The sequence below is a fragment of the Streptomyces sp. NPDC051217 genome, from assembly GCF_044455465.1.
In the GTDB taxonomy this organism is placed as follows: domain Bacteria; phylum Actinomycetota; class Actinomycetes; order Streptomycetales; family Streptomycetaceae; genus Streptomyces.
Window position 1 is genome coordinate 1 of sequence record NZ_JBITEV010000019.1, and the last position, 57,199, is coordinate 57,199.

Sequence of the window (57,199 nt, forward strand, 5' to 3'; positions counted from 1 at the left end):
GGGGGACCCTGTGGGAGAGTAGGACGCCGCCGAACAATTTTTGTGGGAGTGCCCCGCACCGTTTATGGTGCGGGGCATTTCCGCGTTCAAGACCCCATGGCGTCCGCCGGCCATCCGTCCGGGTAGGGTCAGGGGGCATCATCGGTACATCCCCGCACAGGAGGCCCCCGGGTGGAGGTTCAGGAGACCCGCGTCCAGACGGACCGGGTGTTCACCATCCCCAACATCCTGAGCATGGCTCGCCTCCTAGGCGTGCCGCTCTTCCTGTGGCTCATCCTCCGTCCGGAGTTCGGCGGACCGAACAGCGATGGCTGGGCATTGCTCGTCCTGGCGCTCAGCGGCGTGACCGACTATCTCGACGGCATGCTCGCCCGCCGGTGGAACCAGATCAGCAACCTGGGGCGGCTTCTGGACCCCGCGGCTGACCGTCTGTACATCCTTTCCACTCTTGTCGGCCTGACCTGGCGCGAGATCCTGCCCCTCTGGCTCACCGTGGCGCTGCTGGCCCGCGAACTGATGCTGCTGGTGATGGTGGGAATCCTCCGCAGGCACGGCTATCCGCCTCCCCAGGTGAACTTCTTGGGAAAGGCAGCTACCTTCAACTTGATGTATGCCTTCCCGTTGCTTCTACTCAGCGACGGGAGCGGATGGCTCGCATCACTTGCCGAAGTTTTCGGATGGGCGTTCGCTGGATGGGGTACAACTCTCTACTGGTGGGCAGGGATCCTCTACGTGGTCCAGGTCCGCCGACTCGTCAGAGCGGACAGAGTGGCCGATTGAGCTCGTCGATGTGGCGCCGTGCAGTGTCGCCGGCCCGCACCTGATGCCTTACGGCCTGTCCAGATGGGTGACGTCGGCGAGACCGTCTCTTCAAGGAGGACGCTTCCGACATGAAGGCCGTCGTGATGGCTGGCGGCGAAGGCACTCGCCTTCGTCCCATGACCTCGAGCATGCCCAAGCCGTTGTTGCCGGTGGTAAATCGGCCAATCATGGAGCATGTGCTGCGATTGCTCAAGCGGCACGGACTCAATGAAACCGTTGTCACCGTCCAGTTCCTCGCCTCTCTCGTGAAGAACTATTTCGGCGACGGCGAAGAGCTTGGAATGGAGCTCACCTATGCCAATGAGGAGAAGCCGCTCGGCACTGCGGGGAGTGTGAAGAACGCCGAAGAGGCGCTCAAGGACGATGCTTTTCTCGTCATCTCCGGTGACGCTCTCACCGACTTCGACCTGACGGACCTCATCGCCTTCCACAAGGAGAAGGGCGCGCTGGTCACGGTGTGCCTGACTCGGGTGCCGAACCCGCTGGAGTTCGGTATCACGATCGTGGACGAAGAGGGAAAGGTGGAGCGCTTCCTGGAGAAGCCCACCTGGGGTCAGGTGTTCTCGGACACGGTCAACACGGGCATCTATGTGATGGAGCCCGAAGTGTTCGACTACGTCGAGGCCGACACCTCGGTCGACTGGTCGGGCGATGTCTTCCCTCAGCTCATGAAGGAGGGCAAGCCCATCTACGGCTATATCGCCGAGGGTTACTGGGAGGACGTCGGGACGCACGAGAGTTACGTGAAAGCCCAGGCGGATGTTCTGGAGGGGAAGGTCGACGTCGATCTCGACGGCTTCGAGATCTCCCCCGGAGTGTGGGTCGCCGAAGGCGCCGAGGTTCATCCCGACGCTGTTCTCCGCGGTCCGCTCTACATCGGTGACTACGCCAAGGTCGAAGCCGACGCCGAGATCCGCGAACACACCGTCATCGGGTCCAATGTCGTCGTCAAGACCGGGGCCTTTCTCCATCGGGCCGTCGTGCACGACAACGTGTACATCGGGCAGCACAGCAATCTGCGTGGCTGCGTGATCGGCAAGAACACCGACATCATGCGCGCCTCCCGGATCGAGGACGGCGCGGTCATCGGTGACGAGTGCCTGGTCGGTGAAGAATCGATCATCCAGGGCAATGTCCGGGTGTATCCGTTCAAGACCATCGAGGCCGGCGCGTTCGTCAACACCTCGGTGATCTGGGAGTCCAGAGGACAGGCGCATCTCTTCGGAGCGCGTGGGGTCTCCGGGATTCTCAACGTCGAGATCACGCCCGAGCTGGCCGTGCGGCTGGCGGGGGCGTACGCCACGACGCTCAAGAAAGGCTCCACGGTCACCACGGCGCGTGACCACTCGCGTGGTGCGCGCGCGCTCAAGCGGGCGGTGATCTCCGCGCTGCAGGCCAGCGCCATCGACGTACGGGACCTGGAGAACGTCCCACTGCCTGTCGCCCGGCAGCAGACGGGACGCGGCAGTGCCGGCGGCATCATGATCCGTACGACGCCGGGTGTGCCCGACTCCGTCGACATCATGTTCTTCGACGAACGGGGCGCGGACCTCTCGCAGGCCGGGCAGCGCAAGCTGGACCGCGTCTACGCGAGGCAGGAGTACCGCAGGGCCTTCCCGGGCGAGATCGGGGACCTGCACTTCCCTGCGAGCGTCTTCGACTCGTACACAGGCTCACTGCTCCGGAATGTCGACACGTCGGGGATCGCGGAGGCCGAGCTCAAGGTCGTCGTCGACGCGTCCAACGGTAGTGCGGGGCTCGTTCTGCCCAGTCTTCTCGGGCGGCTCGGGGTCGACGCGCTGACCATCAATCCGGGCCTCGACGAGGCACGGCCGACCGAGACCGTCGAGTCGCGCAGGTCGGGCCTGGTCAGGCTGGGCGAGATCGTGGCGTCGGCGCGGGCGTCGTTCGGGGTGCGGTTCGACCCCGTGGGTGAGCGGCTGTCGCTCGTCGACGAGCGCGGCCGGATCATCGAGGACGACCGTGCCCTGCTGGTGCTGCTGGACCTGGTGGCCGCGGAGCGGCGCAGCGGGCGGGTGGCGCTGCCCGTCACGACCACGCGGATCGCCGAGCAGGTCGCCGCGTACCACGGGACCCAGGTGGAGTGGACGACCACGTCTCCCGACGACCTCACCAGGGTAGGCCGGGAGGATTCCACGATCTTCGGTGGCGACGGGCGCGGTGCGTTCATCGTTCCGGAGTTCAGCAGTCTCCTGGACGGCACGGCGGCCTTCGTACGGCTGCTGGGCCTGGTCGCCCGTACGCAACTCACGCTCAGCCAGATCGACGCCCGTATTCCGCGCGCTCACGTGCTGCGCAGGGATCTGGCGACCCCGTGGGCCGTCAAGGGTCTGGTCATGCGGCGGGTGGTGGAGGCGGCCGGCGAGCGGGACGTCGACACGACCGACGGCATCCGGGTCGTGGAGGCCGACGGGCGGTGGGTGATGGTGCTGCCGGCGCCCGCCGAGGCGGTCACCCATCTGTGGGCCGAGGGACCGGACGACGCCTCCGCCCAGGCGCTGCTCGACGAGTGGTCGGCGGTCGTGGACAGCGCAGGTCAGTGACCTGATCGTGGGGTGCCGGAGGCGGCGGGCCGCCGTCCTCCGGCACACCGGTGGGGCCATTCGGCGGTAGCGACCGCGCCGTGCGACGATGTGCGGCATGCCGCAGCACCCCCCCGTTCGGAGCACACCCTCGCCACCCCCGCGCCCTGACGCGTCCATGTCGCTGCTGAACAATGTGATGGACCACAGCCTGGACGACGGTTACGCCGAGGCGGCGGCTCGCAGGGACGCCGAGGACGGGGGAATGCCTCGTACGCTCCGGGCGAAGCTCGGTCTGGCGGCGGGGCTCGTACTGGCCGCGCTGGTCGTCACCGTGGGCGCGGCCGAGGCGCGGATCGACGCGCCGGTCGTCGCCAAGGAACGCGAGGAGCTCATCGAGCGGATCGACGCCGAGACGTCCTCCGCGGACACCCTCGAACGCACGGTGGACAAGCTCCGTGACGAGGTGGGTGTCCAGCAGCGCGAGGCGCTGCGTGACCACGGCGGCGAACAGGGCGAACTCGTGGCCCTGTTGTCGGGCTCCACCGAGGTCGAGGGACCGGGCGTGAAGCTCGTCGTCGACGACGCCAAGTCCGCGGGCGAGACCGCCGACGGGCCCCGGGAGAGCAGCAACTTCTCGGACACGGGGCGGGTCAGGGACCGGGACATGCAGCAGATCGTCAACGGCCTCTGGGAGTCCGGGGCCGAGGCGGTGTCCATCAACGGCCAGCGTCTGACGGCCCTTTCGGCGATCAGGGCCGCCGGTGAGGCCATACTGGTCGACAACAAGCCGCTGGTGCCCCCGTACACGGTGCTGGCCGTGGGGGACGGGAAGAACCTCAGCACAGCGTTCCAGGACAGTGCCGACGGCCAGTACCTGCACTCGTTGCAGGAGAACTTCGGTGTCCGCACCAGCATTTCCGCTCAGGAGACGGTACGTCTTCCTGCCGCGCCGAGCCTGATCGTACGTACAGCAGAGCCGAAGGCCGCCGACCCGGGGAAGGGCGACGGAGGGGCCACGGCAGAAACAGGGAAGGGCACATCGTGATCGCGGTACTTGGCCTCGTCGTGGGAGTCGTGGTCGGACTGTTGGTTCGACCCGAAGTGCCGGCGGTGGTCGAGCCCTATCTGCCGATCGCCGTCGTCGCCGCTCTCGACGCCGTCTTCGGGGGGCTCCGGGCCATGCTCGACGGGATCTTCGTCGACAAGGTGTTCGTGGTGTCGTTCCTGTCGAACGTGGTGGTGGCCGCGCTCATCGTCTTCCTCGGCGACAAGCTCGGTGTGGGCGCGCAGTTGTCCACCGGTGTGGTCGTCGTGTTCGGTATCCGGATCTTCTCCAACGCTGCCGCGATCCGCCGGCACGTGTTCCGGGCGTGAGGCCGATGAACAGCGAAGAGCCTCCGCGGAACCCAGGGCCCTCGCAGACTCCGCCGGGCTCGCAGACATCGCAGTCACCCGAGCCGCGGCAGCAGGTTACGGGCCGTCAGCGGCTGGCCGCCGGCCTCTGGCCGCCGCGCGTCACCCGGGCCCAACTCATCGTCGCCCTACTGCTGTTCGTGCTGGGGCTGGGGCTGGCCATTCAGGTCCGGTCGACCAACGACGACAGTGCCCTGCGCGGTGCGCGCCAGGAAGACCTCGTACGGATCCTGGACGAGCTCGACGGCCGCACCGAGCGGCTGGAGGACGAGAAGCAGCGGCTGGACGACCAGCAGACGGAGCTGGAGACCAGCTCCGACCAGGCCGAGGAGGCCCGTAAGCAGACGCGGGAGAAGGAGCAGCAGCTCGGCATCCTGGCCGGTACGGTCGCCGCCCGGGGCCCCGGGATCACGCTGACCGTCCAGGACGCCGGCGGCACCGTCGACTCCGGCATGCTGCTCGACGCGATCCAGGAGCTGCGGGCGGCCGGCGCCGAGGCGATCCAGGTGAACGGGGTCCGGGTCGTCGCCGCGACATATTTCTCCGGTAGTGACGGTGACATCGAGGTGGACGGGAAGCAGATCAGTGCGCCGTACCGTTTCAAGGTGATCGGCAAACCGCAGGATCTGGAGCCCGCGCTCAACATCCCCGGAGGTGTGGTGCAGACATTGGAAAGAGAGCAGGCCACGGCCACAGTGGCGGCGTCGGAGGAGATCGTCGTGGACGCCTTGCGACCGGCGCAGCGGCCTGACTACGCTCGGTCGTCGTCGTAGTGGGGCGGGGGCGCATGCGGACACGGGGACCAGGGCAGAAGGTTCCGGGGGGTCGGCGCACATTCCGCATGGTGCGTGGTGGAAACTGTCTGATGGTTACGGACGTTGTGAAGATGTCCGAGTCGGCAGGTGTGTTCATTCAGGGTTCGTCCTGCCCCACGGGCGGGTCTGTTCAGGTCAAGGGGAATCGCCCGTGAAGTTGTTTGGGAAGTTGTTCGGCAGGAGTGCACGCGAGGACGGCGGTAACGCCCGCCATCGCGCACCGCGCCATGGCCAGGAAGAGGAGCGGGGCGGCGAGCGCCCGCTCTTCCGCGATGAGGTCGGCGGCCCCGGAGGGGACAATCCGGGCGGTCGCGGCGCGTCGTCTGTTGACCCCGCGAGTTCTGGCGGCATAGGTTTCGGTGGACCATCAACCTCAAGTACGGGTGGAGGGTTCCCCCCCGCTCAGGAGGGTCCGTCCATGTCGGCCTTGCCGGTTTGTACGAGGTGCGGGCACCGCAACACCCAGGACAGTCGGTTCTGCTCCAACTGTGGTGCGCCGTTGAGGGCGGGGGCTCCCGCGGAGCGCCCTTCGGAGACGACCTCCACCATCTCCATCTCGGGTCTTGAGGCGTACGAGGCGGAAGCGACCGGTCAGACGGCCGTCCCCTCGCTCTCGCCGGAGGCGCAGGCCGCGGTGGACGCGCTGCCCATCGGCTCCGCGCTTCTGGTCGTACGTCGCGGTCCGAATTCGGGCAGCCGGTTCCTGCTGGACGGCGATCTGACGACGGCCGGAAGGCACCCGCAGAGCGACATCTTCCTCGACGACGTCACCGTGTCCCGGCGGCACGTCGAGTTCCGCAGGAGCCCGGAAGGTCACTTCACGGTCTCAGACGTCGGCAGTCTCAACGGCACGTATGTCAACCGGGAGCGCATCGACTCCGTCGCGGTGTCGAACGGGGACGAGGTCCAGATCGGCAAGTACCGGCTGGTCTTCTACGCGAGCCAGCGGGGCGTGTGACCCCTCAGGGAAGGTCCATGCCGCGACCTCCGACGGGCGGTGCCGGCCACGGCACCGCCCCCACGGGTGAACCACTGGCCAGCATCGGCATGGTGCTGAACCAGCTCAGGGACGAGTTCCCCGAGGTCACCATCTCCAAGATCCGCTTCCTGGAGTCCGAAGGCCTCGTCGAGCCCCGGCGGACCCCCTCCGGGTACCGGAAGTTCAGCCCCGAGGACGTCGAGCGCCTCGCCCAGGTCCTGCGCATGCAGCGGGACCACTATCTGCCCCTCAAGGTCATCAGGGAGCATCTCGACGCCGTCGCGCGAGGTGAACGGCTCCCACTGCCCGCAGGTGCCTCCCAGGGGCCTCAGCGGGAGCTCCTCGGCTCCGCGTGGGACGTGGACCCCGCGCAGCCCACCGCCCCCAAGATCGGCCGTGCCGAGCTGCTGGCGGCCACCGAGGCGGCCGAGAGCGAGCTGGACGAGTGGGAGGCGTACGGCCTCGTCGCACCGATGGCGGACGGCGGGTACGACTCCGAAGCCGTTACCGTGGCGAAACTTGTCGCCGAACTCGGAAGATTCGGTCTGGAACCACGGCATCTTCGAGCCGTGAAAGCCGCCGCCGACCGTGAGGCCGGACTGGTCGAGCAGGTTGTCGCGCCCCTGCGCCGACACCGCAATCCGCAGACCAGGGCCCATGCCGAGGCCGCCACGAGAGAGCTGGCGGCGCTCTCCGTACGGCTGCACGCGGCACTGGTTCAGACGGCTCTCGGAGTCCGTCTTACCTGATCTTGGGGGAGTCCGACTACCCAAACCGACCGGGCACGTCCTAGGGTTGCAATGTGAACGAGCTCGACGTCGTGGGTGTCCGGGTGGAAATGCCCTCCAACCAACCGATCGTGCTCCTGCGTGAAGTGGGAGGCGACCGGTACCTTCCCATCTGGATCGGGCCTGGGGAAGCTACCGCTATTGCCTTCGCCCAACAGGGCATGGCACCGGCCCGACCACTGACTCATGACCTCTTCAAGGATGTCCTTGAGGCAGTGGGCCAAGAACTCACGCAGGTGCGCATCACCGACCTGCGCGAAGGAGTCTTCTACGCGGAGCTGGTCTTCGCGAGCGGTGTCGAGGTGAGTGCGAGGCCGTCCGACGCCATAGCTCTCGCTCTGCGCACCGGCACGCCCATCTACGGCAGTGACGGGGTGCTGGACGATGCGGGCATCGCGATCCCCGATGAGCAGGAGGACGAGGTGGAGAAGTTCCGTGAATTCCTCGACCAGATCTCTCCGGAGGATTTCGGGACCAACAGCCAGTGAGCGGTGAACGGTCGACGACCGTCATACCGGACTCCGTCCGCGCATTCGGCCAGCCGTTCCCGGTGACGGCCCATGGCAAACCACTCTCAGGGTGATTATCACTCGGCGTGCCCAGCGTGGCGATCGTTGACGCACCCGGGGGCACTGCCTACCGTCGACGGGGCAGGGTCAAGGACGGAGGTCGGTGTGAGCAGCAGCGGCGACGGTACGGCGAACGGCCCGTACCCGCTTCACGGCAGTACGTCCGACCCCACGACCGACACGGTCGGCTACCGGGGACCGACCGCGTGCGCGGCGGCGGGCATCACCTACCGCCAGTTGGACTACTGGGCGCGCACCGGGCTGGTCGAGCCGAGTGTGCGCCCCGCCAGGGGATCGGGCACTCAGCGGCTCTACAGCCTGCGCGACGTCGTCTTCCTGAAGATCGTCAAGCGCTTCCTGGACACGGGTGTCGCCCTCCAGAACATCCGGACGGCCGTCCAGCATCTACGCGGGCGGCAGGCGCGGGACCTGGAGCGCATGACGCTGATGAGCGACGGTGCGACGGTCTACGAGTGTGCGTCGCCGGACGAGGTCGTGGATCTCCTTCAAGGCGGTCAGGGCATCTTCGGGATCGCCGTCGGGGTGGTCTGGCGGGACGTCGAAGCGGCGCTGTCGCAGCTGCACGGCGAGCGCGTCGACACCGGCGAGACCCTGATCGGCCACAATCCCGCCGACGAACTCGCCCGACGGCGCCGCGACCGGGCCGTCTGAGGCAGGGGCTCCCCGGTCCCGGGCGATTGTCAGTGGCGTAGGGGAGCATCGGTCGGGTGAGACCCGCACCGACCATCCTGCATCTGGACATGGATGCCTTCTTCGCCGCGGCCGAGCAGGCCGCGAAGCCGAGCCTGCGCGGAAAGCCGGTGGTCGTCGGGGGTCTCGGTCCGCGCGGGGTCGTCTCCACGGCGTCGTACGAGGCGAGGCGGTTCGGGATCCACTCGGCCATGCCGATGGCCCAGGCGAGACGGCTCGCGCCGAACGCCGCGTATCTGGTGCCGCGCTTCGCCCTCTACCGCACGGTCAGCGAGCAGGTCATGGAGCTGCTCGGCCGACTGTCACCGCTGGTGGAGCCGCTGAGCCTGGACGAGGCGTTCGTCGACCTGGAGGCGGGTGGCTCGGCGTCCGACTCGGCGTCGGCGCGCGCGACGGGCGAGCGGCTGCGGCGGGACATCCGGGACGTGACCGGGCTGACGGGCTCGGTCGGGCTCGCCGGGTCCAAGATGCTGGCGAAGATCGCCTCCGAGCAGGCCAAGCCCGACGGTCTGGTGCTCATCGAGCCGGGCACGGAGCGTGAGCTGCTGGGGCCGATGACCGTACGGACGCTGCCCGGGGTCGGGCCGGCCACCGGTGAGCATCTGCGCCGGGCGGGGATGATGACCATCGCCGATCTGGCGGAGGCCGGGGAGGACGAGCTCGTACGGCTGGTGGGGAAGGCGCACGGCACGTCGCTGTACCGGATGGCGTCCGGGCACGACGACCGGCCGGTGGTGGCCGAGCGTGAGACCAAGTCCGTCTCCGTCGAGGACACCTTCGATGTCGATCTTCACGACCGGCTGCGGGTGAGGACCGAGGTGGACCGGCTGGCGGAGCGGTGTGTGCGGCGGCTGCGGGAGTCCCGGCACTCGGGCCGGACGATCGTCCTGAAGGTGCGGCGGTACGACTTCTCGACGCTCACCCGCTCCGAGACGCTCCGCGGGCCCACCGACGACCCTGTGGTGGTGCGTGAGGCCGCGGGGAGGCTGCTGGAGTCCCTGGACACCACCGGAGGGGTGCGGCTGCTGGGGGTCGGGGTGACGGGGCTGACCGACTACACGCAGGAGGACCTGTTCGCCCAGGCGGCGGCGGAGGCGGCGAGTGCCGCGGGTCCCGCGCACGAACCGGACGCCGCGGCGGCGGACGAGCCCGAGCCGCTGTCGCCGGCGCCCGGCGCGGACGCGGGCGCGGGCGCGTCCGCGGAGGCCGTCACCGAGCGGCACTGGCCGGCGGGGCACGACGTGCGCCATGCCGAGTTCGGCGCGGGGTGGGTGCAGGGAAGCGGGGTGGGGCGGGTCACCGTACGGTTCGAGGAGCCCACATCGGCGGTGCCGGGGCGGGTGCGCACGTTCCGTACGGACGATCCCGACCTGGAGCTCTCGGAGCCACTGCCCCTGGTCGCGGCACCACCGGACACGCCTTAGGGCGTGTCCCGGTCGCCGGGACGGGTGGTGTCGTCGCGGCCCGCCACGCGGCCGAAGTCGCGGTCGGCCGGGCGTTCCGGGGCCGCGGGCTCCGGCAGGGCCAGTTGGTAGTGGTGGTAGAGCTGGATCTCCTGGTCGGGGGAGAGATGGCGGCCGACCCCGAAGTCCGGGGCGTCCTTGATCAGGCCCCGCTCGTACGGGATGTGCAGGGACTCGTCGCGGTAGGTGCTGGGGGCCAGGGGCACGAACGCGTCCCGGCTGAACAGACCGGTCCGTACCGCCGCCCACTCCGGCACACCGGTCGCATCGTCCAGATACACCTCGTCGACGGTGCCGATCTTGTGCCCGTCGCGGTCGTACGCCTTGCGGCCGATCAGGCTGCGCGGATCGATGTCGGTCTGCACGGTCCCTCCAACTGGTCGCATATGCTCCCTCACTCTAAGAAAGGACACATTTGGGTTATCGGCCACTCGAAGACCCTGGCAGGAACTCGCTGGTAGGCTGGTCGGTGGCTGTGGACCCCATGCGGGAGAGCCGTCCGGTGAGACTGCCGGAGGCGCCGAAGGAGCAAATCCTCCCCGGAAACTCTCAGGCCCCCGTACCGCATGGACGAGGTCACTCTGGAAAGCAGAGCAGGTGTCGGACGGCATCCGCTCTCACCGACGGTGAAAGTCGGCCCGCTTCGCGGCGGACCGGTGAAACTCTCAGGTTGATGTGACAGAGGGGGAGGCCGTCCGGGCACCTGTGTATCGGTGCCCCTCGCAGGTCGCGCCAGACCAGGAGGCCTCCCGTATGACAGCCCATCGCACACCGCTCTCGCAGCTGGAGCGAGGAATCCCGTTCGAGCAGCGCCATGTCGGCCCCGACACCGCCGCGCAGGCGAAGATGCTCGCGCAGGTCGGCTACGGCTCGCTCGACGAACTGACCGCCGCCGCGGTGCCCGACGTGATCAAGAGCGCCGAGGCCCTGCGGCTGCCCGCCGCGCGGACCGAGGCCGAGGTGCTCGCCGAGCTGCGGTCCCTCGCGGAGCGCAACCAGGTCCTCGCGCCGATGATCGGCCTCGGCTACTACGGCACGTTCACACCGCCGGTGATCCTCCGCAACGTGATGGAGAATCCGGCCTGGTACACCGCGTACACGCCGTACCAGCCCGAGATCTCCCAGGGCCGTCTTGAGGCGCTGCTCAACTTCCAGACCGTGGTGGCCGATCTGACCGGCCTGCCGACGTCGGGTGCCTCCCTGCTGGACGAGGGCACGGCCGCCGCCGAGGCCATGGCGCTCGCCCGGCGTGTCGGCAAGGTGAAGGAAGGCGTCTTCCTGGTCGACGCCGACGCCCTGCCGCAGACCGTCGCGGTGATCCGCACCCGGGCCGAACCGGCCGGCGTCGACGTCCTCGTCGCCGACCTGGCCGACGGGATCCCCGCCGAGGCCGCCGAGCGCGGGGTCTTCGGTGTACTCGTGCAGTACCCGGGCGCGTCGGGAGCCGTACGGGACATCAAGCCCGTCATCGAGCGGGCGCACGAACTCGGCGCCGTCGTCACCGTCGCCGCCGACCTGCTGGCGCTCACACTGCTCACCTCACCCGGTGAGCTCGGCGCGGACATCGCCGTCGGCACCACCCAGCGGTTCGGCGTCCCCATGGGCTTCGGCGGACCGCACGCCGGATACATGGCCGTACGCGAGAAGTTCGCCCGCAACCTGCCCGGACGGCTCGTCGGGGTCTCCGTGGACGCCGACGGGAACAAGGCGTACCGGCTGGCGCTCCAGACCCGCGAGCAGCACATCCGGCGCGAGAAGGCCACCAGCAACATCTGCACCGCGCAGGTGCTGCTCGCCGTGATGGCCGGGATGTACGCGGTCTACCACGGCCCCGACGGGCTGCGCGCCATCGCCGAACGCACCCACCGCTACGCGACCGTCCTCGCCGAGGGCCTGCGCGCGGGCGGCGTCGAGATCGTGCACAAGGCGTACTTCGACACGCTGACCGTACGGGTGCCGGGCCGCGCCGCCGAGGTCGTGGCCGCCGCCCGCGAGGGCGGGGTCAACCTCCATCTCGTCGACGCCGACCATGTCTCGCTCGCCTGCGACGAGACGACCGGGCGCGCCCAACTCGCTTCCGTATGGACCGCCTTCGGCGTCACCGGCGACATCGAGGCTCTGGACGCCGCCTCCGGCGACGCGCTGCCGGAGACCCTGCTGCGTACGGACGACTACCTCACGCACCCGGTCTTCCACCAGTACCGCTCCGAGACCGCGATGCTGCGCTACCTGCGCAGGCTCGCAGACCGTGACTACGCGCTGGACCGCGGCATGATCCCCCTCGGCTCCTGCACCATGAAGCTCAACGCCACCACCGAGATGGAGCCGGTGACCTGGCCGGAGTTCGCCGCGCTGCACCCCTTCGCGCCGGCCGACCAGGCGCAGGGCTATCTCACGCTCATCCGTGAGCTGGAGGAGCGTCTGGCGGAGGTCACCGGCTACGACGCGGTGTCCCTCCAGCCCAACGCCGGTTCCCAGGGCGAACTCGCCGGGCTGCTGGCCGTACGGGCGTACCACCGCGCCAACGGCGACACCGGCCGCACCGTCTGCCTCATCCCGTCCTCCGCGCACGGCACGAACGCCGCGAGCGCGGTCATGGCCGGTATGAGGGTCGTCGTCGTGAAGACCCGCGAGGACGGTGACGTCGACGTCGACGACCTGCACGCCAAGATCGAGCGGCACGGCGACGAACTGGCCGTCCTGATGGTCACCTACCCGTCCACGCACGGTGTGTTCGAGGAGCACATCAGCGACATCTGCGCGGCCGTGCACGACGCGGGCGGTCAGGTGTACGTCGACGGCGCGAACCTCAACGCGCTGGTGGGGCTGGCGAAGCCGGGCCGGTTCGGCTCGGACGTGTCGCACCTGAACCTGCACAAGACCTTCTGCATCCCGCACGGCGGCGGCGGCCCCGGTGTCGGCCCGGTCGGCGTACGCGCCCACCTCGCCCCGTACCTGCCCAACCACCCGCTCCAGCCCGCCGCCGGCCCCGAGACGGGCGTCGGACCGATCTCGGCGGCCCCCTGGGGCTCCGCGGGGATACTCCCGATCTCCTGGGCCTACGTCCGGCTGATGGGTGGTGAGGGCCTCAAGCGCGCCACGCAGGTCGCCGTGCTGGCCGCGAACTACATCGCCAAGCGGCTTGAGCCGCACTTCCCGGTTCTGTACACGGGTCCGCACGGGCTGGTGGCACACGAGTGCATCGTGGATCTGCGTCCGCTGTCGAAGTCGACCGGCGTCAGCGTCGACGACATCGCCAAGCGGCTCATCGACTACGGGTTCCACGCGCCCACGATGTCGTTCCCGGTGGCCGGCACGCTGATGATCGAGCCCACCGAGAGCGAGGACCTCGCCGAACTCGACCGGTTCTGCGAGACGATGATCGCGATCCGCGCCGAGATCGAGAAGGTCGCGTCGGGGCACTGGCCGGCGGACGACAATCCGCTGCGCAACGCCCCGCACACGGCCGCCGCGCTGGGCGGGGAGTGGGAGCACGCGTACAGCCGTCAGGAGGCGGTCTTCCCGGCCGGGGTCTCGGCGGCCGACAAGTACTGGCCTCCGGTCCGCCGGATCGACGGTGCGTTCGGTGACCGCAATCTCGTGTGTTCGTGCCCGCCGCTGGACGAGTACGACAACTGACGGACGGCGCGCGGCCGTCGGGCGTGCGATGCGCGGACGGACGGCGTACGCGGCTCGCTCGGGGCAGCCGGGCGACGCACATGCGTCGGGGCCGGTTCGGAGTGAATTCTCCGGGCCGGCCCCCTTTTACGGACGGCTTCAGGCTGCCGTCATCACCTGCTCGCTCCCGGACGGCCGGTGCGGAGCGATGATCTGGCCGTCGGGCAGCAGCTCCCCGGTGTCCTCGAAGAGCAGGACGCCGTTGCACAGCAGGCTCCAGCCCTGTTCCGGGTGGTGGGCCGCGTGACGCGCGGCTTCCCGGTCGGCTGAGTCGGCTGTCGGACAGGCTGGCTGGTGCTGGCACATGGGTGGTTTCTTTCGCTGCGTCGTGGTGTGTGTCCTGCGGCTCGACGTGGTCATGGCCGCCCCCCGGTTTCTCTTGGTCCGTACCCCAGTGTTGCCCCACGGACGTCGATCCGCAGGGATTTCGCGGCAGCGCTTGTCTCTGCTTAAGGACGTGTCACCCGCCCGGACGGTTCAGCCCAACTCGGCTGTCCTTTCGGGTGGTTCGGGGTGACCCGTCCGGACTAGTCCGGACGGGCGCGGCACGGTGCCCCGTAATCAGCACAGAGCCCCGTGACCGTTGAGGGGTCACGGGGCAGTGTATGGCGCGTGGGGCGGTTGGGAGACGGTCGGGACGCAGGCCGTCCGAAGGCGGTCGGCCGGTGAGGCTCAGCCGGTGGTCAGCAGGGGCCCGGACGCGGCGGATGCCGTCGCCGCGGAGAGCTCCGAGGTCAGGCGCAGACCCATCATCGGAAGCAGGTCGGCGACGCGGTGGGGCCGGTGGGCCACGATGCCGGGTGGGGCGGGAGCGAGCGGGATCAGCAGGTCGGCCGGAGCGGGAGCGCCGACCGAGGCGTCGGCCTCGACGTCCTGGTGCAGCCAGAGGGTGAGCATGTACAGGCCCGGCACCGAGAGCAGCCGTGGCTGGTACGGCGCCTTCACCGTCTCGGCTTGCCGCAGGGCCCGTTCGGTGGCGGCGATGTAGGGGCCCTCGAAGAAGCGCGAGAACGCCCAGCCGTCCGGGGTGAGCATCGTGTCCGCGGCCGCGACGGCACGGTCGCCGCTGCGGATCAGGAAACGCCAGCCGGCCAGCCTGGTCTGCGGCGCGTCGCTGCTCGGGGTGATCTGTTCAAGTACGTGTACCGGAAGGGGCAGTTCGGGGCTCAGAGGTCCCTGGACGGACCGGAGAGCGGGTGTACGGGCCTCGCGCACGGCGGTGGGAGAACCGAGTGCCGCGAGGACGCTGCGCAGGGCGGGCGCTGGAGCCGGGGAGACATGCAGCGGCATAGTGGGTTGCCTCTCGCTCAGTAGGCACAGTGAAGCGTCGAAGGTACGGGGTGCGGACGTCGCTGTCGGCGCACGTGGTCAGAGGATGGCCCCAGGCCGTAGCCGGGCTTCAACTCTCTGCCTCGCTCGGGCAGAGTTTATACGATGCGTGTTCACAGAATGTTTCTTCCGTCTGTCGCCCTTATTGCGTCAAGGCGATATCCGGTCCTTCTGGTACGGAATCGCCTTCGACGAACCGTCAGATGGACGGTGAACACAGGCTCTTGGCCTGGGGTTATTCGGCCGGAGCGGTAGGCCGAAACTCGTCGGGCGTTTTCGTTGACCGGCCGGGGAGTGAATTTGCTCACTGCGCCATGCCGACGGAATGTGCCGCGAGGCAGTTCTGTCCACTCTACCCGGCGCTCCGCGGAAACGGGGCGTTATGGATCACTCAGTCTGGGCACTATCGATCGTGAAGCGATGCCCGGCGCCGCCGGGAAGCCGACGCGAAGGAGGGACCCTCCGATGGGGGAGAAGGTCGAATCGGACGGTACCGGCGTGTCCGATCGACAGGAATACCGCAGGAAGCTCCAGCAGTGCCTCGCGGTGCTGGGGCGGCTCCTGGGGGAGAGGCGGTTCGACCGGCCCAGGAATCTGATGGGTCTGGAGATCGAGCTGAATCTCGCCGGATCCGACGGGATGCCCCGGATGATGAATGCGGAAGTTCTTGAACGGATCGCGAGCCGTGATTTCCAGACCGAACTCGGAATGTTCAACCTGGAAGTGAATATCGCCCCGCACCGGCTTGGCGGACGCGTTCTCGACCAGCTCGCCGAAGAGCTGCGCACGGGTCTTGGATATGCCCATCGCAAAGCGAATGAGGTCGACGCCGGCATCGTGATGATCGGCATTCTGCCGACACTCTCCCTCGACGACGTCGTCTCCACGAACCTCTCGGACGCGGACCGCTACACACTTCTCAACGACCGGATGGTGGCGGCGCGGGGCGAGGATTTCGTGCTCGACATCGACGGGGTCGAACGTCTCACCTGCAGCTCACCCTCGATCGCGCCCGAAGCGGCCTGCACGTCGGTGCAGTTGCATCTCCAGGTCACGCCGGACCGCTTCGCGGACGTGTGGAACGCCGCGCAGTGCGTCGCCGCCGTACAGATCGCCATCGGTGCCAACGCGCCTTTCCTCTTCGGAAAGGAGCTGTGGCGCGAGTCCCGGCCGCCGCTCTTCCTTCAGGCGACCGACACCCGGCCCCCCGAGCTCCAGGCGCAGGGTGTACGGCCCCGGACCTGGTTCGGCGAGCGCTGGATCGACTCCGCGTACGACCTCTTCGAGGAGAATCTGCGCTATTTCCCGCCGCTACTGCAGATGAGTGACGACCAGGACCCGCACCAGGTCCTGGACGAGGGCGGTACGCCGCGCCTGGCGGAGCTGGTACTCCACAACGGCACCGTCTACCGCTGGAACAGGCCCGTGTACGACGTCGCCGACGGACAGCCCCATCTGCGGGTCGAGAACCGCGTGCTGCCCGCCGGGCCGACCGTCACCGACGTCGTCGCCAACGCCGCCTTCTACTACGGGCTCGTGCGCGCGCTCGCCGAGGACTCCCGACCCGTCTGGACCCGGCTGCCGTTCGCCACCGCCGCGCGGAACTTCGAGACCGCGTGCCGCGACGGCATCGAGGCGCGGCTCCGCTGGCCGCGCAACGGCCGGGCGAGCAGCGGCGTCACCGAGGTGTCGGCGGTCCGGCTCGTCCGCGACGAACTGCTGCCGCTCGCGGCCGCCGGGCTCGACGCGTGGAACGTGGAGCCGGCCGACCGCGACTTCTATCTCGGGGTGATCGAGGGACGCTGCGAGCGGCGTGTGAACGGGGCCTCGTGGCAGGTGGACACCTTCCACCGGGCGCGGGAGGCGGGGCTCCGCCGGGAGGCCGCGCTGGCCGCCACGACCCGGCGCTACGCCGAGCTGATGCACCAGGGGGAGCCGGTGCACACCTGGCCGGTGGGCTTCCCCGCTCCCTCGCGGATGCCGGACCTGTCCGTCTGACGTGGGGGCCGCGGACGCCGGAGTCCTCGCGAGGGCGGGCCAGGGCGTGTGGTGGAAGTAGCGTCGTCCGCCCGCGGGGCGGGGCTCACGCCCGCCGCGGAGCGGCTGACGACTCGTTGGCGCGCGCGATCGCGAGGCGGAGGGACGGCGCTACTTTGCGGACACGCCCTAGGCCCCCACCGACAGGATCGCCTCGGTCATGACCGACCGGATGTCGGCCGGGTCACTCACCTCGTAGCCCGCGCCGCCGGTGATCCGCGCGACCTCGTCCATCGCCTCGGGGTCCGCGTCCGGGCCCACCGCGATCGTGATCAGTGGGACCGGGCGCCTGGGGTCGGCGAGCTTCCTCAACTCGTCCATGAGGGCCGTGCGCGCCGCGCCGTCCGGGTCCGCTCCGCCGGTGAGGACGACGACCGCGTTGCACTTCCCGCTCACGTACGACGACTGCGCCTCTTTGAAGGCGGCCAGCGTCGTGTCGTACATCCCCCTCGCCCCCGTTCCCGTCCCCACCGGCGCCAGTGCCGTAACGGCGTCCGAGAGGCCGTCGCGGTGGGTGCCGCCGCCCTTGGCGCGCTCGCCGAGCGGCGCGGTCTCGGCCAGCTTGCGGAAGCCCTCGTCGCCGTCGAGTCCGGCGGCGAAGTCCCAGAGGCCGACCTCGTCGTCCGGCGTGAACCCGTCGAGTGTCTGGAGCACCGAGGCTTTCGTGACCTCCAGCCGGGACTCGCCGTCGCTCCCCGGTACGGGCTGCGCCATCGAGCCCGAGGTGTCGACGACGACGGTCAGCCGGGCGTGCTGGAGGATCACCGTCCACATGCCGAGCGTCTCCTCGACCATGTCGGGCGTCGGCGGCTGGGCCTTCGTCAGGGCGTACGGCTGGGGTGCGCGGCCGCCCGCGGCCCGGACCAGGTCCTCGCCCACGGTGGAGTGGGCCGTACGGAAGCCGTGCTCCGCCATGGTGCGCTGGGCCTCCTCCTCGTTGAGGAGGGACATGAACCGGGTCACGGCCCGGCTCTCGTCCGTGGTCAGCTCCGGCTCGTCGACGAGGTTCATGGGGTAGTCCAGCAGCGGGGCCGCGTCCGTCGGATAGAACAGCTGGAGATCGGTGGCGCCGCCGTCGGTGGAGTTGTGGGTGAACGCCGCCTGTTCGGTGAGGAAGACCGCCTCGTTGGCCTTGGCGTCCTCCTCGCTCCGCGCCAGGGACGGGATCACCTGGTCGTCGGCGTCCGACACGCGCGGGGCCAGCGCCTCGGCGGTCGCGGCGATCAGGGTGCCGCTGTCCGCTTCCGTCTTCCGCGCGGACGTGACGACGCTGCTGAACGCGAGCAGCCCGGTGGCGCTGCGCGCGGGGTCGGCCGCGCCGAGACGCACCGCGCCCTTGCCGGTGGTGGCCGCCGTCAACTCGGCCCAGGTGTACGTCTTCCGGGGCCAGCCGAGCCTCGTGCCGGCGGAAGGGACCACGGCCAGGGCCACCGGTGTGGTCGCCGCGTTGCCCGTGGGTGTCAGCGCGATGTCCGCGTCGGCGGTCAGCGCGCGCTCGACCCAGACGTCGGAGTCCGGCAGCCATGCCTCGTAGTCGTCCGCGGCCGTGCCGGTGGCGAGGTCGTCGGCGATCTCGTGGTTCTCACGGGCGTCGACCCGGACGTCGATGCAGCGGCCCTCGGAGGTGATGTCGTCGCGCCGGGCGCTGTCGGCGACGGCCGTCACGGCGGGGGCGATGTCCGGCGACGCCGCGAGATCGATCTGTACGGCGGAGCCCGCGCAGCCGTCGGCGAAGGACAGGATCCCGCTCGCCGCCGCGATGCCGGTCCCCGCGGCCAGACTCAGCAGGACCGCCGTGGCGACGAGGACATTCCGACGGCGTGGACGACGGCCCCTGGTGCTGTCCGTCGTTTCGTCGTCGGGCAAGCTGTGACGTTCCATGGCGGTGGTGCCCCTCCTTGACCTGAACAAGGAAAATGGGGGGCTCGGTCCGCTGAATGACGCCAGCCCCCCGGCCTGTCGCGCGCGATCTTCGTACCCGTATTCGAGACCCTAGCGGGACGGGAAGGGGGTTGAGGCACGATTGGTCAACTGGAGGCAACTGTGCAGACGGAGGCGGGCCGCGTGGCCGATTCCCTTCCCCAAGAAGGCCTGTCGCGCAGGATGCTGCGGTCCGAGGTACTGATCGTCCTGGCGCTCTCGCTGGGGGCGAGCGGAGTATCGGCGCTGATCAGCTTTGTCGGGTCGGTCACCAGGCCCGGTGGGCTCAGCGATCAGGCGGCCACGCTCAACGGTTCGCAGGCGCCCGGACGCCCCTGGCTGGATCTCGCCTGGCAATTGTTCGGTATCGCCAGCTCGCTGGTGCCTGTGGTACTGGTGGCGCACCTGTTGCTCCGAGAGGGCAGCGGACTGCGCGATCTGGGGTTCGACCGGCGCCGGCCGTGGCCCGATCTCGGTCGCGGCACGCTGATCGCCGCCGGCATCGGCAGCGCGGGCCTCGCCTTCTACATCGGCTCGCGCGCGGCCGGGTTCAACCTGACCGTCGTACCGGAATCGCTGCCCGACGTGTGGTGGAAGTTCCCGGTACTGATCCTGTCCGCGGTGCAGAACTCCGTACTCGAAGAGGTCATCGTCGTCGGGTATCTGCTGCGCAGACTCGGGCAGTTGGGGTGGACACCGATGGCCGCCCTGGTGGCCAGTTCGGTGCTGCGCGGGTCGTACCACCTGTACCAGGGCATCGGCGGCTTCATCGGGAACATGGTGATGGGCGTGGTGTTCGTCCTGGCCTACCGCCGCTGGGGGCGGGTCGGGCCGCTGGTGGTGGCACACGCGTTGCTCGACATCGTGGCGTTCGTCGGGTACGCGCTGCTCGCCGGGCATGTGAGCTGGCTGCCGACCCCGTGACGGATCGGTACGGGCGGCGGGGCGGTCAGGGGGATGCGAGGAGTTCGCCGTCGATGACGGTGACCGCGTGGCCGGTGAGCAGTGTCCGCTCGCCGCGCAGTGACGTGGAGACGAGGCCGGTACGGGCGGAGCCCTGGAGGCCGGTCAGTTCGGTGCGGCCGAGCCGCGCCGACCAGAACGGGGCGAGCGCCGTGTGCGCGCTGCCCGTGACCGGGTCCTCGTCGACGCCGACGCCCGGGAAGAAGCCGCGCGACACGAAGTCGTAGCCGCCGTCCGGGTCCTCGGCCGCCGCGGTGACGATGATGCCGCGCCGTGAGAGAGCGGCGAGCGACCCGATGTCCGGGGTCAGTTCCCGTACGGTCCGCTCGTCGGCCAGTTCCACCAGCAGATCCCCGATGTGCTCCGCGGTGTCGTGCACCGAGACCGGGGCTGCGCCCAGCGCCGCCTCGACGCCGTCCGGCAGCGTGAGCGGGGTCAGCGACGACGTCGGGAAGTCGAGCGTCAGGGCGCCGTCCCCGTGCGCCGTCGCGACGAGGATGCCGCAGCGCGCGGTGAAGCGGATCGGACCGGTCGCGAGGCCGTCGGTGCGCAGGACATGGGCGGTGGCGAGTGTGGCGTGCCCGCACATGTCGACCTCGGCCGCCGGGGTGAACCAGCGCAGCGCCCAGTCCGCCTCGCCGCCGGGCGGCAGGGGATGGGCGAAGGCCGTCTCCGAGAGGTTCACCTCCGTGGCGACCCGCTGGAGCCAGGTTTCGTCGGGGAACGGGCCGGACTCCAGGATCAGCACCCCCGCGGGATTGCCGGCGAAGGGGCGGTCGGTGAAGGCGTCGACGATTCGGATTCGCATGCCCTGACGGTAGGAGAGGGCTGGAGCCGGGGACCAAGGCCAATTCGTAGCGGCTGGCCCCGAAGGCCCCGGGGGCGCACTCGGAGGTTGTTGCCAAACGAACTATTCCGATATATCGTTGAGTCATCGCGATAGATTCGCGACTGATCATCGATGGAAGGAGCGTAGCGATGCGTTCACATGGAAACGAGCAGGAGCACGGACATGGGCAGTGCGGGCCCGGCCATCGAGGCCGGGGCGAGTCGGCGGGGCGGCGCGGGGCCTTCGGGCCGTTCGGGCCGAACTTCGGACCGCCGTTCGGCGGGCCCTTCGGAGGCGGCGGCCGAGGCCGCGGCGGAGGCAGGGGCAGGGCACGGCGCGGCGATGTACGTGCGTCGATCCTGGCGCTGCTGAAGGACCGGCCGATGCACGGCTACGAGATGATCCAGGAGATCGGCGAGCGCAGCGGAGGCGCCTGGCGCCCCAGCCCCGGTTCGGTCTACCCGACCCTCCAGCTTCTGGAGGACGAAGGTCTCATCGAAAGCCGGAGCGAGGGCGGCAAGAACCTCTTCACTCTGACCGAGACCGGTCGCGCCGAGGCCGAGTCCGGGCCCGAAGCGCCCTGGGAAGAGGCCGGGCGCGGTGTCGACTGGGAGACGATGAACGAGATCCGGCAGGCCGGCTTCGGTCTGATGGAGGCGTTCGGGCAGGTCTGGAAGACCGGCTCCGCCGACCAGCGGCAGAAGGCGCTCGCCGTCATCAACGACGCCCGCAAGAAGCTCTATCTGATCCTCGCCGACGAGGACTGAGAGACGAGGACCGGGTGACACCGCCCGGTAACGAATCCTGTCAACGGCCCGCGGGGCCTCGTGACGATCACCGAGATCGTCGCGCGGGCCCCGTTCTCATGTCCGGGCCGCCGGCAGCAGCCGCCAAAACTCCGCCGAGTCGAAACGGTCGCTCGCCCGGGGATGCGGGCCCTCGTCGTGGCAGTGGAACGCGGCCCAGAAGACATCACCGCGCAGGGCGTCGGCGGGCGCGTAGACGCGGTACACGTACTGCTGTCCGTCCGCGGCGAGCAGGGCGACCATCCAGCACATCGGATCAGCTCCCGGCGGTCGTCGCGACATCGTTGTACCAGAGGGACGATCGGTCCGGCATGACGGTTGCGTACGAGGTGTGAGGCAAGGGGGCGCGCGCCCCAGGGGCGTGTCGATGCCCGATCTCATTCGTAAGGAGGAGAGGTCGCACTCCCGTCCCCAACTTCGGTGGGATGCTCGAATGCTCCCCGCCGGGGATGTTTTCCCGACCGGTCGCCTGATGAGGTGGGAGAGTGCAGAGCCCTACCCCGTGGTTGCCCGAACAGTCCGATTCGACCGTTGTCTCCGCCGTATCGATCCGCGCGGACATCGACGCCGGACTCTCCGCCGAGCTCGCGGCCGTCGTGTCGGGAGCCCGCAGGAGGGCGCACCGCGACGGCGACCGGCACATCGACACCGCCCACCTCCTCCACTCGCTCCTGGAGTCGGACTCCGAGGTGCGCGCGGCGTTCGACGGCGGGCCGCAGGTCGCCCGCGTCCTCGGCTATCTCGTCCAGCGGAGCATCGGCTACGGGCTGCGCTGGCAGGGGACGGTGGAGGAGTCGGGCGCGGTCCCCGTCGTGTCGACTCCCGCGGTCCCCGGCTGGTCGCCGTCGGCCGTCATCACCATGGAGAGCGCCGTCGAACGCGCCCGACGGCGCGGCGAGCGGCGGGCGGGCGGTCTCGATCTGCTCACCGCGCTCGCGTCCGATCCTGCCTCTCGCGCGGTCGAGGTGCTGGAGCGGGCCGGAGTGGACGCGCGGGCACTCACCAGCCGTATCGCCGGCGCGTCCTACGGAGTGTGACCACCCTGTTGATGGAGAGTCATGGCCTGTCTCGACAGGCGTGAAAGCGCCGATGCTCCTGACGCCGACTGACATGATGTGTCCATGCACGCGTCTCAGGGGAGAAGCGTCGGCCTGGGACTCGCGCTCCTGTCGGCCTTCGCGTTCGGTGGATCAGGTGTCGCGGCCAAGCCGCTGATCGAGGCGGGGCTCGATCCGCTCCATGTGGTCTGGCTCCGGGTCGCCGGAGCCGCGCTCGTGATGCTGCCCCTCGCCTGGCGCCACCGTGATCTGGTCCGCCGCAGGCCCGCGTTGCTCGTGGGCTACGGGATGTTCGCCGTCGCGGGCGTGCAGGCCTTCTACTTCGCCTCGCTCTCCCGGATCCCCGTCGGCGTCGCGCTGCTGGTCGAGTATCTGGCACCGGCGCTGGTGCTGCTCTGGGTGCGCTTCGTCCGCCGTACCCCCGTGACCCGCGCCGCCGCTGTCGGCGTCGTCCTGGCCGTGGGGGGACTCGCCTGCGTCGTCGAGGTGTGGGCCGGGCTCTCCTTCGAAGTGGTCGGGCTGCTGCTCGCACTCGGCGCGGCCTGCTGCCAGGTCGGCTACTTCCTCCTCTCCGACCAGGGCGGCGACCCGGCGGCGGACCCGTCCGACGCCGTCGACCCCCTGGGCGTCATCGCCTACGGGCTCCTCATCGGCACGGTCGTCCTCACCGTGATCGCCCGGCCCTGGGGCATGGAGTGGTCGCTGCTGGCCGGCAGCGCCGACATGGACGGGACGCCGGTCGCCGCGCCGCTGCTGCTCGGGTGGATCGTGCTCGTGGCGACCGTGCTCGCCTACGGCACCGGCGTGATCAGCGTACGACGGCTGTCGCCGCAGGTGGCGGGTGTCGTCGCCTGTCTGGAGGCGGTCATCGCGACCGTGCTGGCGTGGGTCCTGCTGGGCGAGCACCTTTCGGCGCCGCAGATTCTGGGCGGTCTCGTCGTGCTCGTCGGTGCGTTCATCGCTCAGACATCGACGCCCACGGCGCGGGCCGGAGGAGGGGGCGAGGGGCCCATGGTGGTCGCCGAAGTGCCCGAAGTGGTCGGTGAGGGGGACGGGTTGTCCGCCGACCGGGCCGCGACGTAGGCTGCCGATCATGCCGCAGACCGTACTTCCGCCTCCCGCCGCCTGAGCGCGGGCGGCCATCCGTTGACGTAGACCGGGCTCGGGCAGTCCCCGAGCGGTTCGTCGCTGCCCGCGAGACGGAGTGAGCGACCACCAACCCGTTCCGCACACGGAGAAGTCACGTGTCGATTTCCGCATCGTCCGCTTCCGCAACTTCCGCTGCCACACCCTCCGCTGCCGCCGACCCGTCGGTCGGGCGCAGCCTGTTCTACCTCGTCGTCGCCGGGGTCGCCTGGGGGACCGCCGGCGCCGCCGCCTCGCTGGTCTACCGCATCAGCGACATCGGTCCGCTCTCCCTCTCCTTCTGGCGCTGCGTCGGCGGGCTCGTGCTGCTCCTCGGCGCTCTCGCCCTGCGCCGCAGGCGCCTGGTGACGGCTCTTCCGTCGGAGACCGCGACCGCGAAAGCGACCGAGCCTCGCCGCCGCCGGCTGATCCGGATCCTCGGTACGGGCATCGGCCTCGCGGTCTTCCAGAGCGCGTACTTCGCCGCGGTCGAGGAGACCGGGCTCGCCGTCGGCACCGTGGTCACCCTCGGCGCCGGACCTGTGCTCATCGCGCTCGGCGCGAAGCTGACCATGGGCGAACGGCTCGGCGGCAGCGGGCTGCTCGCCGTCGTCGGCGCCCTCGCCGGCCTCGCCGTCCTGGTGCTCGGCGGCGACGGGGCGACGGTACGTCCCGTGGGGATCGCGTACGCCGTGCTGGCCGCGGCCGGTTACGCCGCGATCACCCTGCTCACGCGCCGGCTCGGCCGCGACGGCGGCAGGGCCGACTCCCTCGCCACCACCGCCTGGGCCTTCGCCGTCGCGGCACTGTGCGTCCTGCCGGTCGCGGCGGGCGAAGGACTGCTGCCGCACACGACCGAACCGGCCCAGGTGCTCTGGCTGTTGCTGTACGTCGCCGCCGTACCGACCGCTCTCGCGTACGCCCTGTACTTCGCGGGCGCGGCGGTCGTACGCGCCGCCACCGTCTCCGTGATCATGCTGCTGGAGCCGGTGAGCGCGGCGGTCATCGCGGTCGGTCTGCTGGGGGAGCGGCTCACCGCGGCCACGGTGGTGGGGACGCTGCTGCTGCTCGCCGCCGTGGTGGGGCTCGCCGCCGCCGAGGCGCGGCTCGCGTCGGACCGGCGGAAGGCAGCCGTCCTCGCGTGACGCCGCGCGTGACCCCGGCGCTCGGTGGGGCGCCGGGGGGTTTCAGAGCACGGTGAGGTAGTCGGGCAGGCCGACGGCCGCGTCCAGGTCGTCGGCCGGGACTGGTGTGCCGTACCCGCGTACGACGGGCACCACACCGGTCCAGTGGGGGAGCGACAGGTCCTCGGGCTCGTCGTTCGGGCCGCCGGTGCGGACCTTGGCGGACACCTCGTCGAGATCGAGGCTCAGCACGGCGGTCGCCGCCAGCTCCTTCGCGTTGGCGGGCCGGGAGTCGTAGGAGCGGCCGGGCACCACGTGGTCGACCACGGCGTCGAGCGCGGCGCGCCGTTCGTCGTGGTCGACCACCTGGTACGCGGTGCCGTGCACCACGACGGAGCGGTAGTTGATCGAGTGGTGGAAGGCCGACCGCGCCAGCACCAGACCGTCGACATGGGTGACCGTGAGACAGACCGCGAGCCCCGGGTCCGCCGTGTCGCCCGCCATCCGCAGAGGCCGGGAGCCGGTCGACCCGTGGACATAGAGCCGCTCGCCGACCCTGGCGTAGAGGGTGGGGAGGACCACGGGCGCGCCGTCGCGGACGAATCCGAGATGGCACAGATAGGTCTCGTCGAGTATCCCGTGGACCAACTCGCGGTCGTACGAGGCGCGGTTGGCGGACCGGGTGGGGACCGTGCGGTCGGTGGGGCGGTAGCCGTCGGCGGGCGAGGAGGGGGGCGTGGGCATTGCGCTCTCCTATGTACTAGTGCATAGTCTTCTTTGTGCTAGGAGAGTATCGGATCGAAGGGCGGCGCGCCGCCGAGATTGCCGCGAGCGTGGAGCGGGGGATCGGCGCGGGAGACCTGGCGCCCGGCCAACTGCTGCCGCCTCTGCGGGAGTTGGCGCTGGAGCTGGGGGTCAACCCGAATACGGTGGCCGCCGCCTACCGCACGCTGCGCGACCGGGGTGTCATCGAGACGGCGGGCCGGAGGGGGAGCCGGGTGCGGGCGCGGCCGTCGAGCACGTCGCGCGGCTCGATCCGGGTCGACGTGCCCGCCGGCGTACGGGAGGTGTCGGACGGCAATCCGGACCCCGCCCTGCTGCCGCCGCTGCACGACGCGTTCGCGGCGGCGGCGCGGGAGCAGGCGGAGCGTCCGGGGCGGTACGGGGACGCCGCTGTCCTTCCCGAGTTCGCGCGGCTCGCCCGTGCCGGGCTGGACGAGGACGGCGTGCCCGCCGGGCCGGTCGCCGTCACCTCGGGCTCGCTGGACGCGATCGAGCGTGTGCTGGCCGCGCATCTGCGGCCGGGGGACGCCGTCGCCGTCGAGGACCCGGGGTGGGGCAGCCTGCTCGACCTGGTGCCCGCTCTGGGGCTGCGGCCCCTGCCGATGGCGCTGGACGACGACGGGCCGCTGCCGGGCGAGCTGGAACGGGCACTACGGGCCGGTGCGCGGGCGGTCGTCGTCACCGACCGGGCGCAGAATCCGACGGGGGCCGTGGTCGGCGAGGCCCGCGCGCGGGAGCTGCGTACGGTGCTGGCGGCCCATCCCCGCGTACTCCTCATCGAGGACGACCACGGGCACCGGATCGTCGATGTGCCGCTTCATCCGCTGGCCGGGGTCACGGACAGCTGGGCGCTCGTCCGGTCCACGGCGAAGGCGTACGGCCCCGATCTGCGGCTCGCCGTGCTGACCGGGGACGCTGTCACCGTCGACCGGGTGACGGGCCGTCAGCGGCTCGGGCCCGGCTGGGTGAGCAGGCTGCTGCAACGGGCGGTCGTGGAGCTGTGGACGACGGACGCGGTCGCCCCCCGTATGGTCGCGCGCGCGTACGGCGAGCGGCGTGACGCCCTGGTACGGGCACTCGCGGAGCGGGGGGTCGAGGCGCACGGGCGCAGCGGGATGAACGTGTGGGTGCCGGTGGCCGAGGAGACCGGCGCGGTGGCGCGGCTGCTGCACGCGGGCTGGGCGGTCGCGCCCGGGGCGCGTTTCCGGTTGGCCGCGGGGCCCGGCGTACGGCTGACGGTGTCGGGCCTGACGGGCGAGGACATCGAGGCGGTCGCGGACGCGGTGGCCGACGCGGCGGGGGCCGCGCCGGCGCGCAGTTACGGCTGATCGACGGGGATCGGGGCGCGGGCCGCGGGTGCGGGTGCGGGCGTCGGCATTGGCGTCGGCGTCGGCGTCGGCTCGGGCTTCGGGTGGGACTTTCGCGCGGTGCGCGAGCCGCCGCCCCTCTGCTGGGTCAGCGCCGCGCCGACGAGCACGATGACCGCGCCGACCGGGGTGTTCCAGTGCAGCGGCTCGTCGAGGACCGCCACACCGGCGGCGGTCGCGATGACGGGGACGAAGTACGTGACCATCTGACCGGTCGTCGGGCCGACTTCGGCGACCAGGCCGTACTGGATCAGCAGGGCCAGACCCGTTCCCAGACTGCCGAGCGCGACCACGGCGAGCAGTGGCACCACCGGGAAGGACGTCGGCAGATCGGTGAACAGCGGGGTGACAACGGCCAGTTGAAGGGTCGCCATGAACAACTGCGCGCCGGTGAGCGAGAGATGGGAGCTGCTGTTGCCCGCCAGGGTGCGGCGTACGTAGATCCAGCCGACGGCGTAGCTGAGCGAGGCCAGCAACGCCATGGCCGTACCGGTGAAGTCCAGCCCGGAGAAACCCTGCCAGGCGCCGAGCACGGTCAGTACGCCGATGAAGCCGAGGCCCAGGCCGCCGACCCGGCGCCGGGTGGGGCGGTCCTCGGAGAGCGCCACGAGCGACAGCAGCATGCCCCACAGCGGTGAGGTGGCGTTGCAGATGCCGGCCAGGGTCGACGGGATGGTCAGCTCGGCGTAGGAGAAGAGCGAGAAGGGCACGGCGTTGAGGATGAACGCGGCGACGGTGAGATGGCCCCACGTGCGCAGCCCCCGGGGCAGCCGCTCGCGCCGTACCGCGATCGCGACGGCCAGGACCGCCGTACCGAAGAACAGCCTGCCGAACGTCACCTGGAACGGCGCGTAGCCGTCGGTGCCCACCTTGATGAGCAGAAAGCTGAAGCCCCAGATCAGCGAGAGCACGCCGAACCGGACGCGCCAGTCGATCGCGTTGCGGCGGGGCGAGGTGGCCGAAGCGGTCGAGGTGGTCGAAGCGGATCCGGTGGGCCCGCCGCGGGGCGGGGTCGCTGTGCTCATACGGCAACGATGAGGGCCGCTACCTCTTAGAACAAGCGAGAATATCTCGACCCGTTTGCGTAGTATCGCTTACATGTTGAATCTGGAGAGGCTGCGGATCCTCGACGCGCTCGCCCGGCACGGCTCCGTGAGCGGCGCCGCCGACGGTCTCCATGTGACCACGTCGGCCGTCTCGCAGCAGATGGCCAAGCTGGAGCGGGAGGTCGGCCAGCAGTTGCTGACCAAGCACGGGCGCGGCGTACGGCTCACCGACGCGGGACGGCTGCTCGCCGACCACGCCGCGCGGATCATCTCCCAGGTGGAGCTCGCCCAGTCGGACATCGAGGCGCGGCGGGGTCAGGTGGTCGGCGAGGTACGGCTGTCGGCGTTCCCCACGGCGGCCCGCGGTCTGTTCCCCGTAGCGCTCGCCTCGCTGCGCAAGGCGCACCCCGATCTGCGGGTGCGCTCACTGGAGTTGGAGCCGGACGGCGCGATCCGCCAGGTCCTGCGGGGCGATCTCGATCTCGCCGTCGTACTGGACTGGAACAACAAGCGGCTGCCGGTGCCCGGCGGGCTGGCAACGGCCTCCCTGCTGGAGGACGCGGCCGATGTGGCCATGCCGGCCGATCATCCGCTGGCGGACCGGCGGGAGGTCGAACTGGAGGAGTTCGCCCACGACTCGTGGGTGTCCTGGCCGACGGGCGAGTTCTGCCACGAGTGGCTCGTGTTCACGCTGCGCTCGAAGGGGATCGAGCCGCGCATCGAGCACATGGCCGGTGAGCAGCACACCCAACTGGAGCTGGTCGGCGCGGGGTTGGGGGTCTGTGTCGCGCCGCGGATGGGGCGCGGGCGGCTGCCCGGCGGTGTGGTGGCCGTCCCCGTACGGCAGAAGATGTTCCGGCACGTGTACGCGGTGTGGCGCGCCGACGCCGACCGCCGCCCGTCGATCCGGGCGGCGGTCGAGGCGCTGGACGAAGCGGCGCGGGTGGTGAAGGCCGTGGAGACGGCAGATGCCAGGAATTGACCGTCCTGACCTTCCTTACCGCCTTGACCGTCCCTCAGGCGAGCGTGATCGAGTCCCCCTCGACGGTGATCGAGGCGGCGCCCAGCGGCTTGCTCGCGGGGCCCTTCTTCACGCTGCCGTCCGCCGCGTCGAACTGACTGCCGTGGCAGGGGCAGGTGATGGTGCCGTTGGAGATGTCGCCCACCGTGCACCCGGAGTGGGTGCACGCGGCGGAGAATGCCTTGAACTCACCGGCCGTCGGCTGGGTGACCACGACGCCCTTGTCCTCGAAGACCTTGCCGCCGCCCTCCGGGATGTCGGTGGTCTTGGCGAGCACCTCTCCCTTGCCCGCGGCCCCGCTGTCCCCGTTGGCGCCGTCGTCCGCCCCGCCGTCGCCCGCCGGCGTCTCCGCGGCGGCGTCCGACGAGTCGTCGTCCGAGCCGCAGGCGACGAGTGCCGCGCCGAGGCCGACGGCACCCGCCGCCGCCACGACCGTACGGCGCGCCACCGTCCGACCCGTGGCCGTCCGCGCGGTGCCCTGCGTTCCCGTCATGTCTGCTCCCTGTCCGTGCCCGGCTCCGGCGGCCGGTTCTCAAGGGGGTACGCACCAGCGCGGCGCGGTGTTCAACCCCCGGACGACTTTCTCAAAGTTTCAAGGACTCCCGTGGGAGATCCGAGCGGCGTCGCCCTCAAGAGCGACGTACCCACCGTGCGGGACGACCAGTTCCTCTACACACGGTCCAAGGTCCGCGACGCCGACGTGACCAGCGGCAGGGCGGTCGTCGGCCCGCTGTCGGACCGGGAGACGTGGACCGTGCAGGAGCAGGGGCCCCTGCGGAAACTCGGACTCCTCCGGGTCGACGGCGAAACCCTCCCGATCAACGCCGAGTTCGGTGACGAGGGCGGCACTCCGGCCGGGCTGAGCCGGCCCACGTACCGCTGGCTCGCAGCCCTTCCCACCGACCCCGACCGCCTGCTGAACCACCTCTACGCCCACACGCCGAAGGTCCCGGGCCAGGAACGCGCGCAGACCGTGTTCGACCAGATCGGCGCGCTCCTCGGCGGCGTGATGCCGCCGCGTACCGCGTCGGCCCTCTACCGGGCCGCGGCGAGGATGCCGGGAGTCACCGAGGCGCCGGAGGCCCACGACGCGATCGGCCGGCGGGGCGTCGGCATCGCCCGCGACGACACCGGGTTCGGCACCCGTACCGAATGGGTCTTCGACGCGAAGGACTTCACCTTCCTCGGCTCCCGCAGCTATCTGACCAGGGACACCTCGTACGGGAAGTCCGGCACCCTCCTCTCCAGCAGGGCCGAGATCGCGCGTGGCGTCGTCGACAAGGCGGGAGCCACGCCGGCCCGGGAGCCCGCGGAGAGCGTCCGCGAAAGCTAGGTCCTGTCCGGAGGCCCCAGGGCGTGTGGTGAGAGTCCCGTCCGGCTCACGGCGCCTGGCACGCACGCCCCAGGGTCGACGGAATCCGCGCCGAGCCCTGTGATCCCGGCGGCGACCGGCAAGTGGTCGCTGCCGGTCGCGGGCAGGGTACGGATATGGGCCACGGTCGCCGAGCGGGTCATGACCTGGTCGATCCGGGCCAGCGGGAAGGCGGTGGGGAAGCTGAGGGCGAAGCCCCGTTCGGCCACATTCATCCGTGAGGTCAGCGGGGTCAGCCCGCGGTCCTCCACCGTGCCGTTGAGGTCGCCCAGCAGGATCACCCGCTCCACCCTTTCGGCGGCGAGCGCCTTGCCCAGCAGGCCGGCGCTCTCGTCGCGCGAGGACGACGCGAGGCCGCTCGCCCCGAAGCGGACCGACGGCAGGTGGGCGACGTACGCCGCGATGTCGCCGTGCGGCGTGCCGACCACGGTCCGCAGCCCCCGATTCCACTCCTCCGGGATTCCCCGTGGCTTGATGTCCAGCAGCCGGGTGCCGGTCAGCGGATGCTTCGACCAGAGACCGACGGTGCCCCGGACCGCGTGGTACGGGTAGTCGGGGGCGAGTGTCCTCTCGTACGTCGTCAGTGCCGGGGGCACCAGCTCCTGGAGCGCGATGAGGTCGGGCCCGGCGTCCGCCAGGGCGCGGGCCGTGCCCGCCGGGTCGGTGTTCGTGTCGCTGACGTTGTGCTGCACCACGACCAGGTCGTACGTGTCGGCCTGCGCACCCGCGGGCAGGAGCAGCCCGCCGAAGAGATACATCCAGGCCGCCACCGGCAGCAGCAGGGCCACCAGCGCGATGACCGAACGGCGCAGCAACGCCAGGACGAGCACCACCACGATCACCAGGCCCAGCCACGGCAGGAACGCCTCCAGCGAACTGCCCAGGCGGCCCGGGGAGTTGGGCACGGCCCGGTGGAACGCCAGCAGCACGGCCGTCAGCGCCGCGAGCGCGGCGAGCACCCGCCCCCGGCTCCGGGCCGACCGGCCCGGGGTCCGGGCAGCCCGCTCCCGGATCCATGCCGACCGGCTCCGGACCCGGACCGACCGGCCCCCGGCCGACCGCCCCCGCGCCTCCGCCGACTCCGCGTCCTCCCGCACCTGCTCCACCATGGCTTCCCATCCCCTTGACCGTGCTCATCAAGACGAATGATCAGGTGGATCAGTTTCCTGGGAGCGGGCGGCGTCCGCCGGCTCCTCTCCCCGAGCGGAGAGGACAGGGGCCGGGGGAGTCCAGCGGCGGTTGCGCGGGACGTCGGAGGAGAGGCCGTACTCCTTCTTCAGCTGCTCGGGGATGGCGTAGTGCATGACGCGGCCACGCGTGAGGGAGGACAGTTCGAGCACGGTGGTGAGATGGCCGAGGCGGTCCAGGGCCCAGGCACCGAACGGTGAGTGGTCCTCAACGGTTTCCAGCACATTCAGCAGCACGGGCACCGCCTTGACGAGGGTGTCCCAGTGGGTGCGCGGCACCTCCAGCCAGTCGGCGCTCGTGTCACCGATCAGATGGCGGATGAGCGCGGACACGACGGGGTCGAGAAGGGTGCCCGGCACCACTTCCTCGTACAGGTCGATCAACTGCCTTGTGAGATCGGCGCCTTCAGGGCTCGGGCCCATATGGCGCGCCATGTACAGGTCTGAGAAGTGGCGCGCCTCGTCCAGATTCGCGGGTGCGTGCTCCTGGTCGATGCCGAGCATGGCGCCCACCACCCGCCAGGCGTAGAAGTACGACTCCGCCCCGGCCACGCTCATATGGATGCCGAGGCGGTGCAGGGCGTCCAGGACCTGGATCGAGAACATCATCTGCCCGCCGATCATGTCCTCCTGACAGATCGGCGTCCCCAGCCGCTCCACGTCCCAGCGCCCCTCGCGGGCGAGATGGCGGCGGATGGACGCGTGCAGGAGCCGGACCTTCTGGGCGGCGGGGATGAACCGGCTGCCCGCCTCGAACGCGTTCGGCTGCATGAGATAGACGGTGAACTGCCCGGTCTCGGCCATCCGTTTGGAGGGGTACTTGAGCGAGTGGGTCGCGAGAAGCAGCTTCGCGATGTGCGGGACGACGTAACAGGCGGGCATGGAGGCGAAGGACAGCGCGGTGGAGATGTGCACGTTGTTGTCGATGAAGAACATCCGCGCTTTCTCCATCTCGTCCCAGTCCACCCAGGCCGGCGGCCCGGAGGTCTGGTTCAGATACTCACGGGCCACCTCCGGCAGCCCGTCGGGAAGTTCCTGCCCAACGGTGGAGACGTACCGCATCAGGGAGTTGAACGTGCCCACCTCGCCGCGCTCGAAGAGCGTCGCGACGGTGGCGTCGGCCAGCTCGTCTCCCGACAGGCGCAGGGAGTCGAGGGAGTGTTCGGTGTAGGCCACGGACGAACCTTTCGAGAGGTGGGGGGCTCCAGAACCGGCGGCGGACGGTGGCCGACCGGCCTCACCCGGGCGGTCGTCCGGCGAGTTCGGTCAGTCCGGTCGGCTGGTGGCCGCCGTGGCCAGCTGGGTCAGGGACCGGTGGGCGATCCGCGGAAGCCCGGCGCCGCCCAGCGCGCCGACCGCGGCCCCGACCCTTTCGGTGATCATCTCCTCGACGCGCTCGCGCGCGCCGGTGCCCTCCACGATCGCGCGTACCCGCTCCAACTGATCGGCGCTGAGGGTACGGCGACCGAGGAGCTTCTCCAGCTCGCGCCGCTCGACGGGAGTGGCCGCCTGCTTGGTGAGGGCGATGAGGGCGGTGGGACGGGCGGCGGAGACATCGTCGGTGTTCGACTTGCCCGTGGTCGCGGGGTCGCCGAACAGGCCGATGAGATCGTCCCGCAGCTGGAACGCCTCACCCAGCGGGAGGCCGTAGTCGGTGAACACCTCCAGCAGGGCGGGATCGGCGCCGGCGACCGCGGCGCCGATGTGCAGGGGATGCTCGACGGTGTACTTGGCCGTCTTGTAACGGATCACCTTCAGCGACCGCCGTACGTCGGAGTCGCCCTCGGTGTGCAGCAGTTCCAGCGCCTCCCCGGCGATCAACTCGCGTGCCAGCACGGCCCACAGGCCACGGGCCTGGGCCAGATAGGCCGCGGGCAGCCCGCAGCCGGTGAACATCTGGCCGGCCCACGACATCAACAGGTCGCCCGCCAGTATCGCCATCGACCGGGCCCGCTCCTTGCGGCGCGGTCGTCCCGTGAACGCGTCGCGCAAAGCCACATGGGCGGTCGGCAGGCCGTGCCGCAGAGCGCTGTCGTCGATGATGTCGTCGTGGACCACGGCGGCGGCGTGGACGAGTTCCATGCTCGCGGCCGCTCGCACCATCGCGTCGCTGTCCGGCTGTCCCCCCGCGCGCCAGCCCCAGTAGCAGAAGGCCGATCGCAGCCGTTTGCCGCGGGCGGTCACCGACGTCAGGACGTCGACGAGGGGCGCGAGTTCGGCGTCCAGCGCGAGGAGAGCCTCGGCCTCCGTCGCCACGAACTCTTCGAGTTCCCGGTCGACGCGGGACTTGAGCGCCGTCTGTTCGGAGGGCTCAGACACCGGTGCCGCCGGCGGCGGCCGCCCGGAGCTGTGCGTGACGCGCGAGGACCTCCATGTGCGCCTCGCCCCCGGTGCCCAAGAGGCCGCCGCCCGACGGGCCGGTGCCCGTGCCCGGTCCGTTGGCGCCGAGGCGGTCGAGGGCCAGTCGGCCGCGTGCCTGGAGGTCCCGCCGGCCCTGCGCCGCGAGCGAGCCGACGTCCGAACGGCCGGCGAGACCGCGTACGGCCCTCAGCGCCGACCCGCACGTGCTCAGCGCCAGATCCGCCAGACCGGCCAGCAGGAGGACCGGACGGCCGCCGCTGTCACCGTCCTGATGGACATCTTTCGGTACGTGCACGGTCCCCACCCCTCTGCCCGAAGGCCGGTCACGTGTGTGCCCGCCCCTGACAGCAGAGTGCCTGGCAGCCGGCGCGGACATGCGCCGGATACCCCATCAAGTGATCAGTCGTTCAGGTGTACGGCAGGCCCGTGCCCAGCCCGTTTCCGCCGGTGTCAGCCCACGTACGGGTCGGGTACGTCTCCGGGCCGGGCGAGGAAGGCGAAGTCGCACCCCGTGTCGGCCTGGGTGATCTGGTCCTCGTAGAGGGCGCCGTAACCGCGCCGGTAACGGGCGGGCGGTGGAGTCCACTCGGCGCGGCGGAGCGCCAACTCCTCGTCTGTCACCTGGAGATGGAGGCTGCGCGCCTCGACGTCCAGGGTGATGAGGTCGCCGGTGCGGACGAGGGCGAGGGGCCCGCCGACGTACGACTCGGGCGCGATGTGCAGCACGCACGCGCCGTAACTCGTCCCGCTCATACGGGCGTCGGAGAGCCGGACCATGTCCCGTACGCCCTGCTTCAGCAGGTAGTCGGGGAGGGGGAGCATGCCGTACTCGGGCATGCCGGGGCCGCCCCTGGGACCGGCGTTGCGCAGGACCAGCACATGGTCCGCGGTGAGGGCGAGCGCCGGATCGTTGATGGTGCGCTGCAGCTCGCGGTAGTCGTCGAAGACGACGGCGGGCCCGGTGTGGCGCAGCAGCCGGGGTTCGGCGGCGATGTGCTTGATGACGGCGCCGTCCGGGCAGATGTTGCCGTGCAGCACGGCGACACCACCCTCGTCGGCGAGGGGGTTGTCGCGCTCGCGGATGACGTCGTTGTTGTGCACGAGGGCGCCTGCGAGCTGTTCGCGCAGCGTGGCGTGCGCGACGGTGGGGCGATCCAGATGCAGTACGTCGGCCAGCCGGGACAGGAAGCCGGGCAGTCCGCCGGCGAAGTGGAAGTCCTCCATCAAGTACCTGCCGCCGGGGCGGAGATTGGCGAGTACCGGCACGGTGCGGGCGACGCGGTCGAAGTCGTCGAGGGTGAGGGAGATGCCGGAGCGGCCGGCCATCGCGATCAGATGGATGACCGCGTTGGTGGAGCCGCCGAGCGCGAGGACGGTGGCGACGGCGTCCTCGTACGCGTCGGGTGTGAGGATCTTCGAGAGCCTCACGTTCCGTCGGACGAGGTCCACGACGCGCCGTCCGGACTCGGCCGCCATCCGTTCGTGTCCGGAGTCGACGGCCGGGATCGAGGAGGCTCCCGGAACGGTGACGCCCAGCGCCTCGGCGGCGGCCGTGAGGGTTGACGCCGTGCCCATGGTCATGCAGTGGCCGGGGGAGCGGGCGAGGCCGGTCTCCAGTTCGGCCAGCTCGTGGTCGCCGATGAGTCCCGCGCGTCTGTCGTCCCAGTACTTCCACATGTCGGTGCCGGATCCGAGGACTTCGTCGCGCCAGTGTCCGGGGAGCATCGGCCCGGCCGGTACGAAGAGGGCCGGCAGGTCCACGGACGCGGCGCCCATCAGCAGCGCCGGTGTCGTCTTGTCGCAGCCGCCCATCAGGACGGCGCCGTCGACGGGGTAGGAACGGAGGAGTTCCTCGGTCTCCATCGCCAGCATGTTGCGGTAGAGCATGGGGGTCGGCTTCTGGAACGTCTCGGAGAGCGTCGACACCGGGAATTCCAGCGGGAATCCGCCGGCCTGCCAGACGCCGCGCTTGACGGCCTGGGCGCGTTCGCGCAGATGGACATGGCAGGGGTTGATGTCGGACCAGGTGTTGAGGATCGCGATGACCGGCTTGCCGAGGTGTTCCTCGGGGAGGTAGCCGAGCTGGCGGGTGCGGGCGCGGTGGCTGAAGGAGCGCAGGCCCGAGGAGATGCCGCTGCCGTACCACTGGTGGCTGCGCAGGTCCTCGGGGGCGAGGAGTCCGTCGTTCTCGGGAGCCGTCATGCCGGCCAGCCGGCGATGAGGCCGGCGACCTCGGCGCGTACGGGCTCGGGCAGTACGTGACTCGGCGGGCGTACGTCGCGACGGCAGAGCCCCAGCACGGCCAGTGCTTCCTTGACGACGGTCACGTTGTCGGCGGAGTGCCGTGCCGCACGCAGTTCCTCGAAGGGCCGGATTCGTTCGAAGATCGCCATGGCGGATCCGTAGTCCCCGGCACGCAGTGCCTCCAGCATCCCCAGCGAGAGCGCCGGGGCGACATTGACGAGGCCCGAGGTGAAGCCGGTGGCGCCGCCCGCGAAGTACGAGGGGGCGTACATCTCGGCGAGGCCCGCCACCCACACGAAGCGCGCCAGGCCCGCGTCACGCGCGATGGCGGCGAAGCGCGCGGCGTCCGGCACGGCGTACTTCACGCCGATGACGTTGGGACACAACTCGCCCAGCTCGGCGAGGGTCTTGCCGTGCACCCGCGGATCACGGATGTACGGGACGACTCCCAGCTCCGGCACGGCTTCGGCGATCGCACGGTGGTAGTCGATCCAGCCGCCCCGCGAGACGTACGGATGGACCGGCTGGTGGACCATCACCATCGCGGCACCGGCCTGCCGGGCATGCTCGGCGGCTGCCACGGCGGTCGGCACCTCAAGTCCGACGCCGACGAGGACCGAGGCTCCTCCAGCCGCTTCCTCGACGGTCAGTTCGGCGACCGTGCGGCGCTCGTCGGCTGTGAGGGCGTAGTACTCACCGGTGTTGCCGTTGGGGGTGAGCGTGCGCACTCCGCCGTCGATCAGCCTCCTCAGGAGGGCGCGTTGGGCCTTGGTGTCGACGGTGCCGTCGGCGGCGAACGGCGTGACGGGGATCGCCACGACATCGGCGAGGGCGCCCCGCGCCGCGTCGAGACCCGGGCTTGTCATAGGTGGTCTCCCTCGGGAAACGCCCTCCGTACGAAGGAGGCGATGTGGTCGTGCAGGGCGAGAGCGGAACCGGCGGCGTCACCGGCCAGCGCGAGACGCAGGATCTCCCGGTGCTCGTCGGCCTCCGACTCCCAGGACGGATGGGCGGCCCAGGCGACGGTCGACACGAGAGCGGCCTGGTCACGTACCTCGTCGAGCATCCGGATCAACAGCGGGTTGCCGCACGAGACATACAGCTCGCGGTGGAACTCCCGGTTGGCGAGGGACCGTTCGGCCCGGTCCACCGTCTCGTCGGCCCTGAGCAGGGCGTCACGGGCGGCGCCCAGGGAGGCGCCCCGGCCGAGCGAGCGCCGTAGCGCCTCCGGCTCCAGCAACAGCCGTACGTCGTAGACCTCGTGGGCCATGCCCGCGTCGACGGCGCGCACGGTGACGCCCTTGAACTGGCTCATCACGACGAGCCCGGTACCGGCGAGCGTCTTCAGCGCCTCGCGCACCGGAGTCTTCGACACTCCGAATCGCGCGGCGAGTTCGGTCTCGACCAGGGCCTGGCCGGGGGACAGATCGCCGATGAGGATGCCGCGCCTGATCGCTTCCAGAACGAACTGGGTGCGGGAGGGAATCGGGCTCGGAGCGAAGGCCATGGGCGCTGCTCTCACCTCTCGCGTCTCATATATGACGTATGAAGTACGACGCGATGAAGCTAGGACCACCGGGACGCTTCGTCAATGCCCCACGCGAAAGTCCCGCGGGCACTGGAACTCGGCAGCGTTTCCTGCGGGGTGGTCCGTCGTTGATCAAACCGCACTCCAGCACCCCAGCAGCTGTCGCCGACATCGCTCCGGGGCGACGCGCCCGAGTACACGAACCGCAGGGAATTGAGCCATGCTCCTGGACTCCGACCGCCTCTCCACGATCCCGATCCCGATCACGGGCCGGCTCACTCTCGATGTGCTGGAGCGGGCCGGTCTCCCCCTCGACTTCGAGCCCGGCCCCGAAGTACGCCAACGGGTCGCCGAATGCCGCGAGTTCACGCTGCTGGCCATGGGGGACGGACAGCAGGTGTACGGGGCGACCACCGGGTTCGGGCCGCTCGTGGGGTTCCCCGGCCGTGACAGTGGCGCGGAGCAGTGCGACAACGCGCTCAACCATCTGGTGGCCGGGCAGGGGGCGGACCTGCCGCCCGCTGTCGTGCGCGGCGCGCTCACCGTCCGGCTGTGGTCGCTGTGCCAGGGCCGTTCCGGTGTTTCGCCCGAGGTGGTCGACGCGCTCCGCGCGGCCCTGAAGACCTCGTTCGCACCCGCGGTGCCGACGTACGGATCGGTCGGTGCCAGCGGAGACCTGATCCCCCTGGCCTACGCGGCACGGGCCCTGCGCGGCCAGGGGCACGCCTACCTCGGCGCGGAGCGCCTCCCGGCGGACGAAGCGCTGCGACGCGCCGGTCTGCGTCCGCTGGAGCTCGACGGGCGTGACGCGCTCGCGCTGGTCAACGGAACATCGGTGACCGCCGCCGCGGCCGGTCTGGCACTGGTGGGGCTCCGGCGCTCGTACGAGGGTGCGCTCACCCTCAGCGCCTGTCTCACCGACCTGCTCGGAGCCGCACCCGCCTTCCTCGCCCCACAACTGCTCCGGGCATCCGGACGCCGTACGGGCCGCCGCCGCGCTGCGCGAGCGGCTCGAAGGCATGGTCCCCTCGGGCGACCGGCCACTGCAGGAGCCGTACAGCATTCGCTGTACGCCGCAACTGCTGGGCGCCGCCAGGTCCTCGCTCGGGTACGCGGCGCGGGTGATCGGTGATGATCTCGCCGGGGTCAGCGACAACCCGCTCTTCTTCGCCGAGGACGGCCTGGTCGCCCACGGTGGCAACTTCTTCGGCCAGCCCGTGGCCTTCGCCGCCGACCTCCTCTCGATCACCGCCACGCAGATGGGCAACCTGGCCGAGCGCCAGCTCGACCTGCTGGTCGATCCGCACCGCAACGGAGGGCTGCCACCGATACTGGCCGCCGAACCGGGCCGTCAGCACGGCGTGCAGGGTGTCCAGTTGGCCGCGACCGCCACGGTGGCCGCGATGCGCCGGGACGCCGTACCGGCCTCCGTACAGAGTCTGCCGACCAATGGCCACAACCAGGACGTCGTTCCGTTCGGCACCCAGGCCGCCCTGACCGCCCTCGCCCAGGCGGAGCGGCTGCGCTGGCTGCACGGCTCGCTGGCCGTCGCCGTGCGGCAGGCCGCGCATCTGTCCGGGCGTCGGCCGACCGCCCCGCGGTGCTCCGATGTCGTGGGTCGTCTGATCTCGGCGATCCCACCGGTGGACCCCGACCGGCCGCCTTCGCCGTATGGCAGCTACAGGCCCGCGCCCTGCACGCGATCGCCGCGACCCCCGAACCGCCGGCACAGCGGGGAGTCGGCTGGGCGGCGACCCTGTACGACGCCTACTCCGTGCTTTTCCTCTACACGGGCAGTTGCTCGCCGGAGCTCTACGCCGCCGTCGTACGCCCCCGCATAAGCGCGGCGCACCCGGCGTTCAGCGGCGCGTGGGCCCGTGACTACGCCGCGGTTCCGGCCGCCCTGCGCGTCGTCCGGGGCCGCCACCCGGCGTCCCTCCTCGCTCCGCTGACCAGCGCCGCGCGGGACAATCAGCGAGTACACATGGCGGTAGCCGGAAAGCTCGTGCCCAACGGCGCTTCCCTGCTCCAGCAGGCCGGGCGGCACCCAGCCGACATTATTTCCGCTGCCGAACACGACTTGTACGACGCGTACTTCGGTGTGCACCGGCGTCTCGTATGCAGCCTCGGCTACGAGGCACAATTGGTCCGCCGCCTCGCCCAATGCGCGAGCGACATCACCGTGCACGGTCTTGGCCCGAATCCGGACGGATGCCCCGAACGCTTCACGCACGACGCGCTCCCCCTGCTCACCGCTCCCGCGGAGTACCTCGCGGCACAGCAGGCGACAACTCCACTCCTCCGTAAGGAACTCACCACATGAGCAGCCACCCGGACCAGATCAAGTCGGTCCCCCTCACCCCGGACCTGTACGACTACATCGTGGCCCAGGCGGAACCGCCCACCCCCGTTCAGCGACAGCTGATCACCCGCACCCGGGCACTCGGCGGGCCCGCCGAGATGCAGATCCCGCACGAACAGGGCGTCCTGCTCACCCTGCTGGCGCGGCTCACCAACGCCCGCCGCATCGTCGAGGTGGGCACCTTCACCGGTTACTCGACCCTCGCCCTGGCGGAAGCGCTGGCGCCCGGAGGCCGTGTCCTCACCTGCGACATCTCCACGGAATGGACCGAAATCGCCCAGGAGGCATGGAAGGAGGCGGGCCTCCAGGACCGCATCGAACTCCGGATCGCCCCAGCCCTGGAAACCCTGGGGTCCCTGCCCGCGGAGCCGCTCATCGACCTCGTCTTCCTGGACGCGGACAAACCGGGCTACCGCGCCTACTGGGACGAACTCGTACCGCGCGTACGTCCGGGTGGCCTCCTCCTCGCCGACAACGTGCTGTACGGCGGAGCGGCGGCCGGCGCCGACGCGGAGGGCAACGGCCTGGCGATCCGGGAGTTCAACGCGTACGTCCGGGCCGACGACCGGGTCGAGTCCCTTCTCCTGCCCATCGCGGACGGCCTGACCATCGCCCTCAAGCGCTGAGGGGCCCGCGGGCACGGCATGAATTGATCGGGCGTCAGGCCGAAGCGCCACCCGTCGTCGGGCGACACGCTCAGGAGACGCGCACCGTCGTGGATTCGCCGGGCTTCAGGGTGATCCGCTTGCGGAAGTCGCCGGCGCGTAGTTCGGTCGTTCGCCCGCCCACGCTGCGGATGGTTGCCGTAGTCGCCTTGCCGTCGCGCCAGGACAGATCCACCTCGAAGCCGCCGCGAGCGCCGACGCCGCTCACCGAACCCTTGTCGGCCCAGGCACGGGGGAGGGCCGGCAGCAACTCGATCACGCCTGGGCGGGAGTAGAGGATCATCTCCAGAGCGGCGGCGGCGCCGCCCAGGTTCGCGTCGATCTGGAAGATCGTGTAACTGCCCTGGCTGTACATGTCGAACCAGTTGGCCGAGGTGCCGTTCCCGTTGTTCATCGACGGGCGCAGGATCGTCAGGTAGAGCTGGTACGCCTTCTCCGCTTCCTTCAGGCGCGACCAGCACAACGACCGCCATGCGCACGCCCAGCCGTAGCTGTCCATCCCGCGCGCGGTGAGCAGTTCGCGGACACCGTCGAGGAGTGTCTTCGGGCTGGTGTCGGCGGCGATCCTGTCGCCGGGGTAGAAACCGATCAGCGGGGAGAGGTGACGGTGCGTGGTCTCACCGAGGTTGTCCGGGCTCATCCACTCCTCCAGCCAGCCGGTCTTCGGGCTGACCCGCGGCAGGTAGAGCCTGGCCTGCATCGCGGCCAGCTCGGCCGCCAGCTTCTCGTCCCGGCGCAGCACCGCGGACGCCGTCCCGAACTCCTCGAAGAGCTCCCACACCAGCTCCTGCCCGTACGTGTTGCCCTTGCCGTCCGGGCCGTGCTCCGGAGACCAGGCGGTGTCGTCGATCAGCACCTCACGCGACGTCCCGTCCGGATCGGTGATCGTCTCGGTGATCAGCCGGGCGCCCCAGAACTCCGCCGCGCCCTTGAGGACGGGGTAGATCAGTTCGAGATAGTCCCGGTCCTGGCTGTACTCGTAGTGGCGCCACAGCGAATTGCAGAGCCAGGCGTTGCCGGACGGATGCCAGACCCAGCCGCTGCCCCCGTGAATGTTCGTGGAGAACGCCACCGCCCAACCGGCTATGTTTCCGGTGCTGTTACGGAATCTGTTCTTCTCGCTGTTGTAGAGCCGCTTGGTCACATCGGTCCACACCGGCAGCTGGGACACGCAGTACTTGGCGAAGGCCAGGGAATTCTCGCCCAGTCCGGCGGGGTCGGCCAGCCAGTAGTTCATCTGGACGTTGATGTCGGTGTGGTAATCGGCGTACCAGTCGGGTTTGTTGTTGTGCACCCAGATGCCCTGGAGGTTCATCGGGAGCCAGTCGCGGGATCCGGTGATCGTGAGGTAGCGGCCGTACTGGACGTACGCGGCCTCCAGTTCAGGGTCCGGCTTCGACCGGTCGGTGTGTCGCACCGCGAGGCGCGACCACGAGTCCAGCGAGCGCTGGACCGGGGACGAGTCGCCCAGGTGGATGCTGAAGCGGTTGTAGAGGCGCTGATAGTCGGCCACGTGGGTGTCCAGCAACGTGCCACCGGAGACCTTCGCCGCGGCTGCCACCTTCGCGCGGGCAACGGCAAGGGGAGCGGTGGACGTATCGCGGAAGTTCTTCGCGGCATCGGGGGAGTAGTCGGTGCCCCCACAGACCACGATCAGCAGTTCACGGCAGCCGGTGAAGGTGATTTCGTCATCCTCCACACGGACCCGGCCGGTGGTACTGACCGCGGTCACGGCCGCGGCGTAGCGCAGGTCGTTGCCCAGCGTCCCGGCGAACGACAACTGCCCCTTGTCGCCGGACGTGGTCTCGTCGTGCGTGCCGGACAGGGAGATCGTGCCGGTGTGCGGGCCGTCGCCGGTGAGCCGGACGACGATCACGTCGTCCGGGTGGCTGGCGTAGATCTCGCGGCGGTAGCGGACGCCGCGGTATCGATAGCGCGCCGACACCACGCCGTTGCTCAGGTCGAGTTGGCGGCGGTAGTCGCTCACGGCGTCACCCGAGTGGCCGGGCAGCGCGACGCGGAGCTTGGCCAGCAGACCGAAGCTTCCGAAGTCGTCCGCGCCGTAGGGAAGTTGGCCGTCGTCGGTCAGCGTGTCGTTACGGCCGCCGGTCCAGAAGGCGCCGTCGGTGAGGTAGAGGTAGTCGTCCACAGGGTCGCACCCGGTCAGCGCGCCGAGCCGGCCATTGCCTACCGGCAGGGCCTCTTGCATGATGCTCGCCTCAACGGCGGGCGTGGAGTACCAGATTGCCGTGGCCTTGCTCTCCGGTACGAGATCCACGCCGGAGGGGCGGACGGGTGCGGCATGCGCCGCGAACGGGCGGAGGCCACCGGCGAGGGCGAGGCCGCCACCCGCGGCGGTTCCGGTGATGCGGAGAAAATCACGACGAGACGAAGCGGGCACAGTTGGGGTCCCTTCCAACGGGCTTCACGCAGAGTGTCGTCGGCAACTATTCATAAAATACGAGGAACGCGTCAAGGGTTAGCGCACGCAGGCATCCGATCTCTACAGGCCACTCGATCGCTTTGGGCCCTATTTGTCACCCTGTGCGGCACCTGATCGCCGGGTGTGATCTCGTTTCGGCTCATGAGATCGGATGATTCCTGTCGGCCGGGGAGGGCGCTGAGGAAGTCCGCGCCCTACGCGCGCAACCTGCGCGCGAGCAGACGCCGACGGCCCCCGGTACCGCCCCATCCGGCCGGTGCCGGGGGCCGCCCCTGATGTCACCGCTCTCGTTAGGTGACTATCATCCCTATATGGGCGTTTTCGTATTTGAATGGTCCGACAGGGTGGCCTGAGCGTGGCTGAGGACGGAACCGCCACCTCGGCGCAGATAGAGCAAGCCCTGGCGGACATGGTGAAGGCCACCGGGGCGCACATCGGGGCTCTCTATCTGACAGTGTCCGCGGACCAGCTCCTGCGCATGGTCCGAGTGATCGGTGTGTCCCTGAGGGTGGCCAGACCGTGGTCCATGGTGGCACTCGCCGCGCCGGTCCCGGTGGCCGAGGCGGCACGTGAGGGCCACCCGATATGGCTGAGCAGCCATGTGGAACTGGCCCGCCGCTATCCCCGCACGGCACTCGCGTTGCCTTACGACGTCGCCATGAGCGTCGTGCCCCTGATCACCGGAAACACCTGCCGGGGCGCGCTGCTGCAGCTCTGGCCCGGCACCCGCGACGCTGGTTTCTCCCCCCAGAAAGAACAGGCGACCCATGAGGGTGCCCGCCGGATCAACGGGCTCCTGCGGCAGGCCGCGGACGAGGGGAACCCGCTGCCGCCCGAAGAGCTGCGCACCGTGGACCCGCCCCCCGCCCGGTACGAGGAGCCCGGCCTCGAAATCACCGAGCGTCTCCCGGAAGGCTTGTGCGCCCTGGACCTCGAAGGCCGTGTCAGGTTCAACAACAGGATGGCCACCGAGCTGCTGGGTGTCGAAGAGCGCGACCTGCTGGGTGCCCGGCTCTGGGAAGCCCTGCCCTGGCTGCTCGACCCGGTCTACGAGAATTCCTACCTGGCGGCGCTGTTCAGCCGCCTGCCAAGATCCTTCACTGCCCTGCGGCCCCCCGACCGTCTGCTGTCCTTCTACCTCTACCCCGACGCCACCGGCGTCAGCGTACGCATCATGCCCGCCCGCGAGTCTGCTGTGCCCCCCGAGGGGCCCGCCGTGACCGCCGGAGAGCCCACTGTGTCCCTTGAAGGGCCCGCCATGCCGACCCTGGCCAACGAAAGCGGCGACGATCCGGTCGCGGCCTCGAACGTCACCGAGCAGACTCGGCCGGGCGCCCTTTACCAGCTGCTGCACCTGTCCTCGGCCCTCACCGAGTCGGTCGGGGTCAAGGACGTGACCGAGGCGGTCACCAACCAGATCCTGCCCGTCATCGACGCCCAGAGCCTGGCCATGGTCGTCGTCGACGGGGGGCGGCTCCAGGTCATCGGCTCCCGCGGCTTTTCGCAGGAAATAGTCGACGGCCTCCAGGGCCTCTCCCTGAGCGCTGACGCCCCGGAGGTGCGGGCCATCATGACCGGCATCCCGACGTTCCACTCGCACGTCGAGGAGCTCCGGCGCATCTACCCGGACATCAAACTGAGCCCGGGAACGGCCGCTTGCGCGCATCTGCCCATGTTCGCTTCCGGCCGTACGATCGGCTCGGTCCTGCTGGGATACAGCCGTCCGCACTCCTTTCCGCCGGACGAACGCGCCGGCCTCACCTCACTGGCCGGGGTGATCGCGCAGGCTCTCGAACGGGCACGGCTCTACGACACCAAGAACCAGGTCGCACTGGGTCTCCAGGCCGCCCTGCTGCCCGGCGCCCTGCCGGAGGTCCCCGGCATCGAGGTCGCGGCCCGCTACATCCCGGCGACCAGCGGCATGGACATCGGAGGGGACTTCTACGACCTCATCCGCCTGGACGACACCTCGGTCGCCGCCGTCATCGGTGATGTACAGGGCCACAACGTGAACGCCGCCGCTCTCATGGGGCAGGTACGCACCGCCGTCCACACCCACGCCAGCGCCGGAACCCCTCCGGGTGAGATTCTGGCGCGCACCAACCGCCTTCTGGCCGACCTGAGTTCGAACCTGTTCACGAGCGTCCTGTACGCCCACCTCGACCTGAAGAACCATTGGGCCCATCTGGCGACCGCCGGTCACCTGCCACCCGTACTGCTCCATCCCGACGGCCGTACGGAGATCATCGACCGACCGTTCGGCATCCTCCTGGGTATCGAGCCGGAGGCCGAGTACCGGACCTTCGACGTGCCCCTGGCCCCCGGCGCGACCCTCGCCCTCTACACCGACGGCCTGGTCGAAGTGCCCGGCACCGATCTGGGCGACTCCATCGCGGAATTCGCCGCTCACCTGGCGGAGGCGGACTCGCAGCCCCTGGAAGAGCTCACGGAGACACTTGTCCGGCGTGCCGCACACGCCCGGCGACACTCCTGGGGCAGCGACGACGTCGCCCTCCTGCTCATCAAACTCCTGGCCGCCTGAAGCCGTCCTGTCCACGTGCTGGGCGACCCACGCGCAGCCGTGTGTACGTTTCGGGGGAGTACGCGTGCTTCGCCACACCCATGGTGCTTCTGCTGCCGCGCGGGGCCCAGAACAGGTCCGGCTCCTCCTGTGCGGCGACCCGCCTCAGCCGCCCGTCGGCGGTGACTACTTCCACCACACGCCCTGGTCGGCGGCCCATCCGCGACGTAACAGTCGTCGCCGGGCTGGAGAACCTGTCCCGTCACGCCGGCCGCGAGAGCGGCGATGTCCTCGGCGGAGACACCATGAGACGACAGGTGCGACCCCGCCACATCGGCGTGGGATCACTGCGAGTGGTCGGCGGAGCTGTCCTGGGGGGCGGGCACCGGCCCCCGCGCTCAGCCCTTGCCGAAGTGCACCGCGGGGAAGGCGCCCGCTGCTCTGATGGTCCTGGAGAAGCCGCCGGCCAGTTCGGTGAGGCGTGCGGTGGCGGCCGGGCCGAGGTGGTCGTACGGGGCGGCGTCGAGGCGGTCGGTGAGCACCTCGGCCTCGCCGCGCAGGGCCGCGCCCGCCTGCGTAAGGTTCCCCGCCTCGTCCAGCAGGCCGCGCTCGCGCACCTGCTCCCGGGCGGCGCCCCACTGCTGCGCGGACCAGCCGCGGGTTCGCATGAACAGTGCCGATGTCGGCGCCGTGCCGGTGGCGTTGTGTAGGACCAGCGCCTCGATGCCGGACAGGCCGGCGATCACCAGAGCGGCGAGGTGACCGTCACCGCGGTGCTCGCGCAGCAGCGTCGCGGCGTGCCACAGGGCCAGGTGCGGTTCTTCGGGTACGGGGAGGTCGGCGTTGGCGGCGTACAGCGGCCGTGCCTCTCGGCGGCAGGCTTCGGTGGCGTGCAGCGCCAGCTTGGCCGCCTCGGCCATTTCCAGGGAGACGAGGGCTTCCTTCCCGAGCAGCCGCCGCAGCGTTCGGTCCGCGCCGCGCAGCCGTGCGGTGAGCACCGCGTCCCGCGTGGTGACGGTCCATGCCCCCGGGATGTACCGCTGCACATGGTCGCGGTTGAAGTTGTAGAACGTCGCTGTGACGGTGCCCGTCCCGACGGCCCCGAGCGGGGCCGCGCGACTCGCGAGGTAGGCCATGGCTCCGCGCTCCAACCCAAGTGCCGCGAGTTCGTCCTCCGGCTCCGGCGCGAAGTACACGGATGCGTGCAGGGGGCTGACGGCGTGGTGACAGTGGCGGCCGGTGCTCGCCGCGAAGGAAGTCATGCTGTCGGTCATGGCTACACAATAGACGATCCTATGGATAATCGATTATTCCCCGGTGAAGGAAACGCGCCGGCGGTGGCTCCGGCGACCCGTGAGCGAGCGCGCGCGAAAGGCCCGGCTGGAGGTGGTGCCCCCAGCCGGGCCTCGTGTCTTTGCTCAGAGGGTGAGGCCGCCACCAAGGTCGATGCCGATCGCGGAGGCGGGAGCGGCAAGGGCGGTGACGAGGGCGAAGGCCCCGAGCAGGACAGTGGCGATCCGACGACGCATGGAAGTTGCCTTTCTCAGATGAACTTCTCAGATGAACTCGGACTGAGCTGCTGCCAGTGTGAAGATCACAAACGCCGAATACCGGGAGAGCCACGCCAGATACACCCGAATGCATGCACTGCGTACAGCGAGCCCCGGTTCGTGCGAGCCCGCGAGGGCGGCGCCGGACGAGGGCGGTTGCCGTCCTGGCATCCCGCTGTGCTCGCTCCGCACGAGCCCCGCGCGGAACGGCCTCGCGGACCGAGGAACGTCCAGTCCATGCCGGACCGTGGGATGGCCTGCTCGAACGTGTGGTTCAGGCGGGGGATCGGGTGGGGTCGGCGGCGGGGTTGAGGACCGACGCCGACAGCGGGCCTCACGGCCACGGGGACGGTCAGGGCTGGATGTTCTCCAGGTCCTTCAGAAGGCTGGGGTGCTTCGGCCGCCAGCCGAGGGTCTGTTGGGTGTGGGTGCTGGACGAGGGCTGGTCGTTGGCGAAGATCGGGCCGAGAGGGCCGTAGGTCTCCGGGGGCACCGACTCGACCGGCAGGCCCAGCCGTCGGCCGATGACCGTGGCGATGTCCCGCACCGTGTCGCCTTCGTCGGCCACGGCGTGCCAGGAAGTGCCGGCTTCCGCCTGCTCCAGGGCGAGTCGGAAGAGGACTGCCGCGTCGAGCGCGTGCACCGCCGGCCAGCGCTGTGCGCCGTCGCCCGGGTAGCCGGAGACTCCGGTCCGGCGTGCGATGTCGGTCAGCAGGCCGGCGAACCCGCCCGTGCCCTGGTGGTGAACCGTGCGCGGCAGGCGTACGGCCGTACTGCGGACACCGCGCGAGGCCAGGTCCAGAACCGCCGTGACCGCGCGTCCGCGCCCGCCGACCGGGCCCTCGGTCACCGGCGGGTCGGACTCGGTGGAGGCGCGGCCCGGCACATTCGGCGTACCCGAGACGGTGACCAACGGGCGGTCGCTGCCGAGGAGTTCCTCTCCGAGGGTCGCGAGGGCGGCGCTTTCCTCGGCGACCGCCGTCGCGAGGGCTTCGGGGCCGCTGAAGTCGTTGGCGAAGGCCAGGTGGATCACCCCGTCGGCCTCACCGGCACCGGCGCGAAGGACGTCCAGATCGGCGAGACCTCCCCGCAGCGGCTCGGCGCCGGCTGCCGCCGCGGCGAGGGCGGACGTGTCCGAGCGGGCGAGCGCGAGGACGGTGTGGCCGTGGCCGAGCAGTTCGGCGACGACGGCGGAACCGATCAGACCGGTGCCACCGGTGACAAAGACGCGCATGGAACTCTCCCGGAAGTGATGGGACTCTTGTCCCGTCACTGTATCAAGGTGACGGGACAAGAGTCCCATCACTGAGGATGCGCCCATGGGCTGATTCGATCCAGGCGCACGCGACGCCGCGTCGTTGCGGCGGTCGGCCCTCTTTGCCGCACAGGAGTGTTCCGCCGGCCCTCTCGGCCAACGAGCGGGGGCGAGGGTGCGGGCGCGGAAGCCCGGGCCGTCGCGGAGTTGTGCCGCCGCCTCGACGGCATCCCGCCTGCCCAGGAGCTCGCCGTGTCGCGGGTGCGGCGTCGAACAGCCGCGGGCGGCGGACGAGTTGGACGCCCTACGGGAGCGGCGCAGCCGGTACCGCACCGAACTCGCCGTGAGCGCGGCCCCACCCATTGCGGGGCGTGGACCGCGACGGGTGCACTCTCCGCGGCTCTATGCCGACGGCTTGATCAGCTTCGCCGCGCCCCAGAGTGAGCCGGGGTTGGCGCGGCGCGGGTGGCGGGCGAGCACCGCCCGGTAGAACTCGAGCGCGCTCGCCGTGGCCGAGACGGCCTCCTCGACGTCGGAGAGGTAGGCGATCGACTCTCGGATGTTGCACGGGTCGTCGTCAGATGTGGTCGCCTCTCTCGATTCAGTGGACGCGACTATTCCTGTTCGTCACGTCGTGGTGATGTCCGAGGGGCCGTAGTACGCCTTCATCTCGACGATGAGGCCCGCCTCGTCGAACCGCATGACGTCGAGCGAGCGGATCTGAGTCTGGATGCCGTCGCGGGTCAGTTGGACCGTGAATGCCATCGCGGCACCGCTCGCATGCGAGGCGCGGATCGGAGTGTCGAGGGTGAAGGTCGCGCCCGCGGGCAGACCTCCGACGAGCCGCGTCAGTCCCTCGCGTGCGGCGTGTACCCCGGTGCCTACGGGGTCCTCGATGGTTCCTTCTTCTGCGAACAGCGAGATGATCCCCTCGACGTCGGCGGCATTGAGCGCGTCCAGGTAGCTCTGCATCGCGGCCTTCATGTGCGCCTCGTTCGGCATGGTTGCGGGCCCTTCTCCGGCTGAGCGAATAAAATGGGTGTACGTCACCCGTTTCAACTGTAGATCACAAAACGGTTGTGTCACTACCGTTTTTGGAGGAGTGCTGTGCCCCGCAAGGACCAGGTCCGCAATCGGGAACGCGTCATCGAGGCCGCCGTCGCCGTCTTCGCCCAGAGTGGGCCAGGTGCCAGCTTGGAAACGGTCGCGCGTGCGGCCGGGCTCGGCACCACGACCCTGTACCGGCATTTCCCGAGCCGGGACGACCTCGTGGAGGCGGTCCTCGACGAGCTCGTCCGACCGGTGCGGGCGGCCGCGGAACGAGTCGAGCGGATCGGTGATCCGCACGAGGCGTTCCGCCAGCTGTTTCTGCAGAGCTGCGCGATGCCGGATCACGATGTCACGGTGTTCGCGCGGCTTGCGGTGACGAGCCCGCGGGTCGAGCGGCACGCGGATGCCCTCGTGGTCGGAGTGGTCCGGCGAGTCACCGAGCGCCTCCGTGAGGCGGGAGGCCTCCGCGCGGGACTCACCGCGGAAGACGTCGCGATGTTCGTGCGTATGGCCGAGAGGACGGCGGGCCGCGAGCAGCGTGCCACCGCGACCGAGGTGCTTCTCGCGGGCATCACCCGTGTCGAGGCTTAGGCGGCGGTTGGCCGGTCGCCTGGATCGGCCGAGCGCCTACACGGGCTGAAGCGGCCAGCCCTCACTGCGGACGAGCTCGACGAGGTTCTGTTCCGGGCCGAGCGCAGGCATACCCGCACACCGGGGCCCACGGCTGCGGTCGGCGGTGAAAGCGATCGCACCGGCAGCGGCAACCCGATCCATCGCGGAATCGAGGTCGTCGACGACACTGTAGACGGCGATAGCGCGGCCACCCGGCCTCGAAGGCTGCCACCGTCTCGGTGTGCCCTCAAGGCCGGGCGTTGTGGTCGAGGTCATCGGCCGGTCTTCTGGATCAGGTCGAGTGAGACCTGCCAGAGCCGCGCCGCTTTCTGCGGGTCGAGCGCGTACGCCGCGACGCCGCGGCGAACGCCCGGTGTGAAGGGCGCGGCTTCCTCGCAGTCTTCGAAGTAGCGACCCGTCACGCCCTCGACGAGCGGGGAGGCCGCGAGGAGCACCGAGGTCGCAGCGCCCTGCTCGGTGTTCTTCTCCGATGTGCCGGTGCCGCCCTTCGGGTCGAACGAGGCGGGCGGGGCATCCATGTGCCGGCTCAGCCCGGTTCCCCAGATCCGGCCGGGGTTCAACGCGTTGACCGCGATGCCGTCCGCGGCCCACAACTTGGCCGCCTCGACGGCGAACAGGATGTTCGCGGTCTTGGATTGCGCGTAGGCGGCCCAGGGGTCGTAGGGGTGGCTGGTGAAGTCCAAGTCGTCGAACAGCACCTCCCCGTTGACATGTCCGACGGAACTGACGACGGCGACGCGAGCGTGTCCGGTCCGGGCAAGGGCATCGTGAAGCCCAGTGATCAGGGCGAAGTGGCCGAGGTGGTTGGTGGCGAACTGCATCTCCCAGCCTTCGGCGGTCCGCGACTCCGGGGTCGCCATGATTCCGGCGTTGGCGACGAGGATGTCGAGCGCGCCCGACCAGTCGGCGACGAACGCGGCGACCGATGCCTGGTCGGCGAGATCGAGGGTGCCGACGAAGACCTTGTGGTTGCCCGTGGTGGTGGCGATGTCGGCGGCGACCTGCCGCCCGGCCCCCGCGTCGCGCACCGCGAGTGTGACCTCCGCGCCCGCGGCGGCCAGCGCGCGAGCGGTCTCGACGCCGATTCCTGATGAGGCGCCGGTGACGATCGCGCGCTTTCCCGTCAGGTCGACGCCGGCGATCACCTGGCCGGCGGTGGACTGCGCGCCGAAGGGCGTGGTGGTTCGATCGGTCATTGTTTTCCCCTTCACATTCCCGGCGCGCTACATTGGTATGTGGAGGCGCGTCCGCTTACGTATCGACTGTAAGCGGAGCCAGCTCCGTTTGTAACTGGAGGTATCGGACATGACCCATGCGGACGCGCAGGCGCTGCGCGCCGACGCGCAACTGAATCGGGACCGGCTGCTTGAGGCGGCCGCCGAGGCGTTTGCGCGCGAGGGGGCTGACACCTCGCTGAAGGCGATCGCGCGGCAAGCGGGGGTCGGGATCGGAACGCTCTACCGACGTTTCCCCACACGCGAGGACCTCATCGAGGCCACCTATCGCCATGAGACGACGAAGCTCTGTGAGAGCGCGGCATCGCTCCTGGAGACGATGGACCCGATCGCGGCCCTGCGTGAGTGGATGAACAGATTCATCGACTACATGTTCACCAAGCACGGCATGTCCGACGCGCTGCCCAGCATTCTGGCGGCCCACGAGGGGTTGCGGACGGGCAGCCGCACCATGCTTCGTGATGCGATCGGCACCCTGCTCGACGCAGGCGTGCGGACCGCGGCGCTCCGTGGAGATGTGCCTGCTGACGACGTGATGATGTCGCTCGGGGGCATCACGCTCATCGCCGGGGCCGAGCACCAGCGCGAGCTTGCGACGCGACTGCTCAACCTCTTGATAGCCGGACTCATTTCCTCCTCGGCAGGCGCCGCGGAACCCCGCCCGTGATCCGTCGCCAATCGACTGTCCCAGCTGGAAAACAGCAGACCGGGCACCCAACTCGCCAACCCCGGGATGAGACTCCTGGCACCGTCCCGGCCGGCACGCCCGGAGCGAGTGGAACCCCCCGGTTCATACCGGCACGGGGATCACACGGCTCAGGGCGGAGCGCAACTCTCTAATCACCGGGGGTGTCGTCGGCGTTCGCGGTGTCGGTCACAGAACCGAGGAGCTTCAGAGCGCGCGCGGAGCCCGAGCCGGGCTTGGCGTGATACACGACGAGGAGTTGCCCGTCGGCGCGACCGGCCGGGCCGGGCCGGGCGCCCCACCTTGATACACAGGTCCTCGAAGCGCAGGTCAGGGACCTGAACAGCTGCGAAGGGCCCGTGACGCGAAGCCCGACGAGGCACGGCACGAGTCACTCCTGCGCGAGACAGCCCAGCGGCCCCAGCCCGCACGGCTCGGCGAACGGCTCGTCACGCTGGCGAGGCATCGGGGCGAGCTCCTCGGCTCGCTGACCCTGGAGCTGGCCCACCTGCGGAACGTCGCCGAGGTCGAGCTGAGGCTGCGCCGAGAACTGGTGGACGATTTGCTCGCCGGTACGGACAACGAGAGCGCCTACGCCCGGGCAGCGGCCGTCGGCCATGACCTGCACGGCCCTCTTTACCTGGCCGCGGTGCGGTGGGAGGGCACAGTGGTGGACGACGCGTTCGTCCGGGCGGCCGACCGGATTGGGGATACGGTCCCTGCCGGCCAGGCGCTCGGAGCTGGTCGCGTTCGGTGATGCTTATGGGGCGTCCGGTGGTGTTGCCAACGTCGTGGCGGGTGGCGGGGCGCCGGTTCTTCGAGCCGAGTGGCCTGCCGGGGGCCGGGCCGATTGGGTTTTGGAGCACGGGCCGGACAGGGCAGGGTCGGGCGGAGCTTCCTGAAGCCCCGGCGGACCCGGGCTGCGGCAGCCCCGCCGGCACCCGCCGCAGCCGTGGTACATCGACGTTCCCACTGTTCAGGGCTTCGTACATCGGCCGTGCCCGCGCCCGGTGTTCGGCGGTCAGCGTAGGGTCGACCGGCGTCTTCACCGGCCCGTCCGCACACAACAGGGCGTCGGTCAGCTCGAACAGCGTGTCTCCGCGCACGCAGGATCAGGGGCACAGGCGGGCCGTCCCGGCCGGGTCGGCGCTCCGGGCGCCACCTCGTCAGGAGTCGACGGCCCCCGTAGAAAGGCCCTCAGCCTGCCTCACCTGCCTGGCACCATTTCAGATCGGTGTCCGGCCATGGCCTCAACGAGTGCCGGCAGCTGAGATCACCAGGCCAGTGCGGGCCCGCCGTGGTCGCTGATGCGGTCGGCGGCCGACTTCGACACCACGAACGATCATCTCATCCGTGACCAGCAGTGACGGGAAAGCTCTTAGGCGGACGGCTAGCCGGTCAGAACCTTGTCCGCGCCGCAGACGTCGCCTGCCTGGGCGCTCCTTGCCGATCCAGCCCTCCGGGATGTCGTGGGTGGGGAGTCGGTAACGGCCTGCGGGGAGGGCGCTTGGGACGTGCGCGGGGCGGGCATCGCGTCGTACACGGCGCCGGACACGGGCCGCACGTGTGTCCCGGGCACAGCGATCTCGATCAGGTCCTCGGCGAGATCCTGCCCGGTGTCGGCATCGGGCCGTGGCTTTCGGCACCCAGTGGGTGCGATCGCAAGGCGGAGAAGGGCACCGGACGTGCAACCGTTCGGGATCGGCAAGAGTCTAGCGACCGAAGGGCTGTTCTCCTGAAATTCACCATCCGTTTGTCCGCGTCCCAACAGAGGTTCTCTCCATGCCGATGCCCCCGCACAACCGTCGCGCGTCCCTTGCCGCTGTCGCCGCCCTCGGCGCTGCCGCCCTGATCGCGCTCGGCGCGGCTCCTGCCGCCTTCGGTAATGAAGGCGCATCCGAATTGGTCGTTGGAGGGATCGAGCCAATCGACGGGGTGAGGCCGGGGAGCAGCTTCGATCTGCCGGTCACCGTTGCGAACAGGGGAACCGAGGCTGCCGAGAAGGTGTGGGTCTCCTACTCCGTCACCCGGGGACTCGACTTCGCGGAGGTTCCCTCCAACTGCCGAGCACAGCAGGTCCCGTCCTACGACGAGATGCCCGAGAGGTGGATCGCGGTGTGCGCGTTCGACCAGGCGGTGGAGCCGGGCGTCGTCTACACGCCCGAGAAGCCTCTCCGTGTCAAGGCGCTGGACCGCGCGCTCAACGACGAGTTGCGCGTACGTGTCGGGGAAGCCGATCCGGGGGCGGACGAGAACGGCACTCCGCCGGTGGCGGGAACCGCACCGGCGGTGAAACTGGTCGAGGGACAGGCCGGGGGTGAGGGGTCCGCGCGATTTGTCGATGTGCCCGTCACCTCCGTCAACACGGCCGACTACCAGGTGACGGGTGCCGCGTTGAAGGGGAGCGTCGGTGACACGGTGACGATGAAGGTCCGGTTCACCAACGCCGGGCCCGCCTGGGTGCTGACCGGGGAGGGAGACCGGCTCGTCCAGGTCCTGGTCACGCCGCCAGCCGGAACGTCGGTTGTCAAGCCCCACGGGTTCTGCGAGGCCGAGGGCGAGGTGTACGCCTGCGGCACCAGTCAGCGGTCCGTCAATGACGGCGGCCGAGAGACCTACACCTTCGAGCTGAAGATCGACAAGAAGGTGGCGGGCGCCAAGGGCTCGGTGGTGCTGAGCGCCGAGGCGCGGCCGTTCGACCCCAACAAGGCCAACGACAAGGCCGACATCACGCTGGACGTCACGGGCGGGGGGTCGACCGGTTCGACGGGCAGCTCGACCAATGGCGCGGACGGCGCGGGCGGCTCGGCCGGCGGGTCGTCGTCGGTCGGGGACGACGGGACGACGACGAACGACGCCAACCTGGCAGAGACGGGCTCCTCCGCGACGCTGCCGATCACGGTCGCGGCTGCCACGGCGGTGGTCACGGGTGCGGGGCTCCTCATGGTGCGCCGCCGCCGTGCCACAGCCTGAGCTGACGACCGTCTGACGCGAGCGGTGGTACCCGCCCCGGGCTGCTGGTCCGGGACCTCCGCGCTGCCTTGATCGGTTGCTCCCCAGGCGGTTCGTTGGGTCCGGGGGGCCCGAGCAGGCTTGTTCAAGTCCGGGAGCGTCTCCGCCAGGTCGTCCTGGTCGACGAGCCCGACTGATCGAGGTATTCGGCGAATGTCGACAACCAGCTTGCGAGTGACTCCTCCTCATCATCGATCGCCACATGCCCGGCCGCGGGAGGCGGCCGTCCAGCCGCTTCGCGGTTCGCTCGTACCGCGGTTGTCGCAGTGCCGCGCGTGGTCGGGCGCTCGCGCGCGTCCGTCAGGCGGTAGAAGGGGCCACCGTGTTCATCCGGTTCGTACGGGTCCTTCTTCGTCGTACGCCGGTCCCCTCCCGCCATATGGCTCGACGTCCCACCGAGCCGCTGCGCGACGTTGCGGGTGACCGAAAGCTTCCGCCCGGCGACGCAACGTGCGCGGCGCTCTCGGCAGGGCCGCGTGTCGCCGTTGAGACATGTCCCACCTGTGCCACCGGAATTCAGTGACACCCATCCGGCGCCACAGGAGTCTGTGCAGCAGGTGAACTCCTCACTTCGCACAACGGAAGGCATGGCACCAGATGAGACGGATCCGCCTTGTGGCGGTCATATCGGTGGGACTGACTCTGGCCGCCGGCGCCGTGGCGCCGGTGTCGGCCACTACCAACGGAGTACGGGCGAAGCCGGCGGCGAGCGGCGGGGCCGCGGCGGGGAGTGTCTCCGTGCGCCTCATCACCGGCGACCGGGTCACTCTCAGCGGTGGTGGCCAGGACGGCCGGGTCGTCTCGGTCGAGCCGGGAAAGGGCCGTAAGGGCATCGTCTTCCGGACTCTTGAGGAGAACGGTCGACTGACGGTCCTGCCCTCCGACGCCGGGGAGTTGGTCTCCGCCGGGCGTCTGGACAAGAAGCTGTTCGACGTGACCGCGCTCGTCGCGCAGCGGTACGACGAGGCCCATACCGCGGGACTCCCGCTGATCGTGGCGGGCGCCGACGGGGTCGCGGAATCCGCGGTGCGCCGGCTCACCGCCCTCGCCGACGACGGTTCTCCCGGCCGGCGCCTGGACAGCATCGACGCCCGGTCGGTCCGTGTCTCCTCCGACGACCTCGGGGCGTTCTGGAAGCGACTGGCGCCCACCGGGCCGACCCTGAGCGCCGCCGCGGTCACCGCCATGCCCCGGGTGTGGCTGGACGGGCGCGTGAGCGCGTCCCTGGACCGCAGTACCGCCCAGATCGGGGCCCCCGGCGTCTGGAAGTCCGGTCTGCGTGGTGAGGGCGTCAAGGTGGCCGTCCTGGACACCGGCGCCGATCAGACCCACCCCGACCTGGCGGACCGGATAACCTCGGCCGAGGACTTCTCCGGCAGCTCCGGAACGGGCGACGCGTTCGGACACGGTACGCATGTGGCCTCGATCGTCGGCGGGAGCGGCCAGGCGTCGGGCGGCACTCGTCAAGGAGTCGCCCCCGCCGCCGAGTTGATGATCGGGAAGGTCCTCGGCGACGACGGTTTCGGAACCGAGTCGCAGGTCATCGCGGGGATGGAATGGGCCGCGGCGCAGGGGGCCGAGGTCGTCAACATGAGCCTGGGCTCGGACGCTCCGAGCGACGGCAGCGACCCCATGAGTCTCGCGCTGAACGAGTTGAGCGAGAGCAGTGACGCGCTGTTCGTCGTGGCCGCGGGCAACAGCGGCCCCGGAACCAGGACGATCGGCTCCCCCGGCGCCGCGGATGCCGCGCTCACGGTCGGCGCGGTGGACCGGGACGATTCGCTGGCCCCGTTCTCCAGCCGTGGTCCCCGGGCGGGGGACGACGGTGTCAAGCCCGATGTGACGGCCCCCGGGGTCGGGATCGTGGCGGCCCGCGCCGCGGGCACCGCCATGGGCGATCCCGT

Annotated in this window: 48 protein-coding genes, 3 pseudogenes and 1 riboswitch (1 of these 52 cut by a window edge); of the genes and pseudogenes, 28 read left to right on the forward strand and 23 right to left on the reverse strand. The window is 70.2% G+C overall.

Annotated features, from left to right (window positions below; genetic code table 11):
- The first annotated feature begins 171 nt into the window (after positions 1–171).
- The 10 genes from ACIBBB_RS31450 (at position 172) to ACIBBB_RS31495 (ending at position 10,067) form a co-directional block, all read left to right on the forward strand.
- Positions 172–780: a CDP-alcohol phosphatidyltransferase family protein gene (locus tag ACIBBB_RS31450; protein WP_189111764.1), complete on the forward strand. Its 609-nt coding sequence runs from the start codon at positions 172–174 to the stop codon at positions 778–780.
- Between the two features lie 110 nt (positions 781–890).
- A complete protein-coding gene (locus tag ACIBBB_RS31455) occupies positions 891–3,386 on the forward strand; it encodes a sugar phosphate nucleotidyltransferase (protein ID WP_398988038.1) in 2,496 nt (831 codons plus the stop codon).
- 97 nt (positions 3,387–3,483) lie between these two features.
- Entirely contained in the window at positions 3,484–4,413 is a 930-nt protein-coding gene (locus ACIBBB_RS31460) for a DUF881 domain-containing protein (RefSeq protein ID WP_398988040.1), read from the forward strand.
- Positions 4,410–4,742 carry a small basic family protein gene (locus tag ACIBBB_RS31465; protein ID WP_023543062.1) on the forward strand — a complete coding sequence of 111 codons (333 nt, stop codon included), beginning with the start codon at positions 4,410–4,412 and terminating at the stop codon, positions 4,740–4,742. The genes ACIBBB_RS31460 and ACIBBB_RS31465 overlap by 4 nt, the downstream gene beginning before the upstream one ends.
- A gap of 5 nt (positions 4,743–4,747) precedes the next feature.
- The gene (locus ACIBBB_RS31470) at positions 4,748–5,554 is read left to right on the forward strand and encodes a DUF881 domain-containing protein (RefSeq protein ID WP_398988042.1); all 807 of its coding nucleotides are present in this window, start codon (positions 4,748–4,750) and stop codon (positions 5,552–5,554) included.
- Between the two features lie 85 nt (positions 5,555–5,639).
- Entirely contained in the window at positions 5,640–6,554 is a 915-nt protein-coding gene (locus ACIBBB_RS31475; RefSeq protein WP_398988282.1) for an FHA domain-containing protein, read from the forward strand.
- Positions 6,555–6,571: 17 nt separating this feature from the next.
- Positions 6,572–7,324, forward strand: a complete 753-nt coding sequence (locus ACIBBB_RS31480) for a MerR family transcriptional regulator (RefSeq protein WP_398988044.1) — start codon at positions 6,572–6,574, stop codon at positions 7,322–7,324.
- Between the two features lie 53 nt (positions 7,325–7,377).
- Positions 7,378–7,851 (forward strand): bifunctional nuclease family protein, encoded by a 474-nt coding sequence (locus tag ACIBBB_RS31485; protein ID WP_031232239.1) that lies wholly within the window; start codon positions 7,378–7,380, stop codon positions 7,849–7,851.
- A 186-nt stretch (positions 7,852–8,037) separates the two neighbouring features.
- Positions 8,038–8,604, forward strand: coding sequence for a MerR family transcriptional regulator (locus ACIBBB_RS31490; protein WP_398988047.1), 567 nt, complete (start codon positions 8,038–8,040; stop codon positions 8,602–8,604).
- A 56-nt stretch (positions 8,605–8,660) separates the two neighbouring features.
- On the forward strand, positions 8,661–10,067 hold the full coding sequence (locus ACIBBB_RS31495) for a DNA polymerase IV (protein WP_398988049.1): 1,407 nt from the start codon (positions 8,661–8,663) through the stop codon (positions 10,065–10,067).
- Here ACIBBB_RS31495 and ACIBBB_RS31500 read toward each other — a convergent pair.
- Positions 10,064–10,471: a PRC-barrel domain-containing protein gene (locus tag ACIBBB_RS31500; RefSeq protein WP_398988051.1), complete on the reverse strand. Its 408-nt coding sequence runs from the start codon at positions 10,469–10,471 to the stop codon at positions 10,064–10,066. The two genes, ACIBBB_RS31495 and ACIBBB_RS31500, sit on opposite strands and share 4 nt — an antisense overlap.
- A gap of 112 nt (positions 10,472–10,583) precedes the next feature.
- A riboswitch (glycine riboswitch) is annotated at positions 10,584–10,681 on the forward strand.
- Between the two features lie 178 nt (positions 10,682–10,859).
- On the opposite strand from ACIBBB_RS31500, the gene gcvP reads away from it, so the two are divergent.
- Positions 10,860–13,745 carry an aminomethyl-transferring glycine dehydrogenase gene (gene gcvP / locus ACIBBB_RS31505; protein ID WP_398988053.1) on the forward strand — a complete coding sequence of 962 codons (2,886 nt, stop codon included), beginning with the start codon at positions 10,860–10,862 and terminating at the stop codon, positions 13,743–13,745.
- A gap of 138 nt (positions 13,746–13,883) precedes the next feature.
- Here gcvP and ACIBBB_RS31510 read toward each other — a convergent pair whose 3' ends face one another.
- On the reverse strand, positions 13,884–14,090 hold the full coding sequence (locus ACIBBB_RS31510; RefSeq protein WP_398988055.1) for a DUF5999 family protein: 207 nt from the start codon (positions 14,088–14,090) through the stop codon (positions 13,884–13,886).
- Positions 14,091–14,456: 366 nt separating this feature from the next.
- Positions 14,457–15,074, reverse strand: coding sequence for a hypothetical protein (locus tag ACIBBB_RS31515; protein WP_398988057.1), 618 nt, complete (start codon positions 15,072–15,074; stop codon positions 14,457–14,459).
- Positions 15,075–15,578: 504 nt separating this feature from the next.
- Between ACIBBB_RS31515 and ACIBBB_RS31520 the strand changes: the two genes are divergently transcribed.
- Positions 15,579–17,111: a glutamate--cysteine ligase gene (locus ACIBBB_RS31520; RefSeq protein WP_398988060.1), complete on the forward strand. Its 1,533-nt coding sequence runs from the start codon at positions 15,579–15,581 to the stop codon at positions 17,109–17,111.
- Positions 17,112–17,279: 168 nt separating this feature from the next.
- On the opposite strand, the gene ACIBBB_RS31525 is transcribed toward ACIBBB_RS31520, so the two are convergent.
- Positions 17,280–19,031: a substrate-binding domain-containing protein gene (locus tag ACIBBB_RS31525; protein ID WP_398988062.1), complete on the reverse strand. Its 1,752-nt coding sequence runs from the start codon at positions 19,029–19,031 to the stop codon at positions 17,280–17,282.
- Between the two features lie 183 nt (positions 19,032–19,214).
- Here ACIBBB_RS31525 and ACIBBB_RS31530 point away from each other — a divergent pair, with 183 nt between their 5' ends.
- Entirely contained in the window at positions 19,215–19,994 is a 780-nt protein-coding gene (locus ACIBBB_RS31530) for a CPBP family intramembrane glutamic endopeptidase (protein WP_229701404.1), read from the forward strand.
- A 25-nt stretch (positions 19,995–20,019) separates the two neighbouring features.
- Here the strand turns inward: ACIBBB_RS31530 and ACIBBB_RS31535 are convergent, their stop codons facing one another.
- Positions 20,020–20,841: a PhzF family phenazine biosynthesis protein gene (locus ACIBBB_RS31535; protein WP_398988064.1), complete on the reverse strand. Its 822-nt coding sequence runs from the start codon at positions 20,839–20,841 to the stop codon at positions 20,020–20,022.
- Between the two features lie 170 nt (positions 20,842–21,011).
- Between ACIBBB_RS31535 and ACIBBB_RS31540 the strand changes: the two genes are divergently transcribed.
- A complete protein-coding gene (locus ACIBBB_RS31540) occupies positions 21,012–21,629 on the forward strand; it encodes a PadR family transcriptional regulator (protein ID WP_398988066.1) in 618 nt (205 codons plus the stop codon).
- A gap of 96 nt (positions 21,630–21,725) precedes the next feature.
- On the opposite strand, the gene ACIBBB_RS31545 is transcribed toward ACIBBB_RS31540, so the two are convergent.
- A complete protein-coding gene (locus ACIBBB_RS31545) occupies positions 21,726–21,920 on the reverse strand; it encodes a hypothetical protein (protein ID WP_398988068.1) in 195 nt (64 codons plus the stop codon).
- A gap of 233 nt (positions 21,921–22,153) precedes the next feature.
- Here ACIBBB_RS31545 and ACIBBB_RS31550 point away from each other — a divergent pair, with 233 nt between their 5' ends.
- From ACIBBB_RS31550 to ACIBBB_RS31560, 3 genes are all read left to right on the forward strand, one after another.
- Entirely contained in the window at positions 22,154–22,705 is a 552-nt protein-coding gene (locus ACIBBB_RS31550; protein WP_398988070.1) for a Clp protease N-terminal domain-containing protein, read from the forward strand.
- An 84-nt stretch (positions 22,706–22,789) separates the two neighbouring features.
- A complete protein-coding gene (locus tag ACIBBB_RS31555) occupies positions 22,790–23,809 on the forward strand; it encodes an EamA family transporter (protein WP_398988072.1) in 1,020 nt (339 codons plus the stop codon).
- A 167-nt stretch (positions 23,810–23,976) separates the two neighbouring features.
- A complete protein-coding gene (locus ACIBBB_RS31560; protein ID WP_398988284.1) occupies positions 23,977–24,996 on the forward strand; it encodes a DMT family transporter in 1,020 nt (339 codons plus the stop codon).
- A 42-nt stretch (positions 24,997–25,038) separates the two neighbouring features.
- Here ACIBBB_RS31560 and ACIBBB_RS31565 read toward each other — a convergent pair whose 3' ends face one another.
- Positions 25,039–25,719 carry a pyridoxamine 5'-phosphate oxidase family protein gene (locus ACIBBB_RS31565; RefSeq protein ID WP_398988074.1) on the reverse strand — a complete coding sequence of 227 codons (681 nt, stop codon included), beginning with the start codon at positions 25,717–25,719 and terminating at the stop codon, positions 25,039–25,041.
- 35 nt (positions 25,720–25,754) lie between these two features.
- Between ACIBBB_RS31565 and ACIBBB_RS31570 the strand changes: the two genes are divergently transcribed.
- Entirely contained in the window at positions 25,755–27,086 is a 1,332-nt protein-coding gene (locus ACIBBB_RS31570) for an aminotransferase class I/II-fold pyridoxal phosphate-dependent enzyme (RefSeq protein WP_398988076.1), read from the forward strand.
- Here ACIBBB_RS31570 and ACIBBB_RS31575 read toward each other — a convergent pair.
- Positions 27,077–28,150 (reverse strand): DMT family transporter, encoded by a 1,074-nt coding sequence (locus tag ACIBBB_RS31575; RefSeq protein WP_398988078.1) that lies wholly within the window; start codon positions 28,148–28,150, stop codon positions 27,077–27,079. The two genes, ACIBBB_RS31570 and ACIBBB_RS31575, sit on opposite strands and share 10 nt — an antisense overlap.
- Before the next feature lie 73 nt (positions 28,151–28,223).
- On the opposite strand from ACIBBB_RS31575, the gene ACIBBB_RS31580 reads away from it, so the two are divergent.
- Positions 28,224–29,153, forward strand: coding sequence for a LysR substrate-binding domain-containing protein (locus ACIBBB_RS31580; protein ID WP_398988080.1), 930 nt, complete (start codon positions 28,224–28,226; stop codon positions 29,151–29,153).
- Positions 29,154–29,187: 34 nt separating this feature from the next.
- Here ACIBBB_RS31580 and ACIBBB_RS31585 read toward each other — a convergent pair whose 3' ends face one another.
- Positions 29,188–29,685 carry a Rieske (2Fe-2S) protein gene (locus tag ACIBBB_RS31585; protein ID WP_398988082.1) on the reverse strand — a complete coding sequence of 166 codons (498 nt, stop codon included), beginning with the start codon at positions 29,683–29,685 and terminating at the stop codon, positions 29,188–29,190.
- Between the two features lie 15 nt (positions 29,686–29,700).
- Between ACIBBB_RS31585 and ACIBBB_RS31590 the strand changes: the two genes are divergently transcribed.
- Complete coding sequence (locus ACIBBB_RS31590) at positions 29,701–30,525, forward strand: CU044_5270 family protein (RefSeq protein ID WP_398988084.1); 825 nt, start codon at positions 29,701–29,703, stop codon at positions 30,523–30,525.
- Positions 30,526–30,623: 98 nt separating this feature from the next.
- On the opposite strand, the pseudogene ACIBBB_RS31595 reads toward ACIBBB_RS31590, so the two are convergent.
- From ACIBBB_RS31595 to ACIBBB_RS31625, 7 genes and pseudogenes are all read right to left on the reverse strand, one after another.
- Positions 30,624–31,523, reverse strand: a pseudogene (locus tag ACIBBB_RS31595) (endonuclease/exonuclease/phosphatase family protein); the annotation flags it as partial.
- Between the two features lie 177 nt (positions 31,524–31,700).
- Positions 31,701–32,927 (reverse strand): oxygenase MpaB family protein, encoded by a 1,227-nt coding sequence (locus ACIBBB_RS31600; protein WP_398988086.1) that lies wholly within the window; start codon positions 32,925–32,927, stop codon positions 31,701–31,703.
- 90 nt (positions 32,928–33,017) lie between these two features.
- Complete coding sequence (locus ACIBBB_RS31605) at positions 33,018–34,070, reverse strand: polyprenyl synthetase family protein (protein WP_398988088.1); 1,053 nt, start codon at positions 34,068–34,070, stop codon at positions 33,018–33,020.
- Positions 34,063–34,407 carry a hypothetical protein gene (locus ACIBBB_RS31610; protein ID WP_398988090.1) on the reverse strand — a complete coding sequence of 115 codons (345 nt, stop codon included), beginning with the start codon at positions 34,405–34,407 and terminating at the stop codon, positions 34,063–34,065. The genes ACIBBB_RS31605 and ACIBBB_RS31610 overlap by 8 nt, the downstream gene beginning before the upstream one ends.
- 155 nt (positions 34,408–34,562) lie before the next feature.
- The gene (gene araD, locus ACIBBB_RS31615; protein WP_398988092.1) at positions 34,563–36,314 is read right to left on the reverse strand and encodes an L-arabinonate dehydratase; all 1,752 of its coding nucleotides are present in this window, start codon (positions 36,312–36,314) and stop codon (positions 34,563–34,565) included.
- Complete coding sequence (locus ACIBBB_RS31620) at positions 36,311–37,222, reverse strand: dihydrodipicolinate synthase family protein (RefSeq protein WP_398988093.1); 912 nt, start codon at positions 37,220–37,222, stop codon at positions 36,311–36,313. Before ACIBBB_RS31620 ends, araD begins: the two co-directional genes overlap by 4 nt.
- On the reverse strand, positions 37,219–37,863 hold the full coding sequence (locus ACIBBB_RS31625; protein WP_398988095.1) for a GntR family transcriptional regulator: 645 nt from the start codon (positions 37,861–37,863) through the stop codon (positions 37,219–37,221). Before ACIBBB_RS31625 ends, ACIBBB_RS31620 begins: the two co-directional genes overlap by 4 nt.
- A 400-nt stretch (positions 37,864–38,263) precedes the next feature.
- On the opposite strand from ACIBBB_RS31625, the pseudogene ACIBBB_RS31630 reads away from it, so the two are divergent.
- From ACIBBB_RS31630 to ACIBBB_RS31640, 3 genes and pseudogenes are all read left to right on the forward strand, one after another.
- A pseudogene (locus ACIBBB_RS31630) lies at positions 38,264–39,725 on the forward strand (aromatic amino acid lyase).
- Entirely contained in the window at positions 39,659–40,207 is a 549-nt protein-coding gene (locus ACIBBB_RS31635) for a hypothetical protein (RefSeq protein ID WP_398988097.1), read from the forward strand. The pseudogene ACIBBB_RS31630 and the gene ACIBBB_RS31635 overlap by 67 nt, the downstream one beginning before the upstream one ends.
- Positions 40,204–40,872 (forward strand): O-methyltransferase, encoded by a 669-nt coding sequence (locus tag ACIBBB_RS31640; protein ID WP_398988099.1) that lies wholly within the window; start codon positions 40,204–40,206, stop codon positions 40,870–40,872. The genes ACIBBB_RS31635 and ACIBBB_RS31640 overlap by 4 nt, the downstream gene beginning before the upstream one ends.
- A 70-nt stretch (positions 40,873–40,942) precedes the next feature.
- Here the strand turns inward: ACIBBB_RS31640 and ACIBBB_RS31645 are convergent, their stop codons facing one another.
- Complete coding sequence (locus ACIBBB_RS31645; RefSeq protein ID WP_398988101.1) at positions 40,943–43,312, reverse strand: glycosyl hydrolase family 95 catalytic domain-containing protein; 2,370 nt, start codon at positions 43,310–43,312, stop codon at positions 40,943–40,945.
- A gap of 397 nt (positions 43,313–43,709) precedes the next feature.
- On the opposite strand from ACIBBB_RS31645, the gene ACIBBB_RS31650 reads away from it, so the two are divergent.
- Entirely contained in the window at positions 43,710–45,896 is a 2,187-nt protein-coding gene (locus ACIBBB_RS31650) for a SpoIIE family protein phosphatase (RefSeq protein WP_398988103.1), read from the forward strand.
- Positions 45,897–46,273: 377 nt separating this feature from the next.
- On the opposite strand, the gene ACIBBB_RS31655 is transcribed toward ACIBBB_RS31650, so the two are convergent.
- From ACIBBB_RS31655 to ACIBBB_RS31665, 3 genes are all read right to left on the reverse strand, one after another.
- On the reverse strand, positions 46,274–47,137 hold the full coding sequence (locus ACIBBB_RS31655) for a hypothetical protein (RefSeq protein ID WP_398988286.1): 864 nt from the start codon (positions 47,135–47,137) through the stop codon (positions 46,274–46,276).
- Positions 47,138–47,777: 640 nt separating this feature from the next.
- Positions 47,778–48,659 (reverse strand): SDR family oxidoreductase, encoded by an 882-nt coding sequence (locus tag ACIBBB_RS31660; RefSeq protein WP_398988105.1) that lies wholly within the window; start codon positions 48,657–48,659, stop codon positions 47,778–47,780.
- A gap of 648 nt (positions 48,660–49,307) precedes the next feature.
- Positions 49,308–49,682, reverse strand: coding sequence for a nuclear transport factor 2 family protein (locus ACIBBB_RS31665; protein ID WP_398988107.1), 375 nt, complete (start codon positions 49,680–49,682; stop codon positions 49,308–49,310).
- A 105-nt stretch (positions 49,683–49,787) separates the two neighbouring features.
- Between ACIBBB_RS31665 and ACIBBB_RS31670 the strand changes: the two genes are divergently transcribed.
- On the forward strand, positions 49,788–50,321 hold the full coding sequence (locus ACIBBB_RS31670; RefSeq protein WP_398988109.1) for a TetR/AcrR family transcriptional regulator: 534 nt from the start codon (positions 49,788–49,790) through the stop codon (positions 50,319–50,321).
- A 293-nt stretch (positions 50,322–50,614) separates the two neighbouring features.
- On the opposite strand, the gene ACIBBB_RS31675 is transcribed toward ACIBBB_RS31670, so the two are convergent.
- The gene (locus tag ACIBBB_RS31675) at positions 50,615–51,559 is read right to left on the reverse strand and encodes an SDR family NAD(P)-dependent oxidoreductase (protein ID WP_398988111.1); all 945 of its coding nucleotides are present in this window, start codon (positions 51,557–51,559) and stop codon (positions 50,615–50,617) included.
- Between the two features lie 109 nt (positions 51,560–51,668).
- Between ACIBBB_RS31675 and ACIBBB_RS31680 the strand changes: the two genes are divergently transcribed.
- Complete coding sequence (locus ACIBBB_RS31680; RefSeq protein WP_398988113.1) at positions 51,669–52,265, forward strand: TetR/AcrR family transcriptional regulator; 597 nt, start codon at positions 51,669–51,671, stop codon at positions 52,263–52,265.
- A 409-nt stretch (positions 52,266–52,674) separates the two neighbouring features.
- On the opposite strand, the gene ACIBBB_RS31685 is transcribed toward ACIBBB_RS31680, so the two are convergent.
- Together ACIBBB_RS31685 and ACIBBB_RS31690 are read right to left on the reverse strand one after the other, a co-directional pair.
- A complete protein-coding gene (locus ACIBBB_RS31685) occupies positions 52,675–52,911 on the reverse strand; it encodes a hypothetical protein (RefSeq protein ID WP_398988292.1) in 237 nt (78 codons plus the stop codon).
- 103 nt (positions 52,912–53,014) lie between these two features.
- A pseudogene (locus ACIBBB_RS31690) lies at positions 53,015–53,279 on the reverse strand (transposase); the annotation flags it as partial.
- A gap of 786 nt (positions 53,280–54,065) precedes the next feature.
- Here ACIBBB_RS31690 and ACIBBB_RS31695 point away from each other — a divergent pair.
- The gene (locus ACIBBB_RS31695; RefSeq protein WP_398988115.1) at positions 54,066–55,256 is read left to right on the forward strand and encodes an LPXTG cell wall anchor domain-containing protein; all 1,191 of its coding nucleotides are present in this window, start codon (positions 54,066–54,068) and stop codon (positions 55,254–55,256) included.
- Positions 55,257–55,892: 636 nt separating this feature from the next.
- Positions 55,893–57,199, forward strand: the 5' portion of a protein-coding gene (locus ACIBBB_RS31700) for a S8 family peptidase (RefSeq protein ID WP_398988117.1). Its footprint extends 2,473 nt past the window's final position; the window shows 1,307 of its 3,780 coding nt (coding positions 1–1,307); the start codon lies at positions 55,893–55,895; the stop codon falls past the right edge of the window.

Bases quoted from the DNA above. Each gene is read 5' to 3' on its own strand.
- ACIBBB_RS31455 (WP_398988038.1), top strand. From the start codon at position 891: ATGAAGGCCGTCGTGATGGCTGGCGGCGAAGGCACTCGCCTTCGTCCC.
- ACIBBB_RS31460 (WP_398988040.1), top strand. From the start codon at position 3,484: ATGCCGCAGCACCCCCCCGTTCGGAGCACACCCTCGCCACCCCCGCGC.
- ACIBBB_RS31540 (WP_398988066.1), top strand. From the start codon at position 21,012: ATGCGTTCACATGGAAACGAGCAGGAGCACGGACATGGGCAGTGCGGG.
- ACIBBB_RS31695 (WP_398988115.1), top strand. From the start codon at position 54,066: ATGCCGATGCCCCCGCACAACCGTCGCGCGTCCCTTGCCGCTGTCGCC.
- ACIBBB_RS31515 (WP_398988057.1), bottom strand. From the start codon at position 15,074: ATGCCGCTGCATGTCTCCCCGGCTCCAGCGCCCGCCCTGCGCAGCGTC.
- ACIBBB_RS31555 (WP_398988072.1), top strand. From the start codon at position 22,790: ATGCACGCGTCTCAGGGGAGAAGCGTCGGCCTGGGACTCGCGCTCCTG.
- ACIBBB_RS31470 (WP_398988042.1), top strand. From the start codon at position 4,748: ATGAACAGCGAAGAGCCTCCGCGGAACCCAGGGCCCTCGCAGACTCCG.
- ACIBBB_RS31640 (WP_398988099.1), top strand. From the start codon at position 40,204: ATGAGCAGCCACCCGGACCAGATCAAGTCGGTCCCCCTCACCCCGGAC.
- ACIBBB_RS31525 (WP_398988062.1), bottom strand. From the start codon at position 19,031: ATGGAACGTCACAGCTTGCCCGACGACGAAACGACGGACAGCACCAGG.
- ACIBBB_RS31480 (WP_398988044.1), top strand. From the start codon at position 6,572: ATGCCGCGACCTCCGACGGGCGGTGCCGGCCACGGCACCGCCCCCACG.
- ACIBBB_RS31585 (WP_398988082.1), bottom strand. From the start codon at position 29,685: ATGACGGGAACGCAGGGCACCGCGCGGACGGCCACGGGTCGGACGGTG.
- ACIBBB_RS31625 (WP_398988095.1), bottom strand. From the start codon at position 37,863: ATGGCCTTCGCTCCGAGCCCGATTCCCTCCCGCACCCAGTTCGTTCTG.
- ACIBBB_RS31580 (WP_398988080.1), top strand. From the start codon at position 28,224: ATGTTGAATCTGGAGAGGCTGCGGATCCTCGACGCGCTCGCCCGGCAC.
- ACIBBB_RS31655 (WP_398988286.1), bottom strand. From the start codon at position 47,137: ATGACTTCCTTCGCGGCGAGCACCGGCCGCCACTGTCACCACGCCGTC.
- ACIBBB_RS31520 (WP_398988060.1), top strand. From the start codon at position 15,579: ATGGGGGAGAAGGTCGAATCGGACGGTACCGGCGTGTCCGATCGACAG.
- araD (WP_398988092.1), bottom strand. From the start codon at position 36,314: ATGACGGCTCCCGAGAACGACGGACTCCTCGCCCCCGAGGACCTGCGC.
- ACIBBB_RS31510 (WP_398988055.1), bottom strand. From the start codon at position 14,090: ATGTGCCAGCACCAGCCAGCCTGTCCGACAGCCGACTCAGCCGACCGG.
- ACIBBB_RS31545 (WP_398988068.1), bottom strand. From the start codon at position 21,920: ATGTGCTGGATGGTCGCCCTGCTCGCCGCGGACGGACAGCAGTACGTG.
- ACIBBB_RS31535 (WP_398988064.1), bottom strand. From the start codon at position 20,841: ATGCGAATCCGAATCGTCGACGCCTTCACCGACCGCCCCTTCGCCGGC.
- gcvP (WP_398988053.1), top strand. From the start codon at position 10,860: ATGACAGCCCATCGCACACCGCTCTCGCAGCTGGAGCGAGGAATCCCG.
- ACIBBB_RS31620 (WP_398988093.1), bottom strand. From the start codon at position 37,222: ATGACAAGCCCGGGTCTCGACGCGGCGCGGGGCGCCCTCGCCGATGTC.
- ACIBBB_RS31680 (WP_398988113.1), top strand. From the start codon at position 51,669: ATGACCCATGCGGACGCGCAGGCGCTGCGCGCCGACGCGCAACTGAAT.
- ACIBBB_RS31665 (WP_398988107.1), bottom strand. From the start codon at position 49,682: ATGCCGAACGAGGCGCACATGAAGGCCGCGATGCAGAGCTACCTGGAC.
- ACIBBB_RS31575 (WP_398988078.1), bottom strand. From the start codon at position 28,150: ATGAGCACAGCGACCCCGCCCCGCGGCGGGCCCACCGGATCCGCTTCG.
- ACIBBB_RS31675 (WP_398988111.1), bottom strand. From the start codon at position 51,559: ATGACCGATCGAACCACCACGCCCTTCGGCGCGCAGTCCACCGCCGGC.
- ACIBBB_RS31565 (WP_398988074.1), bottom strand. From the start codon at position 25,719: ATGCCCACGCCCCCCTCCTCGCCCGCCGACGGCTACCGCCCCACCGAC.
- ACIBBB_RS31660 (WP_398988105.1), bottom strand. From the start codon at position 48,659: ATGCGCGTCTTTGTCACCGGTGGCACCGGTCTGATCGGTTCCGCCGTC.